This window comes from uncultured Anaerobiospirillum sp. (genome assembly GCF_902485895.1).
Taxonomy (GTDB): Bacteria; Pseudomonadota; Gammaproteobacteria; order Enterobacterales; family Succinivibrionaceae; genus Anaerobiospirillum; species Anaerobiospirillum succiniciproducens.
In genome coordinates this window covers 1-53823 of sequence record NZ_CABTML010000110.1, presented here as the reverse complement: position 1 = coordinate 53823, position 53823 = coordinate 1, and the positions used below count along the sequence as shown (strand labels likewise).

Below are 53823 nucleotides of genomic sequence, written 5' to 3'. Positions count from 1 at the left end.
TTTTACCTTCAGCCTCCCAACGTCGGATCGTAGCTGGGGTACGGCGTACCAATTTAGCAAATTGTCCAATCTTATATGTGCTCATAATAAATGTATATTAACACATTTATCTATTTTTTCAAAACTGTTAATTGCTCTACCTTTTTCCGTGATGAGCAGACTTTTAACTCCACTTCCATCGAGGCAGTTAAAGCCGTGTTGCCTCATGCAGACAAAGCCGTTTTTCATAAAGGCATGATCGAAAAGACCTGTCGTGAGGTTAAAGATCTTAAGTTTGTCTTTGTCTCTTTAGACATGGACCTAAAACAACCAATGGCTACAGCTTTAGAGTTCTTCTACGAGCGTACTTTACCTGGTGGTTACCTTTTCTTACACGACTACAACCACGCCTCCATCAAAGGCGTTAAAGAGGTAATCTCAGAGTTTGAGGCCAAGCATGGTCGTCTTAATAAGCTGCCATTATCCGATGAGGGCGGTTCCATCATTATCGTGCGCTAATTGGATGGCTCATCATTATTTTGCGCTAATTGGATGGCTCATCATTATTTTTCGCAAATAGGCTAGCTATCAAGACAGAACTTGCTTTAAAGATACACATTTAAAAGAAAATGGGCTGAGGCAGTAAGGTAGTATTACTTTGCTGCCTCTGCCTTTTTTGATTGGCGTTAAAGCTAGGCTGTATGTGTTTTATAGTAAACGACATAAATAATTAGGTAATAATCAAACTTAGCACTACATTCATGATAAGCTACCATTAGGTATAGCCTAAGATGGTCTTTTAACATGAAAGTACGAATATTTAAAACTGATATTGAGCAGCTAAAAGAAGCAGGCTCAAGCTTTGTTCGGCAAAATGCTGAGACGAAGATGATCTACAGAGCCACAATCGTCAACATGTACCTTAACGGTATTTCCACCAAGTCCTTATCAGAGGCTTGTGGTGAGAGTCCAGCAACAATTAATCTTTGGGTTAAGCTTGCTGATGAACAAGGATTTCAAGCCCTAAAACTATCAGCTCCGCCTGGCCGACCAAGTCGACTTAGCGAAACTCAGCTCGATGCGCTCCGTGATGCCTTGCTTTCTCCGCCAGAAACGCATAATTATGCCCTTTGGGATGGAATAAGCGTTGCTGACTACATCAATAAGCAGTTTAATATTAGCCTTAGTACTAGACAGTGCCAACGTCTTATAAAAGAAAAGTTAAACTTATCGCTCACTAGACCTAAGGCACAGCCGTCAAAAGGCAAATCTAAAAGTGAAGCGATGGACTAACATAGTGCATAGTGCTGGTGAATCACACGCCGTGAGGTGAGCACAAGCGATACTTTGAGTCTTTATATACTCTAAAGAGAAAGTTATCTGGCTACTTTGAGTAGTTCACAGAGCTAAATAATAAGTTCAAAACCTTGTGTTCTTTCACATGCTTTAGTTTCTAATTATGTCGTCTAAATTAGTTTAATGATAAAGATGCTGTGCGGGCGATGTTGTAGCTTAGTTTTTCTAATAGCTCTTCGGCGTTAGACATGGCCTCGTCTAAGGTCATGGGGCCGGTGCATAAAGAATAGATAGCGTTAATGCCGTGCTCGTAAAGGGCCTCTGCATTTGCACCGATAGAGCCGCACAGGGCAATTACTGGAACCTTATGCTCTTTGGCAAGCTTAGCTACGCCAAGCGGGGCTTTACCTTGCAGGCTTTGGCCATCGATACGACCCTCGCCAACGATAACGAGAGAGCTATCCTTGATCTTCTCTTCAAGTTTAAGGATGCGCATAACAATATCAATGCCGCGCTCTAAAGTGCCGTGGGCAAACCAGAGTAAGGCAGCCCCCATGCCACCTGCAGCGCCCGCACCTGCAACAGTATCTACACTGCGCTTATAGTGAGCATTCATTAGATCGGCAAAGGATTGCATAGCCTCATCGAGAGTAGCTAGATTTTGCACCTTGATCCCTTTTTGCGGTCCAAAAGTATAAGTTGCGCCATTGCTGCCAGTAAGTGGATTTGTTACATCACAGGTGCCAAAAATCTCCACGTCTTTTAATGCAGCGTCTAAATCAGTCGTGTCTACACGGGCAATCTTGCTAAGCATAGAGCCGCATAGTGGCTCAGTAATGAGCTGGTCATGCGAGTCATAAAACTTTGCGCCTAGTGCCTGAGCAAAGCCTGCACCGGCATCATTTGTAGCACTGCCACCAAGCCCAATCTTAATCGTGCGGCACTTTAAGCTTAAGATATGTCCAATGAGCTGACCAAGACCATAGGTAGTGGCTTTTTCGCCCTCACGTGGATGGTTTAAGTTAAGCTCAATACCACTACATTGGGCCATTTCTACAATAGCCTCACCTTGTTGCTCGTTATATAAGAAGCTTGCTTTTACCTGTCCTTGGTATGGGCCAAGTACAGTGTGATGGTGCTTAACAAAGCCTTGTTCTTGCAGTACACCATACAGGCTATCAATAAGTCCCTCACCGCCATCTGAGATAGGGCAGCACAGAATCTCGCTATCGTGCAGAGCCTTCTTAAACCCTGTTGCAACAGCTTCGCAGGCATTATGGGCAGTGCAGCTGCCTTTGAATGAATCAAGCGCCACAACGACTTTCATATTAATCCCCTGAGCAAGATATGAGCGACGGACAGTGTGATTGCATATTGATGTAGCGCATAAAGCTTTGAGCCTTACAACTTGCGCTTTGAACCTTGGTCTTTGAGCTTTGCACTATGCTATTGAGCTTTGCGCTTAGCACTATGCTGTTGAGCACGCGATTAGTGTTGGTACTTGAGCTCTGCTGTATTACTTTTCGCCAAAGAGCGAGTCCACGATTGAATCTGGCAAGTTCACTGAGGTGAAGTTTTGATCGGTATTTGGATCAATAGGCGTAAAGAGTACTTTGTCTTTGGCAAAGACTAAAAGTGCATGCCAGTCTTGTGCAATACGCGGCCAAGTACTTAAATCAGCATCTTTCATTGCCTGCAGCAAAATGCTTGGGTGCTCTTGAATACGAGGATCGACAAGCTTGCTGGCGATTAGTTTTGGCAGATCATATTCCCACCATTGAGACTCGAGTAAGTCAGCAATGATTTCATCAGCAAAGCGATTTTTAACGTGCTCACCACGCGCATTGATAATCGCATAAGGAGGCACATCCTTAGTTACCACAGCACCCGCGCCAATTACTGCGCCAGTGCCAATCGTAACGTCGTTAGGAATCATCACATGGCCACCAACCCACACATCATGCTCAATCTTAACGTGGTTAGTTTGCTCACCATGGCGTGCTTCGAGCCACTCAGGCCTATAGTCGATATCACCTGAGAATGGTAGAAACATTGATTGTGAGTAGAAGCATGGTGAGGTAAAGGATGCTTTGTAATTGTGAAAGCCCATGCCGATATCTAAAGCATGACCTAACGAGCAGTAGCGACCAATTTCAGTATTGATAACTGTTGAGTGGTGATGAATATATGAGTAGGCATCCATCTTCACTTTGAAGATAGAGCAATTGAAGTACACCACATTGGGCTTATTGAAGTAGCAATTACGGGCGACTTCTACATTTTCACCCAAGAACAAATGCTTATCGGTAAGCTTGTCTCTAGTCTGCTCATCAAGCTCAGTCACGGTTTCAATTGCTATAGATTCCATTAAGATCCCTTTCTACCTTTGCAATATAAGAGAGCGTCGGTGCACTAAAACGTTTTGACTAACACTCTAAACAAAGACAAAAGCTGTGTACAGCTCTAGAAATAAAAAGCATGGAGCGCATTGTAGAACATAAGTTTGCAGATGCGTAAAGCACGCTTCTCATAGCCAACAGCACTTATCTTATTAAGAACAGAGCATTGCTCATAGCCAACAGCACTTATCTTATTATGAGCAGAGCACTGCTCATAGCTAGCAGCTCGCTGATGATCGTGAGCTGAGCCTTATCTCTTGCCAAAAATTTGTTTGTGCATATCAGCAGGCAAATTGACAGAAGAGAAGTTCTGATCGGTTTGTGGGTCAATATCGATAAGCGCACTCTTATCTGCAGAGAAAACTAACAGGGCACGCCACTTTTGTTCAATGCGTAGCCACGAAGAAGTATCTTGTGAGCGCATGAGCTCAATGATGCCTTGAGGGCTTTCTTGGAAGCTTGGATCGATCATCTTTTTAGAGATCATGCGTGGCAGATCGTAATCCCACCAATTAAGCTCTAAGAGGTCTGCAATGATCTCATCAGAAAAGCGGTTTTTTACATGATCTCCACGATGATCGATGATGGCATATGGTGGCACGTCTTTTTTGATGACCGCGCCTGTACCGACCACAGCTCCATGACCAATGCTGACATCAGCAGGGATGCGTACATGAGATCCAATCCAGACATCATGTCCAATATGCACTTGTGAGCTCATGATGTAATTGCGCTCATCTAGCCACTGCGGCATGTAGTCAATTGGGCCTGAGAAGCGTAAAAAGCCTGATTGACTGTTGCATACATTAGATGATGAGAATGCTTTGTAGTTGTGAAAAGGCATGCCGATATTGCAATTAGATCCAATACAGCAGTAGCGGCCTATAGAGCTGTTTTGCACATCAGAGCTGTAGTTGATGTATGAGTAGCTATCCATCTTAATACGGTATAGATAGCAGCTACCGTATACCAAGGTAGGCTCATTGAAATAGCAATTACTTGAGACTATGGTTTGGTTATGGATATTGATATTAGCTTTTGCAAGCTTTAAGTACTCGCTTTTGTTTAGCAAGCAAGGACGTGCAAGTTCTAATTTGACGTGATCCATAATCTCTCCATGTTTCAAAGACAAAGCATTTGCGCAAGATCATACACATGAGTGCACGCTTATCCTAGTGTGTAGCTTTATTCTTGTGCACTAAAACGTAATGCTAAGAGCGAAGCTGCAGATGGATGTGCAAAGAGTTTATTGATGCAGCTAGTTAAGCTTGGTCGTAAATCAATCCTCATGGCTATCTATAAGCAACAGACAATGAACATAGGCAAAGCATACTTTCAATAGCCTGAGCCTTACTTGAATCTGTGCTCCCAAAGGCTTGAGTTAATACTCTAAAGAGGGGTGTTATAGCGTCATCTTGTCATACAAGCTAAGCGCTTTTGTATGGCTGTAGGCATATCGTGTTGAGTGAAAACAGACACATTTTTATATATGCCAGCGCTATAAGCTAATGTAGCGATTGATATGAGAGTAATGGCCTATGATGGGAGTATTGTTGCTTTAGTACTGCTGCTCTTGCAGCAAGTTAATTTGATATCTAAGCACTTTTATCGCATTGGCGTGATGATGTTTGTTGTGTGCTGATTAGATAGATAAGAGACTGCGGCAGTGAGAAAAAATGTGCCTTGAGAGCTCTTATGCAGGGGGCTGACAAGCTAATAGTGGGCCTAAAATTAGTTGAGCTTGTCATTGTGTGATCTGCAACTAAGTTTTACATGCATCTGATACAGCCTTAATCAAGACTATATAGACTAAAAGCACTTCACAGTTTTATCCGTTTTTTGAGTGTTTTGCTTAGATTTTGGCAAAAAATTGGCATTTTCACTGAAAATTTGCTCATTTTTGCAAAATCTTACGTTTGCTTGATGCTTTGTCTTTTGCTTGGCCGAGATGGTTGTATGTACCCATAGGAACATAAAACTCTCATGCCAAATTTTTACTGTGTGTGGACATGAGCATGCCAATTAAATTGGCCATCAAGAAAACGTAATAAGTTTTCTGAGCAAGCCTCATAGTATTTTGGTTGCTATTTATGAAGTTTACTAAGTCCGTTTTAGCCGCAGCTTTAATGACTGCATCTGTTTTTTCCGTTAGTGCAGCTGTCAATGCTGCTTATGCAGCTGATGTTCAGGATAAGGTGATCGTAGCTCACCGTGGTGCCTCAGCCTACCTGCCAGAGCACACCTTAGAGTCAAAGGCTTTAGCCTACACCATGGGTGTTAAGTATATAGAGCAAGATCTGGCTATGACTAAGGATGATCGCTTAGTTGTAGTTCACGATCACTTCCTCGATCGTGTTACCGATGTAGCCGAGAAGTTCCCAAATCGTGCCCGTAAAGATGGTCGCTACTACGTAATTGACTTCACTTTAGATGAGATCAAGACCTTAAACTTCACTGAAGGCTTTGAGATTAAGGATGGCAAGCGCGTTCAGGGCTATCCTAACCGTTTCCCAATGTTCACCTCCGTATTTAAGATTCACACCTTAGAAGAGGAAATTGAGTTCATTCAGGGCCTCAATAAGACCATGGGTCGTGATATCGGTCTGTACGTAGAGACCAAGGCCCCTTGGTTCCACAAGCAAGAGGGTAAGGACATCTCTAAGGCTACCTTAGAAGTGCTCAAGAAGTACGGCTACACCACTAAGGATAGCAATGTAATCTTCCAGACCTTCGACTACCCAGATCTCAAGTACGTTGTTGACACCCTCATGCCTAAGATGGGCATGAAGCTCAAGACCGTAATGCTCCTTGGCTATAACGATTGGAATGAGACTTACGAGCTTAAGGATGGCAAGTGGGTTCCATTTGATTTTAACTACTTACTTGATCCTAAGAACTTCCCTGAGGTTTCTAAGTACGCCACTGGCTTAGGCCCAACCTACGCTATGCTCTTTGATTTAGAGAAGACCAAGAAGGGCAATATCGTAGTTAACGATTTTGTAAAGAACGCTCACTTAAACGGCATGATGGTTCACCCATATACCGTACGTGCTGATGCTCTGCCTGAGTACGCAAGCAACGTAGATGAGCTCTTCAAGGCTATCTTAATTGACGCTGATGCTGATGGTGTCTTCACTGACTTCCCAGATTTAGGCGTTGCTTTCTTAGAAAAGCAAGCTAAGAAGTAATTAAGCCTTACTAAGCCATACAACTTAAAGCTGTGCCTACTCACCACAGCAAGAGGCCGCGTCATCTCCTGCAGTTTCAATCTAACAGGACGATAGGCGCGGCCTTTTTCATTAATACTTGTCTACCATCTAGCCCATCAATCCCTTGCTAAGCCAATCAACTTAGAGCTTATCCGCGCCCGATAGCCATAGAGCTTATCGCCGCTCGATAGTCATAGAGCGTATTCGCTCGATAGCATAGAGCTTATCGCCGCTCCATTGTCTTAGAGTTTGTCCGTGATCCATCGCCTTTGAACAAAGGGGATTGATAGACAATTATGTGCTTATCATTACTATCGATCTTGGCTAGCGCGCCCACTTGTCTTAGCTTAGTGCTGATTACAACACAATATCGATTTGTATCGGTGGTGGATACATTAAGGTCATACCTGCGCTCAATGAGCTGTACAGCGCCATCTTGAAGCTTATCTAGTATGCTATCTTCTTGCTTGGCAATCTGAAACTCGATGACAGTATCTATCACATTCTTATCATCAACTTCTTTATAGATGACAATAGCTGCACGGTCTTTAGCTAAGTACACTTTACGCTGCGTAGGCACTCGTAGATTGAGCAATTCTAGGTAGAAAAGACACGTAATTTGATTTTCGTGAGCTGTGGATAAGAAAAACTCCCATGGTGCATAGCTAAGCCAACTATCAATGAATTTGACTAAATCCATACCACCACGGTGGAGCACGCTAAAGACACTATCATCTTGATTGAACGCCTTAACAAAACGCTCAGCATGACAATTCTCAGTCTTAGTATCCTCATCAAATGTTTGGGTAAGAAGATAGGCAAGGGTGTACGCCACCTCGTAATTAGTGATTACTAAGTAGGCTGTGCATCCTTTAACTGTTTTGATGCTCAAATAGCCTGATTGAAGCAAAAACAAGATTGCGTTGTACGCATTAATGGGCTCAACGCTGCTTATGTTCAAAGATAGGTCGCTAATATTAAGTTCTAATAGATGCTCTGTGCCATCATTAACATGTTCAGACTCACCAATATCTAAGCAAAAGAAAGGAAGACGTGAGTCAAGATACGCTTCAAGCACCTGATGCTCTTCAAGCTCTTGACGTTCTTGAGCTTGCATATTCTCAGTATCAAACACTTTGTCAATCAAAAGCTTAGTAATCTTGCTTGAACATAAGCTAAGCATGTGGAACAAAAATGCAGAGGCAGCGCCGGTTATGCTCCAATAAGGCCTAAATTTTCTTTGTGGCGCACTTAGAAACATCGATACACTGACCGGACTAAAGACTCTAATATGAGCATGATCTTCATTTGCCTCATCACTAAACAAATAACCCGCATAATGAAAACGAAGCTGCCTAATTAAAGACTCATGTGAGATGTTTAAGACTTTGCAAGCATGGTGAAGCTCTGGGACAAAATAGTGCTCAATCTCTGAGAGCGTATAACCGCAGCATGTTGCAAAGCGTGGGTCTAAGGAAAGATTAATAAACTGATTGGCGCTTGAGAAAATTGAACTTTGAGCATACGAGGTGATGCCAGTAATAAAGACAAATCTAAAGTTAAGATCTTCGATAGTCGAAAATAGCTCGGTATATACTTGTCTTAGTTCTTCAAAAACTAAAGGATTGCCCAAGTGATTAGTTAGAGGTGCATCATACTCATCGATGAGTAATACAATTTTTTGGGGGTTAAAAGGTCTATCACCATCGCTCAGCTCGCGATGCTCTTTTAAAAAATTCTCGTCGCAAAGCTTATTTACGCACTCTCTAAAAAAGAACTTCAAGATATCGCCAAACTTTCGATCTGCAGGCAAAGTGATGCCAAAGTAGTCAGTATAGCTTGTCAATGAGGAGACGACAGAGGAGCGTAAGTCTTCTGCGCTAGATGGATTAAAGTTGTTCCAAGAAAAGTTAAATACAAAGTAGCGCCATCGGTCATTCCATTTTTTAAAGCAGTCTAATCCTTCACATCCTTGCGTGCCGTTCATGAACAGATGCTTAAGTGTGGATAAGAAAGTAGACTTGCCCATACGTCTTGGTCGCGTTAGCAAATAAGCATTGTGCTCTTTGGCAAGGTCATAGGCTAGGGCAGTCTTATCAACATATACAAAATCGTCATTTATGAGATCTTCAAAAGGATGAAATGATCCTTTGGTAATTAGTCTATGTCCCATAATCCATTACACCTTGCCCTTAAGAAAGGCTAAGAATAGAGTGTATCTTGCCCATCAGAAGGACGCATAATCGAAAGTACCTTGCCCTTGATGAGGACTCATAATTGAAAGTATCTTGCCCTTGATGAAGGTGCATACTCGAAAGTACCTTGCCCTTGATGAGGGGGCATTGGGCAATACACCTGGCTATTTTTGAATAAGCGCTAAGACTTAAATCAATCTGAGCTTTGCTTGCTAGTAGTTTACGCCTATTGTGTGCAAACAGTGGATACCACGCTAGCATTAAGAGCACAAACAAAAGCAGCAACAAGACTAAGTGTATTCTAGAGTCGCTAATATTAAGCTCTAATAGATGCTCTGTGCCATCATTAACGTGTTCCGGTTCACCGGAGAATTATAAAAGCAACGCAAAGGAAACTGCGGAAATCATATTCAGGAGGAAAAAATGTTTGATATCAATGCTCCAATCATTCCATTTGTAGAAATGGGAAATATAAAACTCTATTCTACTATGAAGGAACTCACTCCTATGTTGAATTCCTAAAAAGCACATTCTGTCAAATTAAATGAAAACTGGGTTCGATATGACATCGATAATGTGTTGATGCTCTTTTTTCATATTGGAAACCAAAAGCTATTCAAAATCTGCACACAGTCTGGCTATAAAGGAAAGTTGCTAAATTCCATTTGCACGGAAACTTCCGAAGATGCACTTATAAGTTTAGATCCTGATATTGTGTATGACGATTTTGAGGAAGTATGGGAGTCTCCCAAAGGATATTATATTGAAACTGACGTTGAAACTAGAAAGGCAAGCTGGATCAGCATTTTCATCAAGGAAGTTTTTGATGAGGATTTTGAAACAGCTAATTGGTAAAAAGCATCAAAACTGTATTAATCATATTTGACTGAATATATAAACTTCGTCTCAATTTGGGACGAAGTTCTTTTTTGCGATGATTAAATATCGCTTCGGACCGAATTAATCCGAAGTTGCGTCAGAACTTCCAGACAAATTGTCGGAAAGTGAACCGAAATGTTAGTGACTTAAGGTAGCTGACATGCACGAGCAACTCATTGAGGTTGCAGACTAAACGATGTCTGGCATAAAGCTTATGCATGAATGAAAAAAGGCCGATCAAAGTTGATTTGACCGGCCTTTTTTAAAGCACAAGCTGCAGCTGTATGGAGCTTAGGTGCTTAACTAATTGGTTAAGCTAGGGTTGCTTGCAGTTTTTCAAGATTACTTGCTGTCATCACGCAGCAGAACTGCGGTGCGCAGATCTAAAGGCTGCTCGAAGGCTAAGGATACGAAGTAGCCATCACCCTTAGCTACATCACATGGCTTGCCATGCTTATCAAGCATAGTGGAGCCGTCGACAGTAACTGGGCCATTTGGAGTGTAGATCATGAGCTTTGAAGTAGCTTCAAACTTATTCTTTACGCGAATATTGATGCGGCCGTTTTCTTGTGACTCAATCTTACCGACGATCTGCCACTCACCTGGAGATGGAGCATTGGTCTCGTAGTCCTGCATCTCGTCTAAAGCATTGTTTGGATCGAGCATAGCGGTGGTGTAACCACGAGCAGGAATGGAGTTAACAATACGCCATGACTCATCTGGGATTTCCTGACCCTGTGCAATAGCATCAACAGCTAAGCGATAGGCTCTGGCAATACCACCTGAGTAGAATGGGGAGCGTGAACGACCTTCAATCTTCAGGCTGTCTACACCAATTTCCATTAAGCGCTTAACTACGCTTAAAGCACATAAGTCCTTGGAGTTCATTAGGTAGGAGCCGTGCTCATCCTCCTCCATTGGCATCCACTCGCCCTCACGACGTGAGGTCTCTTCGATCTCAGCACGCAGAGCAGGGCTATCGCGCTCGTCTAATGGATTGATAGAGCGCATTGGGATCTTGCCATCCATAATGGTTTCGCAGGTGGCAGCATCCTCAAGGTGCAGATCTTTAACACGATAGTTCCAGCGGCAAGCATTGTTGCAAGTACCAGTATTAGCGTCACGACGAGCCAGCATTCCAGAGATAAGGCAACGGCCTGAAACTGCAATGCACAGAGCGCCATGGATGAAGACCTCAATCTCCATATCAGGACACTCGTTACGAATCATCTCAATTTCGTTTAAGGAGAGCTCACGGGCTAAAATCACACGCTGTACGCCGAGCTTTTGCCAAAACTTAACAGTACCTGGATTTACAGTATTTGCCTGTACTGATAAGTGCACTGGGATCTCAGGGTGACGCTCTAAGGCCTGATCGATAAGGCCTGGGTCAGCCATAATAAATGCATCTGGCTTTAAGGCAGCAACTTCATCTAAAGCTGGGGTGAAAGCTGCAGTTCTGCGTACGTGTGGAATAACGTTGAGCACAGCAAAGAACTTACGGCCCTTTGAGTGAGCGTAGTTGATACCTGCCTCAAAGTCATTACGAGTAAAGCCATTACCACGTACACGCAGAGACCAGCGAGGAATACCTGCATACACAGCATCAGCACCATAGTCTACAGCCATGTAAAGGTGCTCAAGGCTACCTGCTGGGGCTAAAATCTCAGGCTTTTTAACAATGATGCCGCCCTTAGATAACTCACAACCTGACTGGGCTGCCTCAAGGTATGAGGCTTCAGCATTGTTATCATCGCCGCCACAACCGCAGGAGTTGTTACCGCAACCGCATGAGGACATGGCAGTAGTAGCAAAGTGATGAGTATTGGTTCTGAACTTAAACATATGCGTTATCACCGCTCCAAAGCTTGAGAATGAAAAATGACGCGTCATTGTATACGCATTTAAGTTAAATGCGTCGCTTATTTTTCGCAAAAGTATAGATCATTGTGCCGCACAGTATAGCCCCAAAAGCTACAAAAAAATCCCTAAACACCTAAGCACACCATGAATGCAGCAAGTACGCACGCAAGTGGCTTTAACATACAAATATGGACGCTAGCACGCATACAAGAATGGGCGTAGGAACGCCAGAAAGAAAATAGCCTGACTCTTAAGCCTCATAGGCCTTTTGAAAACAGCAGCATGTAAAAATAGGCATCTGCAAAAAATGGTTAATACCAAGTTCTATGTACTAAGCAAGAGTACACACCAAGCTGCGTGGCATGAGCAAAGCTCTAAATGCAACCATGGGTAAAGCTCTAAATGCAAGTATTGGCAAAGGCGGGCATCTAACAGTTTGGCAATGAAAAAAGCGCCTGACTAAGGAAGGGATGGGCTCTCTTAGTATCAGGCGCTCTTTTGCAAGGAAGTTATTTTGTTGTGTATGGCTTAGCGATCGCAGTCAAAAGCCTTAGTGACGCGATCTACCATATCGGTAAGCACGCTTGCTTCGACGATAAAGTAGCTTTGCATATCCTGAGTCTTGTCCTCAACTGACTGAGGCAGGTTTTGGGATAAGAAAGTGTCATCAATGGCGATGCGCTTGATGGTGAGCTCGTTGTTGAGCACAAAGGAGACGCTATCGTTTAAGTTAAGCTGCAGGTCGGTAATCTGTTTGCCGGCCTTGATATGAGATTGGATCTCACCACAAGTTAAGTCTTCTTTAGAGGCACGTACAGTAGCGCCAGTGTCATCATTGCTCTTTAATACGCAATCGTAGCCAAGCTTAAAGCCCTCTGGTAGCTCATTGCGTGACACAAAAGAGGTTAAACGATCTTCAATAACACAGCGTGGAGAGAAAGCCTTAGCAGGGAAAGAGCCGCCTAAAGCCTTACGTAAGTAGGTAATGGCATTTTCAGCACGCTTAGCAGAGGTTACAGATACGCCTACAAAGCCGTAGCGTGAGTTAACCCACACCATCATCTCGCGACGGCTTGAGAATGCCTGAGCTAACATCTTGTTGGTCAGAGCTGTCTTTAAGGTAGTCTTTTCAGCCTTCTTGAGCGGGCGACCAAGCTCTTCTTCTTTGGCGTCGATCTCATCGAGCAGGGCCTGATTAACAACTGATGTAGGCAGTAACTTGTTTTCCTCTACAAAACGGAAGTAGTGGTTGCCATCATATGAAAAAGAGAAGGCCTCAGTATTACGACCAAATACCGGCGCAAAACCACATGAGGAGATTTCCATTTGACCTGCAGGTCTAAACTTCTCATCAGCAATCAGCTTATCAAGCTCACTTTCATTGCTAAAAATGCTCTTGAGCTTATCGTCTAGAGCAACACAATACAGTCGAACGCTTTTAAATGGCATGGCACTTACCTAATCAACAGCTAAAATAAGTTTTCTTACGGCTGCACATTAGCCGTAAGATTCGGCTTGTCAGTTTAGCCCAATTACTTTCAATTTGCACATCTTGACGCAAATTGCCATCAAAAGAGCATATATAAGCCATTTATAAATGCCATAAGCTTGATACAAGCAAATCTTTTTCTACTCATACTATCTTTGTACAAGCAAAGCCTCTCATTAGCATGCTCAGCGCAATAAGAGAGTATGGCTTTAAAGCACAGCGCAATGACAGGAACTGAAGTTACTTACCACACATATGACCATATGTAGCTTGGCGCTCAAAAACTTATCTCTATAACCATGGGTTTTGTGGAGTGATTGACTTGTGAGATGGTCAAAGCAATCACGAGCTAAAGTGCCTAGCATGTAGAGCCTCGCTTATAGGTCAAAGCTTTGATTAATCAGGGGGCGCGTGCTATAATTAGCTGTTGCTTAAGGTGCTGTGGTTAAGACAAAAATGTGCTCTTTTTATCGAGCTTTTGTAGCTAAAGCCACAAGCCTTGCAGCATAAGTTTACATAAGGCCTTAGTGGCCTTTTGTTTTCTCAGAAGAAAGCAAAGGATCATCATCTTATAACACAGCACGAGCAGTAGCTCTACTAGACCATGTTCTGACCTTTAAGCATCTGTGTCAGTATCCGTTCTACGATAGTGGCTGAAATGTTAAAAGATGATGATCCTTTGCTTGCTCATTACGATGCTTACGCAAGCCAGGTAGAGAGTTTTATGCTCCCAACTGTTTTGCGTAAGCTCAGTGATGGGTATTATGCTTAGAACACTCAACTAGGCCAAAAATGGCCTATATATGCCATGTGAGTTATCGTTTTGCACGCTATGAGCATTAGCCTTAGCATCGCGCTATCATGATGGCATTCTTTAACAAGCACGCTAAAGCACGCAAAAGTTATGTGCGTTGCAAGTGCTCAGCTTAATGAGGCATTACTTAGATAAACCTCGTTGGGCGCATAGTTAAAGAGTTGAAAGATTATCGGATCTAAACAAGGTGTAGTTCATGGTTGATAAGAACCACGATGATGAGCAGTTAACTGCTGATAAGCTTAATGAGCAAGAGCAGCAAGAGGCCTCACAAGAGACCTTAGATGGCGCTCAGAGCAGTGCGGACACTGACAAAGGCGATATGGGCAATGGTGATTACCAAAGCTCCGCTGTTGTCTCAGATGGGCCTACTGTAAAGCTTGAGGATGAGTTAAAGCAGTCTTTTATCGACTACGCCATGAGCGTAATCGTAGATCGTGCGCTGCCTGATGTACGTGACGGCCTCAAGCCAGTACACCGCCGTGTGCTTTACGATATGTACGATCTTAAGATCTGGCATAACGGACCTACTAAAAAGTCAGCCCGTGTGGTTGGTGACGTAATCGGTCGTTTCCACCCTCATGGTGACGCTGCAGTATACGAGACCATCGTGCGTATGGCACAGTGGTTCTCCATGCGTGCTCCTTTAATCTTTGGTCAGGGTAACTTTGGTAACTTAGACGGTGACGGCGCTGCTGCGATGCGTTACACCGAAGTGCGTATGACCAAGATCGCCGAGCAGATGCTGGCTGATATCGATAAGGAAACTGTAAACCGTTACCCTAACTATGACGGTAACGAGATGATTCCTGAGGTACTGCCAACTCGTTATCCAAACTTATTGGTTAACGGTTCTTCAGGTATTGCTGTAGGTATGGCTACTAACATTCCGCCACATAATCTTGCTGAGATTATCGACGGTACTGTTGCCATGCTCGACAATCCTGAGATTACCTTAGATGAGCTCATGGACTACATCCCAGGTCCAGACTTCCCAACTGGTGGTCTTATCATCCGTTCACCTGAGATTAGACGCGCCTATGAGACTGGTCGTGGTCGCTGCTTAATCCGTTCTCGTACTCATACTGAGACTGATAAGCAAGGTCGCACCACTATTTACGTCGATGAAATTCCTTACATGGTCAATAAGAGCACCATCGTTAAGGAAATTGCTGAGTTAGTGCGTGACAAGAAGATCGAGGGCATTGCAGAAGTTAACGATCTGTCTGATAAGGACAATCTCGTACGCATTGCTATCGACTTAAAGCGTGATGCCTATGAAGAGGCTGTGCTTAACAATCTCTTCCAGCACACCTCCATGCAGTCTTCATTCTCATTTAACGTCATTGCTTTAGTGGACAATCGTCCAAAGCAGCTGTCCTTAATTGAGATCTTAAAAGAGTTCATCAAGTTCCGCCGTGAGGTGGTAACTCGTCGTACTGTTTACCTCTTACGTCAAGATCGTCGTAAGGCTTTCTTAGATGAAGGTCTCATCGTCGCTAAGAGCAATATTCAGCGCATTATCGACATCGTAACCTCTGCTGCTAACGCTGAGGATGCCCGTAACAAGCTCATGAGCGAGACTTGGGATGGTGCCTTAGTTTCTTCAGTGATGGAGTACGATGAAAACGGCGTTAACATCTGTCTGCCGATTGGTATTGAGGATAATCGCGGTCTTATCGATGGCCGTTACCACTTATCTGAAGATCAGGCCAAGGCCATCTTATCGCTGCAGTTACACCGTTTAACTCACTTAGCTACTGAAGAGATTCAAAAGGATTATCAGCAGTTAAAGGAGAATATCAAGGGTTACCTTGAGATCTTAAACTCCACTGCACGCATGAATGAAGTTATTCGTGAAGAGCTCTTAGAGGTTCGCAACACTTACCGTGATCCACGCCGCTCTGACTTCATCATTGTCGATGGCATGTTCTCAAAGGCTGATCTTATCAACCGTCAGGCTGTACTCATTACTCTGTCACAAGAGGGTTACATCAAGTACCAAGATCTGTCCTTATATGAGGCCATGAATCGCGGTACTATGGGCAATAGCGCAGCTAAGCTTAAAGAAGAGGACTTTATTGTTACCTCTACTGTATGTAATAGCCATGACAGCGTGATGTGCTTTACTAATCTTGGTCGCTGCTTTATTACCAAGGTTTACGATCTGCCAACCTCTAACAATAAGAGCTGGCGTGGTCGTCCAGTACAAAATCTCTTTGATCTTCCAGAAGGCGAGTCCGTGCGTCGTATTCTGCCAATTACCGAAGATCAAATCGAAATGCTCAAGGCTGGCAATGCAGCCTCAGAGCAAATCTTCATCGTCTTTGCTACTGCCAATGGCGGCGTAAAGCGTATTGCATTAAGTCAGTTTAAGAACCACTTAAACCGTTGCAATTCAACTGGTATTAAGGCTATCAACCTCACTGGTGATGATGAGCTTGTCTCTGTTGAAATTACTCACGGTGAAGATGACATTCTGCTCTTTGCTAACAACGGCCGTATGATGCGTTTCTGTGAATACGTTGATGTTGCAGGTGCAGATAGCTCGTCAGATGATAATGCCGCAGAGGATAACTCCACTGATAACGATGCTCTGACACAAGATACTGCAAGTGCCTCAGACGATGCTGATGAGTCAGGTGATGATGACAATATCTCCGATGCAGAGCGTATTGCTCGTGAGCGTGAGGTCTTAGCTCGTTATCTGCCAGTACGTAAGAGCGGTGGCGGTGTTCGTCCTCGTGGTCGCGCCTCTGGTACTAACAAGGGTATTAAGCTCATGGACGGCGCTAAGCTAGCTGCCATGATCGTAGTTCCTGTTGAGCGCATTGAAGATGAGAAGCTCAACTACCTCATCATTACCGAAAGCGGTATTGGTAAGCGTGGTCGTCTCATCTCACTGCCTGGCAAGGTACGCCGTGGTGGTATGGGTAACTGGGTATGCTCTGCTGCAGCTCGCTCTGAGCGCGTAGTGGGTGTAATTACCGCTGATGAGAGCTCAGATTACTTAATCTTCTCCAACACTGGCTCAGTTCTGCGCTCACGCGTCTCTGACTTAACTGTACGCTCACGTAGCGCCGGTTACCTCAAGCTCAAGCGCTGCACTGAAGGTGAGCTCATTGTAGGCATGCAGGAGATTCCTCCAGCAGTGGTTGCCGAAATCAATGAGTCTGCTGAGGCTCGTGCTGCTGAAAAGCGTCGTGTTGAAAATGGCGAAGATGCTGTAGTAACCGACCCACTTGCAGATGCCACAGCCCAAGATGAGACCAATGCTCAGGCTATCGACACTGCAGTAGATAGCAACGAGGACAATGGTGCAACTGACGCAACTGACGCTCAGAACAACACCGACATCTAGTAATGCTCAGAGTGCCCCATGCAACTAGTCATGGTGAAAACAACACCAGCACCTAGTAAATGGATACAGAATCCAGCATCTAGTCCATGGGGCCAAAACTTCGGCATCTAGTGAACGAATTTACACAGCGTTATAGAGCGCTAAAACAAGATAATGTTCATAGTGTTAAATAGGCAGCCACTCCTTAAGTGTTTAGCTGCCTATTTTTTTATCCACCACAAAAACAAGTAGGAACACATGGCAACTGCAAAAACACACGATCGTGATGCTATCAAAGCAGCGTTGTTAAACCTCGAACAAGTGCTTAGACAAATGGAGCTGTGGGGCGGTGAGCAAAAGCGTCCAAGTGAGAAAGCTTTAAACTCACAATCACCATTTTGTTTAGACACTATTGAGTTTCATGAGTGGCTTGAATACGTACTTATCGACAAGCTCACTATGATGCTTGAGAGCGAGACTGCTCTGCCAGAGAAGATGCTAGTGCACACTTATGCTCAAGAAAAGTATCGTGGTCAGTGGACTAAATACCGTGAACTCATCGGTGCTCTGCATAAGCTCGACGCTCTGATCACCATCGTCGAGGACTAGCTTAACTAACGTAGACTAGCCTCACTTAGCGAGGCTAGCTACCATCACTTAGCGCATCATGCTGCCGCGCCACTAGCTTTCATAGTTCTATCAGGTCTAAAAACACACCCTTCATCTTATCCTCGCTTACAACTTGATCCTATCTGTATAAAGCGGTCCGATGTAACCATCGGTGCTGCGAAAGATTAGGATAGAATGCGCACCATCAGTGCTGCCAAAGCATAAGTATAGAATGCGCACCGTCAGTGCTGCCAAAGCATAAGGATAGAATGCGCACCATCGGTGCTGCTAAAGAATCAGGCACTAGCAAATAGCAAAGAGAAAATAGCAAGTAGCAAATTCGTCGTTGGCCAAACATCAGCTTGCATACGGTGCAAAAGTCTCATGGGTGCTTAACTTATAAGCTGTGGGCTTATAATGGTTGTTGGTAGTGCTTAAGTGCACTAGATTTAGCTCATTCGTATCAAATCACATAGGTTGGAATTATATGGCTTTCATGGACGCTGTTGGCTTTGCTGAGCTGACACTTACCTCAGCTTTTAACTCATCTGTTTCTGAGTTTATCGTTAACAAGCATAAGATCGAACGTTGCTTATCATTCTTAAGCGACGAGCAAAGCAAGGCTGCCTATGAAAGTGAGCTGAGCTTTTTGATGCTGCGTAAGGTTAATCCTGATTTAGCCAAGCAAGTTTCACCTTTTACTAAAGAAGATTGGAAAGCCGTTGCCGATAAGTGGCCTGAGTTCGTTAAATCCGATCGCTGCCCAAAGATGGCTTGTTCTGAGAAAGAGCGCCCATATTTAATCAACATGTTGGTAACTACCTTCCTGTGCGAGCAGTATCGCTACGAAGACAAGGTTAATGTACAAAAGGGCGAAGTCTTTATCGACTGTGGTGCTTGCTTTGGTGATACCGCATTATGGGCCTACAAAAATGGCGCTAAAGAGGTCTATAGTTTTGAGCCAAGCCCATTTAACTTTGAGGTGCTCAAGAACAATATCGCTGCTAACGAGCACGATGTTAACAAATGCCTCAATATGGCAGTAGGCGATAGCCACTCCAAGATCCCATTTGCTGCAGCTCCAGGTATGGCTGGTGCAAGTTACGCCACTGACAAAGGCAATATTGAAGTTGAGTGCGTAACTTTAGATGACTTCTTTGAGCAAAATAAGATTAAGCCAACGTTCTTAAAGCTCGATATCGAGGGCTTTGAATTAGGTGCACTCAAGGGGGCTGCTAAGTCCATCGTTAAGTACAAGCCAAAGCTTACTGTCTGCCTCTATCACAACACCAAGGATATGTGGGAACTGCCTTTATACATTAAGGAATTAGTACCTGAGTATAAGTTCTACTGCCGTAAGAACAATGTAGACAACGAGTTTATCCTCTACGCCACTACCAAGTAGCAAAGCTCCACTCAAAAGCGCAGCCCACACCCAAGCTGCAGAACATCCGCCATGCCATAGCCCCTTGGCCAAACTACAGCACATCTGCCATGCCATGGCCGCCATGGCCAAGCTATGACTTGCTATGTAAGGCATAGCAGCCTTAGCCAAGTTAAAGCTATTTTGTGCACGTCATAGCTCTCCATTGATGCGCACTCAATCGTGGCTTGTTTGCGTGGTGGCTGCTGTGGTCAAATCGCTATGGGGGTGCTTTGAGTAGGTAAACGCACTATAATAGTTAGCTAGGTGGAGTTTATGCCCTTAATTGTGGCAAAACGAGGCCTGTGGTTTAGATAGAGTATCATGCATACTCTTATCAATAGCGACAGCAGTTAGATATCAACTGCTGCTTAATGAGCTCAGTAAGCTTTGGATTGCTGAGTAGTATCTACGTTTTTGAGGTGATCCCATGAGAGTATGGAATTTCAATCCTGGTCCAAGCACCATTCCTGATTCAGTTATGGAGAAAGCTCAAGCTGAGTTTCTCGATTATCAGGGTTTAGGTCTGGGTATTGTCGAGATGTCCCATCGCTCCCCGGAGTACTTAAAGGTAGCTGAGGCTGCTGAGGCTAAGCTCCGTCAGCTCATGGAGATCCCAGATGACTACACCGTTTTATTTGAGCAAGGCGGTGGTCGCGGTCAGTTTGCAGCTATTCCATTAAACTTGCTGCCAGAAGACGGTTTTGCTGATTACTTTGTAACTGGTCACTGGTCACGTAGCGCTTATAAAGAGTGTGCTGAGCGTTTTGGTGATGCACGTCTGCACGAGTGTGTCTTTACCAATAAAGACGGCTACTACGAAGTAGATATGTCTAAGATGCAGGTAACTAAGGGTGCTACCTATGCATACCTGTGCTTAAACGAGACCGTTAACGGCGTAGAGCTCTTTGATCTGCCTGATACTGGCGATGTACCTTTAATTGCTGACTTAAGCTCTAACGTACTGACTCGTCCAATTGATGTACGTAAGTTTGGTGCTTTAGTTTTTGGTGCACAAAAGAACATTGCTCCAGCTGGTCTTACCGTTACCATCGTACGTAAAGACTTACTTGGCAGAGCTCGTAAGTACACTCCATCAGTATTAGACTGGACTGTATTAGATAAGTACGAGTCCATGTTCAATACTCCAAACTCTTTTGCTTGGTACATGGCTGGTTTAGCTTTTGACTGGATTGAGGCTAACGGCGGCACCAAGGGCATGGAAGAGCGCAATATTAAGAAGAGCTCCTTGATTTATGACTATATCGATGAGAGTGGCTTCTATCGTACTCAGGTTGGTCCAAAGGATCGCAGCCGTGTAAACGTAGTCTTTAACTTATTAAATGAAGACCTCAACGCTGAGTTCTTAGCTCAGGCTAAAGAGCGTCACCTCATTGGCCTGAAGGGTCACAAGGTATTAGGCGGCATGCGTGCATCCTTATACAACGCTATGGAGCTTAAGGGCGTAGAAGAGCTGCACAAGTTCATGCGCGAATTTGCTGAGGCTCATTCCTAAGCTCGCCGCGCCATGCTAAGACATGGCTATAAGCTACTGAGCATGCTAAGACATGGCCATATGCTACTGAGCATACTAAAGCTTGGCTATAAGCTACTGAGCATACTTAGACATGGCCATAAGCTACTGAGCATGCTAAGACATGGCCATATGCTACTGTGCATGATGAAGCTTGGCTATAAGGCCACGCAGCACTCTAAGTGTAGTGGCTCATATCTTTAGGCTCAGCAAAGGTCTATTCTGTATAAGGATAGGCCTTTGTTGTTTTTAGGATTGTACCAAGGCATTTTGCGGCGCTCATCGATGCTTGGTCGTGGCTGTATGATTAGCTTTGAACGCGCCGATGATGGCTTTTAAAGCTTATTTTGCGTTTTAGATCCACTTTTGGGGCAAATATCTGTAACTTTAATGGATTTAGTTACACTTAAGCGGTGATCACAATTTTTACTATGTATTAAGTTCAATCGCAGCACGACTTGGCAAAGCTTGTTACAATGCGTTATGGTGTCTTAGGTGCAATCTAGGCCCGTGACCGTGTGGTAGTAAGACAAAGTTTTGTATTGTCCTCAAGTTAATCTATTAATTTTTCTTGCAACTTTATAGATATGTGGATGCTTGAGGTAGTTAAATATAACTTTAGATTAAAGCTAGCTTAAGGCTAGGGAGATGCCATTGCAGGAGATGGCTAAAGAGGTGTCAAATGGACAAGACTCACAACGACGGTGACAAGCGCGACGACGCTCCGCAATTTGCGAACACTGATAGTAAAGTCCTAAATGCGACCTCTGATAGTGTCTCAAGTAAAGAAGAATCTAATGCTATAGCTAATGCTGATAGCACTGCGCATAATAGTTTAGCTGCAGATGACCATGCTTGCGAGGAGCATGCTCATTCACACTGCTCTGATGGCTGCTTAGGCGTTGATATTGATGATGACGAGCTACGTTGTCCAAATAACAATGATATTTGTAAGGCCAATTGCGACCACGCTATAAGCTGTGAGATCGGTATTAAGGTCATCAAGAAGATGGCCGCGTACGAAAAGTCACTCGACCCAGAGCGTAGTGCTGTTAAAGATCGTCATGATCAAATGGCTGATAAGATCTTAGAGCACTGCAAAAATCAAGATCTCCGCCACGAGCATTACAAAGATACTGCTACTTATCATGAAGCTGCAGCAAGTGCAGCTGTGTCATCAGGACAAGTACATACAGACGAGCTCATTGAGACCTCATTTTACGGTCGCGCCTCTAAAGCAGGTGAGGCTCAAAAAATCGATGCTAGTCAAGATTACTACAAGCCTTGGCTTGAGAGTTATCCAAAGGATGTGCCTGAGTTTGTCGATACTCACTTATTCGAAAACCTTGTCGAGCTCTTAGAGAACTCTGTTGAGAAGTATGGCGATAACATTGCCTATCTCAACATGGGCTCATCCATGACATATAAAGAGCTTGGGGCTAAGGTTGATACTTTTGCAGCTTATTTACAACAAGAGCTAGGTTTGGGCAAGGGCGATAAGATTGCCATCATGATGCCTAACTTAATGCAGTTTCCTGTAGCTTTCTTTGGTGCATTAAAGGCTGGCTTGACCGTTAGCAACATCAATCCGCTCTACACTCCACGAGAGCTTAAAAATCAGCTGGAAAACTGCGATGCTACCACCATTGTGGTAGTGGCTAACTATGCAAATGTCTTAGAGCAAATCATTCATGAAACCACAGTGCATAATGTGATTATCACTGAGGTGGGCGATGCTTTAGAGGGTTTTTGTGGCCTTAAAAAGCGCCTGATTAACTATGCAGTGCGCCTTAAGGGCATGGTGCCTAAAACCGATAAGTCGCACTTTGCTATGTCCATTAGCTTTGACAATGCCATGAAGATTGGCAAAGAAAAGCTCAAGCACTTCATGCCAGTGCAGATTAACTATGATGATATTGCGGTCTTGCAATACACCGGCGGTACCACAGGTAGATCAAAAGGTGCCATGCTTTCGCATGGTAACCTCATTGCCAATATTGCTCAGGCTAATGGTATGTATGGCCCGGTCTTGCGTGAGGGTAGAGAGACAATTTTAACTGTCATTCCTATTTACCATATCTTTGCGCTGACCGTGAACATCATTTTATTCTTGTATCTTGGTGGCCAAAATCTCTTAATTACCGATCCGCGCAATATCAAGGCCTTTGCCAAAGAAATTCGTAAGCATCCTGAGATCACCGCGCTTACAGGTGTAAACACCTTATTTAACCTCATTATCTCTAATGAAGAGTTTGCTGATATCAAGTGGCAAAATCTCCATTTAGTCGTTGGCGGTGGTGCTGCAGTGCAATCAGGTGTAGAGCAGCGCTTCTTTGAAAAGACCGGCTTCCATATCTTAGAGGGCTATGGTCTTACAGAGTGCTCGCCATTAGTTGCAGTGTGTCCATATAACGTCGATCACTACACTGGTTCGATTGGTTTAATTGCACCTTCAACCATTGCACGTATTGTGAACTCAGAAGGCAATGAGATTAAAGATACCGAGCAAGAAGGCGAGCTTGAGATTAAAGGCCCGCAGGTAATGCATGGCTATTACAAGTGCGATAAGCACAATGACTACATCTTTGATGATGGCTATGTGCGCACTGGTGATATCGCTAAGTGGATGCCTGGTGGTTATATCAAGCTTATTGATCGCTTAAAGGACATGATTTTAGTCTCAGGCTTTAATGTCTTCCCAAATGAAATTGAGGATGTAGTCAGCCGTTTTGGTCGTGTCTTAGAGTGCGCCGTAATTGGTATTCCATCAGACTCTAGCGGTGAGGCGGTTAAGCTCTTTGTAGTTAAGGCTGATCCAAGCTTAACTGCAGCTGAGGTTAAGCAATACTGCCGTGCTTACTTAACTCCTTACAAAGTGCCACGTATTATTCAGTTTGTAGATACTCTGCCAAAATCACCACTTGGCAAAGTACTGCGTCGCAAGCTGCGTGATATGGAAGGTGCTAATCCGCTTACTGCTGAGCAACAGCTTGCAGCCATTATGGCCGGTAAAGCTCCTCATCCTGACATGGCTATTGCCACTAATGTCATTAACAAGGCCAATAATGTGCTGCGTGAGCGCGAGGCTGCACAAGCTGCAGCTGCAGCCTATGGTGAGGAGGCTATTGATGCTCAAGAGTACGCCAAGTCTGCTCAGGACATAGCTCAGCGTGTTAGTGGCTGGTCAACTAAGACCGCTGCAGCCGTTTCTGGCTATGTAAAGCCTCGTCCATACCACAGCATGCAAGATAATGTGGCAGGACAAGAGAAAAACGCCTACCCAAGCTATGAGCTTAAAGAGGAGAATTTTGGCGCTGCTCCAACCCTTAGAGCCGCTAAGAGTGGTGGTAGTTCCAACAATGCGCTCTTAAGTACGCATCAAGCTGCTGCATCCATTACTGGTTTTGCAGTTAGTGCAAGCCATGCTGACAAGCAAGAGACTAGCTATAGCGAGTATAAGGCCGCATGCGATCAGCAAAACGGTGTTATGCATGCTGCTGCAGCTACAGGTCTAAAACATGATAAGCATGTAGCGCCAGTAACTGAGGCTGAGCAAATTGCTGTAGCCGCAGAAGAGGCATTAGAGCTTGCTAATACTCAAAAGAAGAGTGCGGGCGCTTTAGCACTCGAGCAGCTCTTATCTTCACATGGCGATAACGGCGTGCATGCTGCCACTGAGACACCAAACATCCACAAGATGAAGCATCACAGTGCGCACCTGCGTAAACATGCCATTACGCGCGAGCAGCTTGATAAGTATATCGAGTCTGAAAAAATTGACCATAAGGCCCAAGCAAAATCATAAGCAGCATAGCTAGCTGCCATGCTTAGACCAAAACAAAAAGCCCAGCATTAGCTGGGCTTTTGTCTAATCAGATGCACCTTAAGCATTTAACAAAACACTTACGCATGCGCACAATCACTTGCTCATGCAGGCTCGCAGGCATGCGCGGAGGAACGAAGCCATTGTGCTTGGATGCTCTGGGCATTTGGTATTGCTAATCGTGTTACTTAGTATGGCCAACCCTTGTTGTAGATAGAATCGATCTTGTAGGTTGAGACGTCTTTATCCATTAGACCTGCAGTGGATGGCTCGCTAAGTTGAACTTTAAAGCAGTCTTGGAAGTTTTGTGAGGTAGTCTTAGCAAGCTCAAGAGGAGAGACGCCCTTAAAGTCAGCAATAAACTCTAAGGTATAGCGTACGAAAGCTGGCTCATTATCCACACCGCGCACTGGCACAGGGGCTAAGTATGGGCAGTCAGTCTCAACCATCATGCGATCAAGTGGTACATATTTGATAACTTCACGGACATTGTCTGCAGCCTTAAAGGTGGCAATGCCGGAGAAAGAAATATAGAAGCCTAAATCGAGGCACTCACGAGCCATCTCAACTTCATCGCAAAAACAATGCATTACACCACCGCACTCACGAGCATTATGCTCACGCATTAAAGAGACAGTGTCATGATGCGCTGCACGGGCGTGAATGATAAGTGGCTTCTTAACGTCGTTAGCAAGATCAATTTGTCTTGCAAAGCTATCAAGCTGCATGTCGCGAGTATTTTCAGCATAGAAGTAATCAAGGCCGGTCTCGCCTAAGGCAATGCACTTGTCATCAGTTAAACACTTTTTAAGCTCTTCTTCAGTCCAGTTTGGTGCTTCTTCAAGATTAAGCGGGTGAATGCCGCATGAATTGTAAATGCCATCAAATGGCTTGATGACATTCATCATGTGCTCGTAATCTTCAATAGTGCAAGCCACAGAGAGCATGTGGGTAACACCGCAAGCGCGTGCGCGAGTCAGTGCCTCAGCTAAGCTCTTTGGGCCTTTAGAGCCCTCAAAGGTCAGTGATGCAAGGTGGCAGTGCGAATCAACAAGAAATGGCATTTAAACCTCGGCAAACAAAAAACTCACGTTCAGCGCAAGCTACATCATCAACGCCTCAATAGTCTCCCCATAACAAAGTAAACCATTAAGGCAAGCGGGCATCTAAGAGTCAAGCGCGTCCAATTAGCAAAGACACAAGTGCGTCCAATCAGCTAAAGCACAATCGCATCAAATCAGCTGCGACGCGATGGCGTCAAATCAGCAAAACACAAGTGCGTCAAATTAGCTAAGACACAAGCGTGTCAAGTCAGCTCATCAAGCAGCGCCGCTTAGCAATAGGCGCATATTATAGCGCACGGGGCTTACTTAAGATCGTTTGCCGCAAAATCAGCATATAGACCTGCATATTTCTTTGCCGCAGCATAGCTTGGTCTAGTAGCAGATAAGCTAAGCAGCGCATGAGTAAGGATAGAAAGTCTTGCGCCACTAGGTTATCGCAAGTGCGGCGGGTGAGAGTGAGCTTGTTTGCGGCAAAGTACTCGTCACTAAGATGGGTATTAGTTGCATTGGCATTTTGTGATCGAATTGAGTGGTGCTTTGAGGGCAGTATAGCCGCATTGCTTGCAAATTGTTGCATACTATAATTAGCTCAAGAGCTTAGTTTTAGTGCAGAGTTTTTGGGGTACTTGCGCAAAATTGTCTTATGAATGGTAATTAAAATATCTAAATGTGCGCTATGCTTAAATTGCCAAATGCGATACTTATCAGTAAGTCATAAAAGTATGCGCTGACAGTTAGTTTAGTTTTGTCGGTAATAGGTAGCCAAGGGTCTTTTGTGTTAATCTAGTGCAACCATAGTTAGTTATAGATAACCTTTAGTAAAAAATAGTTTATACTTTAATATAGGATAAAAAGTTCTGTATCTAGTTAGTAAGCAGAACTAGTACCTACAGCTTAATGTAGGCAATAAGATTATTTGAGGTTCCATGAGCTTACTCAAATCACTGATTCCAGCGAAGACCAAGGCCAACTATATCGTAAGTCAGGTCGAGGTAGCTTCGCTTATTCCAGGGCGCTTGCGAGTTATCTGCAAGGCTCTCAAGACGGATGCTGATTTAAGACCTCAAGTTGAAGAGCAGCTTCAAAGCGTTGGTGCCATTTCGTCATACAAGATTAACGACATTACAGGATCAGTCCTGATACATTATGAAACTGAAAAGGTAAGCAAAGATAAGTTTTTAACAGAGCTTCTCTTGCTTGCTCACGAAAAATTACACAAGGCGAGGGCATAGCATGTCAGATTTAGGAATCGTACTAGGCATTAAGGCCGGTTCATCTATTCGAAGAATCGTTGGAGCGTTATTTGGTGGTGAGGGCAATGGACTTATCATCGCTCACTCCATTGTAGGCCGCCGTCGCTACACCTCTAAAGCCTTAAAAAACTTAGGTGCTGAAGGTTGCAAGAGCGTAGAAGAGGCCATTAGTGCTGTTGAGTACATCACCTCATGTAAGGTCAATCCAATTACTGGCTCGCTTACCGCAACTTACACTTGCTCGGAGAGTGAGGCCCGTGACTTCTTTGAAAGCCTCTCTCACTACTTAACTGGTGAGCATGCTCAGCACGAAAAGAGTTTAATTCCAAGCTCCATGATTGGTGCTTCTAACCGCATCAATGATGAGGCTCGCGCAGCTATCGACAATTTAAAGCAGTTCTTAAACCACACTGAACCGCTCTTCTTTAGCCGTGTCATTGGTATGGCCTTTATTGGTTACGGTGTTTACCGCATCGTAATTAGTGGCGATCGTCCATCAGCCACTCAAGTCTTGTTCTGGGGTATGGGACTGTTATTACGTCAATCCCACCGTGATGTGGCAACAGAAAACAAACAAGACTAATCGCACTTAATATTTTCTCCCGACACAAGATCATTACTTCAAAACTAAAACAAAGACAGCAGTTTCACCGCTCTTCCCCCAAAAAGAGGGTAGCACCAACAGCATTGCAGCTTATTAATTTCAAAAGAGCCAAGTCTTTTGCCATTAGCAAAGAACAGCTGCCGTGCCGAGCTTAGGGAAAAAAAGCCCAAAGTCAAAAGCCAAGGCCAAAAGCTAAGGGCTAGAGGCCATGGAAAGGCCCTCTAGGCTTCCCCAATTTAAGCCTAGAGTGGCTAGCTACCAACAATTGCTGTGAAACTAAGTTATGTAGCCAAGCAACAGCGCTCCATACACTCAGCACAACTGCACAGTCGCATGAGCGCCATTGCTTGGTACATCGCTTACTAGCTGTAGGCACAAGGCTAAGGCTAAGGCAAAAGCTTAGATGAGCAAAGTGTGTCTTTGAGGAAAGATGGTAATGATGCGTAGGCTCTACGAGTACTATCTGATACAAGCCTTCATGGCTATGGCCTTGAAGGTACTCGTAAGTTACGCAACAGCAGCTGTCATTTGGTTCTTATGTATCCAAAGCTCGCTGCTATGTTTTTTTATTGCTGCGGGAGTTTGTAGAGGCAAATATGCAAGTTGTCGCTTATAAGGTTCCAACTTTAGAGCACTCTTTAGATGCTGCTCGGTTGGAGGCAAAACTCCGTGCCTTAGATGGTGTTAAATCAGCCTTTTACTCAAAGGCAAACTCCATGGTTAAGGTACAACTGTCTGATGGGGGTTCACGTCTTGCCATTCAAAAGGCGCTGTACTCCAATATCATCAAAGATTTAATTGGCAAAGCAGGTAGTGCTATTGCGGTGGCAGGTGATGCTTTTGCTGTCACTGGCCATACTTCAAGTGCGGCTGCCCCACAATCTAAGAGAGGATTACTCTCCTCATTGGTCAGTGCTGTAGTTGGCAATAACTCCTCTGAGAGCAAGGGCGATGAGATTTCACGTGAGTACGAAGAGCACAAGCGCGGTGCCATTAGCTCATTGCTCTGCTTAGGTGCTTTTGAGCTTGTCCGTCGCGTCAATCCAACTTTATATACCGCCACCTCATGGCTGCGCTCGGGTCTTATCTTATGGATGTCACGCGATCTGTTGAATTCCGGTATTAAAGAGGCCGTTGCTCAAAAGCGTCCTAATGCTGAGACCTTAACCGTGACCGCTATTGCGGCTTCTATTGCTGCAGGTAAGCCTGAGTCCTCTTTAAGCTTATTAGCTATTTCGCACTTTGCTGAGGGCTTAACAACTTTAGCTGCTAAGCGTGCCCGTAAGAACATCTCCGATTTAGTGTCACTAGACACTCAAGAGGTATGGCTACCTGATGCAGATGGCTTTGAGCGTAAGGTGTCAGTAGACTCCATCAGCCCAGGCATGACCGTATGTATTCACAATGGTGAAAAAATCTGTGTTGACGGTGAGATTATCCACGGCTCAGCTGCTGTAGATCAGGCAGCCATCACCGGTGAATCTGCCCCAGTGTCCAAGCAAGTGGGCGATAAGGTTTTTGCTGGTACTAATATTCGTCTAGGCGATATCAAGGTCAGAGTTGAGAAAGTAGGTGATGACACCTCGCTTGCTCGTATCGTGCATATGGTTGAGGATGCGCACTCCCGTCGTGCTCCAATCCAAAACTATGCAAACCGCATGGCCGCATCTTTAGTGCCGGTGTCCTTTATTGCAGCAGCCGTAGTGTATCTGGCCACTAGAGATCTGCAGCGTGTGTTAAACATGCTCTTTATTGACTTCTCATGTGGTCTCAAGCTCTCTACTGCTACTGCCATGTCAGCTGCTATTTCACGTTTAGCTAGCGATGGCATTTTAGTTAAGGGCGGTAGCTTCATTGAACAGGCTGCTTCTGTGGATACTGTGGTGTTAGATAAGACTGGCACCATCACCAAAGGCCGACCAGAGATTAACCACATCGCCGTTACATCTAAGTATGACGAAAAGACCGTCTTAGCTTTAGCTGCAGCTGTAGAGGCATATTCATCCCACCCAATGGCCATTGCAGTACTTGAGGCGGCTAAAGAGCGCAATATAGTCTCTCCACGTAATCTTGAAACTCGCAATGTGATTGCCCGTGGTATTGAGGCAGATATTGAGAGTTACGGCTCCTTCCCTGGTGGTGAGGTTATCGTCGGCTCACGTCGCTTCATGGCCGAAAAGGACATTAGCGGTGTAGCTGAGTTTGAAGAAAAGCGTAGTAGCGCTGCAAGCTCATTTATCTATGTAGCTGCTAATGGCGAGCTTATCGGTGTAATTGAGTCATCTGATCCAATTCGTCCTGACTTTAAGCGTGCTATTAACCGTCTGCGCTACTCAGGCGTAGATGAGATCGTCATGCTCACCGGTGATAACAAGACCACAGCCAGCCAGATCGCAAAGTCACTTGGCCTAGATCGTTACGAGGCTGAGGTTATGCCAGAGGATAAGGCTGGTTTTGTCACCGATGCGCAACGTCGCTCTTCGGTATTAATGGTAGGCGATGGCGTTAACGATGCGCCAGCACTTGCTTATGCCGATGTGGGTGTAGCTATGGGCTCAGGCTGTACTGATACTGCTATGGAAACAGCGGACGTCACTATCAATAGTGAAGATCCATTAAAGCTGCCAGAGTTCATCTCTCTTGGCAAGCGCACCATGCGTATTGTGCAGCAGAACTTTGCAGCCACAGTAGCCATCAATACTGCTGCGATGACCATGGGTGCTTTAGGTTTTATCAACCCATTGTTCTCATCCATTATTCATAACGCCTCAACCTTAGGCGTAGTGCTCAACTCCACCCGTCTCTTGCGCAAACAAAAGACCCGTGAGTAACACCATGCTGCTAGCAGCATCATTGAGTAAAACCATAATGCATAGCAGCATCATAAAGCGCCGCGCCATGCATCACCGCCAGTGCAAGCTAAAGCCTAATGCCAAGCTAAAGCTAAAGGAAAAGCAAGCCATAGACCTCTTAGCTAGGTGGCGTATGCAACAGAATAGTTAGTCTACTGCTTTGCAGTAGCTACTTTTGGACGCAAGTCCGCCATTTGCTGTCACGTTAGTGGCAGTTCTAACCGTCTACAGCAAGATCTCTTTACTTAGCTGTAGGCACAGGGGATATACATGATCGATCGAAACATTTTCATCGGCCTGGCAGCAGGTATTGTTGCTGGTGTCGTAGGTTACAAGATCTATGAGCAAAACAAGGAGTCTATTGACTCACGTTTAAAGAACCTTGGCATTTGCCCACAAGATCAGAGCAAAGACACTGGCTCTTGCCAAGAGAGCAGCGCTTGCAGCTCCATGACTCTTGAAGAGCTTGAGGCTCAAAAAGAGCGTCTTGAGGACTTAATCGCTGAGCAGAAGGCTCAGATGGAAGCTGCTACTGCTCAGGCTGAAGCTAAGTAAGCTTTAGCTAAATTAAGATGCTCAGAAGAACAGGCTAGACCTTATCTTTTGAATCTAAGTTAAATCAACAAAGGAACTATCAATGTTCACCTTGCTTTCTAACAAGACCTTTCTTGCCGGTGTTGCGGTTGGCTTTGTAGCTGGCTATGCTGCATATCGCTATATGAATACCGACGTTAAGAACGGTGACAAGGCTACTGTTGCCAAGGAAATCTTAGGCTTAGCTGCTAAGGTTGGCGGTGTTGCTGTTGCTGGTCGTGCCTGCGGTATGGGCATGGGCATGATGCGCAACAAGCAGTAGTTAACGACTCAACTTAAGTTTTAAGCAAACCGAAAGCTCACTTAATCACTTTGCTTAAACCAACGAACAGGCACTTACGCCTGTTCGTTTTTAAAATCCCACCTCAGCAGCTCCATTCAAGTCAAACCCCAGGCAAAATCCCATCACCTCATCGCTTCATCAAATCCATGTGTAGTCATTGCAATAGTCTTAACAGCTCGATACAAGCTAGATCGCAGACAGCAAAGACAGCACAAACACCAAAAGCTCAACGCTCAGCTATAGCGTAACTAAACAAGCAAAAGACCAAGGCAGCCAACGCCCAAGCCTAAGGGCATTATTGAGAGCACGACAGTGCAGCCTTTATTTTGTCGCGATCAATTTTAGTGGATATGTTTTGTATTTTGTGAGGGACGCAGCAGCTTAGTAAACTGCTCAAGAACTAGCCATTACGCAATGTTAGACCAATATCATTGTGCTTGTGTTATAAACTTTATAGCTTAAAGAGATCATGTAAAGAATAGGTGTTGGAGTGGTGCGCAGCAGCAGCTCTATATCGTCTTCCTCTATTGTTTGGATCCTTGTAATCCATGCATTTTTCGTCATACAACGGCTTTTGTAACAGGTGGTACTTAAGATCAAGTTGCAAATTGCAAATGGCAATGTCTAAAGCAAGATCGGTTTTGTAATGGAAATCTTTACATGAGTTAATTACATTGAAAAATGCATCAATGCCAATCCTTGGCATCGGCTTATAGTTGCTTTGTAGACTGAGCCTAACCCCATACCTCTTGCACAGTTTATTAACTTTAGGAGCTCTCATCACGTCATTATCTTTTGCTGTAATGACAAGCCTATTCTGATTGGAAATAAAACGTAGGATGAAAACATCTTGCAGCAGACAGCAGAGCTCTTCAGGGCCAAACTTCTCAAATACTCGAGCATCAACTAGCTGACCACGTTCAAAATCGCTCTGGCGGAGCACCATCAGGCACAATTCACCTTTACCGTTGCCGTAACTAAATGGGTAGAAATCAAGAGACCATGTTGAGTTGCGTTTTATGTAAAGAGAGCCTCTTATGCCTTTGTATTTGAGTGACTTAGTTCTAAGAGAACCTCGGCAACCATTCCTGTAACTAAAGTAATAAAAGAAGTCTTGTCTAATTGCTTTTTCATACCACAAGATAAGATACTTCATATCATGGAAGGTTGTCTTGCGTATGTAGCAATAACCGCTGGTAAGCCCTGAATTAGGACCGCTATACATGCAATCATCAGCTATATTGATGGCGTTATATAGGTCGGGAAAATTTTTTACGCATGATGGCAGATAGTTAAGGCGCGACATAATAAGCGGAAAAGGTTTAAGCTGTTTTTGCTCCACTTTTGATGATGTCTCATTTGTTACAGCAACAGTTGCATGTTGTTGAGAAGCATCTAGCTTACCATCCATGTTAGCTGCCGCATGCTGTTGAGAATCATTTGGCTTGCCATTCTTGTTAGCAGCTGCATGCTGTTTAGCTGAATTTGGCTTGCCATTCTTGTTAGCTACCGCATGTTGTTGAGCAGCATTTGGCTTTGCCTTATTTTTAGCAGCTGCATGCTGTTGAGTGGCATTTGGCTTTGCCTTATTGTTAGCTGCCGCATGCTGTTGAGCTGAATTTGGCTTTGCCTTATTGTTAGCTGCAGCATGTTGTTGAGCAGCATTTGGCTTTGCCTTATTGTTAGCTGCTGCATGCTGTTGAGCTGAATTTGGCTTGCCATTCTTGTTAGCTACTGCATGTTGTTGAGCATCATTTGACTTTGCCTTATTGTTAGCTGCAGCATGCTGTTGAGGGGCATTTGGCTTGCCATTCTTGTTAGCTGCAGCATGTTGTTGAGCAGCATTTGGCTTTGCCTTATTTTTAGCTGCAGCATGTTGTTGAGCAGCATTTGGCTTTGCCTTATTTTTAGCTGCAGCATGCTGTTGAGTGGCATTTGGCTTGCCATTCTTGTTAGCTGCAGCATGCTGTTGAGGGGCATTTGGCTTTGCCTTATTTTTAGCAGCTGCATGCTGTTGATGGGCATTTGGTTTGCCATTCTTGTTAGTTGCAGCATGCTGTTGAGAGGCATTTGACTTTTCTTTCTTATTAGCCTGCGCTTGTGATTTCGTTGCCATTGCGTACTCCCATGACCAAATGCACTAACTAAAATCTAGCACTATTTGAAGGTTATGGTTCAGTTACTGCGATCTTGCTATTCAATGCTGTGATCTATATGGCGCATATTTAGGATCAATAGACAACATCATGTTCAGATCTATGGACAATTCGATAATTTGATGGGGCGGGCGCTGTAAAGTCTAGATGGCGTGAAGGGGAGATTGCTTGTGTGCCGCGTGTGTTGTAGAAAGTAAAAAGGCCCTTAACGGGCCCTTTATGACATTGAATTGTCGTGTGACAGCTAGGCGCTGATCTTCAAAAATGAAGCGTTTAGTTGTCGGTCTTAGTGAACTTATCAAAAGTGTGCTTAACGCGCTCATTAACCTCAGCACGCTTACCATCGTTGAAACGATCTAAGGTACCTACGAGGTAACCGGTTACACGACGAATGCGATCAAACTTAACGCCTTCGCCTACAACACCATTAACGGCTTTTAGTCTGGTGACCATTAGCATGTCCTTGTATACAACTAAACTAAAGAGCAGCTCTGATGCACTCTCTCAAGCTCCAAACATGAGCTTTATTGCATACTAGCTGCCTGGTGAACTTATGGGGCTTAAAATACAAAACGCATATATAAGCCATTTGTAAGTTACTGTTCTAATCTTGTTGAGAAAAGATTGCAACAAATAGTAGCAAAATGGCTAGCCAAAAGTCCAATGACGCAAAGCCCCAAAGATACGGCGTTTGTATTTTGAAAGCCCTAATGCATCAGCTTTACACTAGGTAAAAAATATTTAGTTAATTTCGAACTTGCTTTTTATTAAAGCTGATAAATATCGTATTTGTGTGCTGTTTGGACTCATGGCTTTAGAGCAATGGAAGTTTGTCTGTCGTGATCTTTAGCAAATATGTTTGGAGGATGATCCTCATTGCCACGATGTCACAGGCTAGCAAGGGCTGTAGTTCTCCTCCACATGCATCATAAGCAGCAGATTATTATCTCAGAACGCTCATAGCGTGTTTGCATCGTAGCTGTGTTAGCCTGCAGCGCTTAGTCAAGACAAAGCTACTTGCGGTATTGCTATGGCCTATGTGCAAAGCGAGGATAGCACTGATAGCGGGTGTATATATCTGGCTATGAAAACGAACTTGTGTGAGCTCATGCTGCACAATGTAGCAGCAGGGCAATTAGATGAGGTTGCTTTGCTATAATAGAGGCGGGTTGTTATGACCTAAATTATTTTTGTAACTTAACATTACCTTTAGCAAAGCCAGGAAATGACAGTGTGGCGCTTGATTGCGCGTTATGTTGTTTATAGTTTGCTGTGCTTTCTATGGGTAAATAAAACAGATTAAGGTGGGCAGATCATGGCCGAAGAAACCATTTTTACAAAGATCATTAACGGCGACATTCCTTCAGAGATCATTTACCACGACGATCTCGTAACTGCTTTTAAGGACATTGCTCCTAAGGCTGACCACCACATCTTAATCGTTACTAACAAGCCAATCCCAACTGTTTCAGACGTTGAGGCAGAGGATGAGCAGATGTTAGGTCACCTCTTTATCATCGCTAAGAAGATCGCTACTGATTTAGGCGTAGACAAGTCAGGCTACCGCTTAATCGTTAACTGCGGCCCAGATGGCGGTCAGGAAGTTCCTCACATCCACATGCACCTCTTAGCTGGCGGTAAGCTCGGTGGTTTAGGCTTCCCACAGAAGTAAGAGTACTTGCTTTAAAATTAATTAAGGCAATGGTTTATCATGCGTGACCATTGCCTAAAATCCATAATGAGCCGCTCTTAAGCTACTAAGGGCAAACTATGATTTAGACGCTATCATTATGGGTAATGTACCCGAGCTTGGGTGCATAGTTTCTTATTTTTATTGGTTAGCACTTGGCTAATCTCTTGATGGCACTTTCTTAGTTGATAGCTAATTAAGCAAACACGTGTGCCTAAGTTTTGAATTTCGGGCTGTTCTATCAGGTTGTGTTTTTATGAAGAAGGTTGTTGTTCTCTCTGCTCTAGCATTACTCGTCTCAAGCCTCAGTGGCTGTAACAGTATTGATGATATGCTCTCTGGTGCTAATAAGAATGATCCTGCGCCAAAGGCAGAAGCTGCAGTAAGCGAGCAAGAGAAGAAACAAGCTGATGGCTATGAAAATGCTCCTGATATGGCTAATGCCGAGATGTTAGGCCTGTCTCCTGATGCTTACGGTCCAGTCACCATGGAGACTAATCCAAATGCCGTGCGTAAAAATGTAGCTCTAAGCGATCGTTTAGAGGATGCCTCCTTTTCAAACAATGCCATGTTAGGTTCAGCTGATCCATACAGCTCTGTAAGCGAGGTACAAGGTACTGTTGAAGGTGGCGAGACCTTACTTACTGGCTACGATCAAATGCCTTCTCAGCAAATTGATGGTATGTCCGGCGCTGCAATGCAGCAAGGCAATCAAGGCATGCTTGCTCAAAATCAACAGCAGGGCATGAACCAAAGCCAAAATGGCATGAATCCAAACCAAAACGGCATGTATCAGCAGCAACAGCAAAACAACCGTCCATATGTTGCTGTTGAAGAGCTCTCAACTAACAGCTCTTGCTCCACTTCCTTAAATGCTGAGGCCACTGGTCTTGCTCGTGCTCTTATTAAGGAGCTCTCTGCTCGTTTGCGTGCTGAAAGCGGCAATATGTACGTAGCTCCAACTATCGTAGATAGAGAGTACCAAGACTGCATTCGTGATCTAAGCTACTCCATTGAAGATGGCTTAGCTGATTCTCAGACTTTTACTGTAGTTCCAGCAACCACTAACTTAAGCAACATCATTTCACAGAACATCGGCTCAGCTACCATTTTGCCAAACCTCATTCATCAGTGCCGTGCTTCCTCAATCCCATACTTAGTCGTCTCCCAAATTAAGAAGACTGGTGGTAAGGCAGCCTTAACCTTACGTATTATCCGCACTGAAGATGGTATTACTTTAAGCCAGACCTTCCGTCGCTTAAGCGAGTAGGTAGCAACCCATAATCAGCGCTGCACCAAACTCTCCACGCAGCGCCATCCGCTGCAGCATCATAATTTGCAGCATCATATGTTCTGTCAAGCTGCAGCACTTACCTTAGCAAATGCCTCCTCAAGTTCATAGGCACAAGCAAATGCCTATGGACATGAGCACATAAGCAAGACCTCATAGCTAGATTTTCCCATCACATTAGCTAGCCGTATAGCTAAGTCTTTTGCAACTGATCTTTTGATTTTCAGTACTTTGCCAAGCTTACAAATAGCCCATTGAGCCATATCCCATACAAGCCATGGCATGTGAGTACTAGCTACCATTTAGCAAATCCCTCCGGACTAATCCTTAAGCTAATCTTTCCATAGCAATGACAATGCACATCTCAAAGTTGACTCTAGCGTGGCGGCATTAGCTTAGTTGCATGCATTCATGCCTGTCGATAGTTTTCATGTATGCCTTGTCTTCTTGCTTATTGGTGGATGCCGATTATGGGGATAAAGGGCATGGCTAAGCTAAAGAGCGATTTATGAGCAGTGTAGCCTCTTTGGTTCCATAATGATCTTTGGGTTTATGTGGAGGATTATTGTATAAGGTTGCTAAAACGGTGATGTTTTAGGCCTTATGTGATAGGATCTTGCGGCTACTTTTAGGTTGCAGTTATTAGCGTTGCGTGAAGTAAGAAAATTATGATTTCATTACAAGATTTAACGATTATGCGTGGCTCCAAGGTTCTTATCGAAGGAGCTAGTGCCACAGTTTTAGCTGGCCAAAAGGTCGGTATTATCGGACGCAACGGCTGCGGTAAGTCTACCTTGTTTGCTGCTATTCAAGGTGAGCTTGCTCCTGAGCTTGGTTCTATTAGCGTGCCTAAGAACTTAAAGATTGCTGCAGTAGCACAGAAGACTCCAGCCTTAAGTATCTCTGCTATGGACTATGTCATGCAGGGTGATAAGACTGTACAAGAGCTCTTAAAGCGTCGTGAGGCTGCCTATGCCTCTAACTTGGGTGAAAAGATTGCTTTAGTTGAAGATGAGCTTGGCATTGCTGGCTATTGGACTTTAAAGGCACGAACTGGATCGTTACTGCTTGGCTTGGGTTTTAGCCCTGATGAGCTAGATAAACCAGTTAAAGAGTTTTCAGGCGGTTGGCGTATGCGTTTAAACCTAGCTCAAGCGCTGATTTATAAGTCTGACTTACTCTTACTTGACGAGCCAACTAACCACCTTGATTTAGATACTGTGCTGTTCTTACAAAACTACTTACGTAGCTATGAAGGCACACTCTTATGTATCTCCCACGATCGTGATTTCTTAGACTCCTTTGCTGATCATATTCTGCATTTTGAAGAGGGTAAGGTAGTACTGTATACCGGTAACTACTCTGATTATGAGCGTCTGCGTGCTGAAAAGATTCGTGCACAAAAATCAGCTCGTCGTCGTGAAGAGGCGATCTTAGCCAATATGCAGAAGTTTGTTGATCGCTTCCGCTATAAAGCAAGTAAGGCAAAGCAAGCTCAGTCACTCATTAAGGCAATGGATAGAATGCAGCTTACCGCTGTTACTCAAGAAGAGTCTCCATTCTCCTTCTCATTCCCTGAGCCTGAGCGTACCCCACAAGTGATTGCCTCCTTAAAGGAGCTTGATGCAGGCTATCATATTGATGCAGCACAGATTGCAGCGTTAAAAGCTGCAGCACAGGCTGATAAGGTCAATGCCGCTGCTTCTGCTCAGGCAAGTAGTGATGGCGATAGCGTAGTCATGCTTGAGAACGATGCAGACGAGATGGATGCACCGTTTAAGCATGAGATTATTCAAGAAAACAATGTCATCTTACACAAGGTTAATCTTGAGCTCTTAAGCGGCGATCGTATTGCCCTGTTAGGTAAGAATGGTCAAGGTAAATCCACCCTCATTAAGACCTTAGTGGGCGATCTTAAGCCTGTAAGCGGTGAGGTACTCATCGGTAAGGGCATTAAGATTGGTTACTTTGCTCAGCATGAGCTCGAGTCATTAAACGAAGATCAAAATGCTCTGTGGCATTTATGGCGTGTTGATCCTGATGCTAAGGAAAAAGACTTACGCACCTTCTTAGGCTCATTTGCTTTTAAGGGCGATAAGGTTTTTGATAAGGTTGGCACTATGTCAGGTGGTGAGCAAGCTCGTTTAGCTTTAGCTTTAATTGCTTATCAAAAGCCAAACTTACTCTTACTTGACGAGCCTACTAACCACTTAGATCTTGAAATGCGAGAGGCATTGTCTGTTGCTTTAGCTTCATACTCAGGTGCATTAGTCTTAGTATCCCACGATCGTCACTTAGTAGAGGCTATTGCGGACAAGCTGTGGTTAGTAGATTCTGGTAAGGTGAGCGAGTTTTCAGGTGATCTTAACGATTATCAAGAGTTCTTGCTGCGTCGTGCCCGTGAGTTTAGAGAACAGCAACAAGCTGCAGCTGCTGAGGCTAATGGTAAGAATACTGCTACAGCCAAAAGCTCAAATGCTCAAGGTACTAGCGCTAATAGCAGCTCAAGTTCTACTAGCTCTTACAAGAGTAAAGAGCAAAAGCAGCTTGAGGCGCAAAAGCGTGCTGCACTGCGTCCAATCAAACTCAAGATTGAAAAAGAAGAAAAGCAGATGGCTGCCATTGATGAGCGCTTAGCAGAGATTGATGAGCGTATGGCTGATTCATCTTTATATGAGAGTGGCAAAGAAGAGCTTGAAGCTCTGATCTTAGAGCGTGCTAAGCTCACTAGCGAAAAAGAAGAGTGCGAGGAGCGTTGGCTGGAGCTCAATGATGAGCTTGAGGCAGCCCAAGCTCAATAGTTCTAAGCCACAGCGAAAGGCTAAAGCATAAAGATCAGCGCCTGAGGCAAAGGCTAAAGCGCAAGGCAAGAGTCAGGTGGCATTGAGACATGAAAAAAGCGGCAATTAAGCCGCTTTTTTCATGCTTGGATTACCAAAGCCTAAGAGAACATAGCGCCTTGCTTAAGCAATTATGCTGGTGGTGCGGGCGCTATGTTGCGATTTCTTAGTAAGCTGGGTTGAATTGCAGCTCTAAGAAGCCATCGTCAAAGGCAGAGGTAATAAGATCATTATTTAAGAAGTTTTCGGCGTGATCTTTTGGTGTGAAAATCACTGCAGAATCAGCACCAAAAGAAACCTTATCTGAGCCAATTTCTGAGGCTTCACGGCATGGCACTACCACATAGGCCTTGGCGTTGTTGATAAACTCAACCTGGAACATCACCATCTCAACTTCGTCATTTAAGCTAATGTCGCCTGAAAGCTCGTGAGTGGTCTTGTTAGCCTTATCTAAATCACGACCTGAGATGCTGCCAGAACCTAAGTAGTCAAAGCTCTTAAAGCCGCTATTACGATCAGCGTAGTTTAAGAATGCCTCATTAGCGTCAAGCACATCGCTAAACACTTCTTTGTTCTTTGCATCAGACTCAAGGCGCAGCAGGCTGTTGTTGTAGACAGCAGCAACGTCATTGCTCATCAAGCCCTGAAGGTAGTTGCGGCTAGCATCCTGTGCTGACTGAGCCTCGGTTAAAGTAGCCTCATCTACCATAGCCTCAGGACCCTTGATAGTTGGGGTAGCCTTAAGAGTAAGTGGGGCCTGGGCATTGGCATCTAAGCTAACGCTGTTAACCACGGTATTGCGAGCGTGGTGATTTAATGCGGCGCTCTTGTCATCATACTGAGTAGCAGCCTGAACAGCAGTGGTGCTTAAGAGGCATAAACAATAGGCAGCAACGGTACCACCGAGAACTGACTTAAAAGACGGCTTGGAAAACTTCATTATGGTCTCCTTGGAGGTCTTGAATTCTTGCGATAGTCTTTAACGAAAAGCTCTTATCTTTAAAGAGGGCTTAACTAACTCATTTTCTTAAGTACTTTGTTAAGCAACTTAGCTGTTAGCTAGCAGTCTCGTTCAATCAACTACATCGAGTAGTGCTATCGACTTGTTTTTGAGTTTAGCGAATAAAACTTAGCTTTAGCTTAGGCCATTAACTAAATTAAGCTTACACTTTAGTGGAAAAGGTCTAGCTAAACAAAAGAACCTTGCGGTTAAATGGCTTTTGTAAGCCATAGTTTGTTAAACTATGCACCGCTTGTTTGCTATCTCATGCTAATCTTTAGCAAGTCGCTTGTTTTTATATATGGTGACTCTTTTTTGCGATCTCAAGGTGTGGTGCAACATTGCACTATCTTTGGCATAGATAAGTAAGCACAGTATGGTTGATTTGGGAGATTTAGATGCTCAGTTATCGTCACGGCTTTCACGCTGGCAATCACGCAGATGTGCTTAAGCACATGACTGTTTGTCTCATCATGCGTTCCTTACTTGAGAAGGACAAGCCATTTACCGTGGTAGATACCCACGCAGGTTCAGGCCTTTATGATCTAAACTCAGGTTTTGCCCGCAAGAACAATGAGTACAACACTGGCTGGGAATTGATTAAAGACAATGAGCGTCTTCAAAAGCTAGTACCTGAGTTTTATGAAGTAGTAGCTAAGGCTCAAGAAGAGGTAGATGCTAACAAGGGTCATATGTACCCAGGCTCTCCATACTTTGAGTATGCTCTTTCAAGAAGCTCAGATAGCATCTTCTTAAATGATACTCATCCAAGTGAGTTTGAGCGTCTGTTGCAGATCTTTAAGCGTAAGCGTAATGTGCGTGTAGAGTTGCGTCAGTGCTTAGATACTATCAATGCGCTGCTGCCACCAATTAAGCGCCGTGGATTAATCTTAATTGACCCGCCATACGAAAAAGAGCAAGAGTATCGTCAGACTGTTGAGGCCGTAAAGAAAGGTTTAGGCAGATTCGAGCAGGGCATCTATGCTGTTTGGTATCCAGTCTTAGCTCGCATGAATGATCACTCTAAGAACTTAGTGCACGCCATGCGTCGTTTAAACCGTCCATTGCTGCAAGTTGAGCTTTGTGTCAGCGAGCAAAAAGAAGACTTTGGCATGTGCGGTAGCGGTATGCTCATCGTTAACTATCCATTTAAGCTCTACGATGCTTTAGAAGGTGTAGTAGACGAACTCTACAATGTACTCGCAGATGCAGATACAGGTAGTGCCAAACTCGAAATCCTGGTCGAAAAGCAGTAACTCACAAAAGAACAATCACATCCTGTTAACTGCTCTCAAGACTCTAGCATACTTCCACCAACCACCAGGCATAGTGATTAGCACCATCAAATGTACGGCAATAATGGTGAATGGAAGCTTGCTAGAAAAGCTATGGCAAGCAGGAGGAATGGAAGCTTGCTATCAAAGGCGCTAGCAAGTGGCGCATAACATTAAAGAGATAGTATGAGGCTCTCGCATTGAGCACATACTAAAAAGGCCAGCATTTGCTGGCCTTTTTAGTATCGCTTTAGCTTTGCGGTGAGTTCATTTCCGCATGATCTTGCGATTTGACATCGTTAAGCTTGATGTAGTCAGTAACGTAACGAGGGGATGGCATATCGCCATAGCCATTGTCATCGTCAATCTTGCTCATTGGCTCGAGTGGAATATCGATCTTGCCAAGAATCTCTAAGCGCCATGACTGTTGCAGCAGTGGTGTGTAGCCTAAAGCTTTAGCTCTAAAGTAGTCATTCAGCAGCTGCTTTTTAATGAGCACCTGTGGGCACAGACCATTACGTTCTACTGCATCAGCCACTGCCTTTTTAAGGCAATCAAGATTCTCTTGCATGCTCTTACGATGTGAGTAGTAATCGTAAGGAATGGTTAAATGTTCGTAGCGCGGGGCTTTGCGTGCAAAGTTTAACCACTTTAAGATGTTATCTCCGTACTGTCTAATAGTGCCGTACTTAACGCCACGATTTTCAAGTTCAACCTTGGAGCGAGGTAAGTAGCGGGCTAACTGCCACATAGATTTAGTGGTAATAACGCGATTTAAAGCCTCGTTATCCATCTGTGCAGTGAGCTGACGCTCTTTAGCTAGATGGTACAGAACATTAAGCTCGTTGTCATTGAGCATGCCGGCACCAGGAATGGATAAGTAAGCTTCATCCTCAGTTGGCTCGTCAATGGTGGACTGGCGAATGTAATCCATCTCGGCCTTGAAATACTCAAAATTCTCCTTTGGAGTAATCTTGCATACCTCATGGAAGAGCTCTTCTAAGTATTCGACGTCTAAAGCTGAGTAGATAAGCTGTCCACTAGTTAAAGGACGGCGGTTCCAGTCAGAGCGGGTGCAATCTTTAGCTAAGGTTATGCCCAAAAATTGCTGTAGCGCAAAGTTTAAACCACGACCATAAGAGTGTCCGGCAAAGGACATTAAAAGCTGAATGTCATAAATACGCTTAGGCAGGATGACATCGCAATTAATACGGCGGGCTTCATGAGCTAAAAGCTCAATGTCTTCTGAGCAGGAGAAGGCTAAAACAACAGCCTTGGTGTGACATAAAGACTCGATGATAGGCTGAACATTGCCCTCAAGCATCCATACGTCAATGAGGTAGTTTTGTCCGCGAATGGACAGCTGCATTAAGGAGAAATCTGGGTAGTAGCATGTAATACGCATAAACTCAGTATCTAGGCCAATGTACTCATCTTCCTCTAGTGAGTCGATAAGATCACAGACATCTAAAAGCGAGTCTTGATCATCGATAAACTCATAGTCAACTGAGTCACTCATACCTAAAACTTCCGTCCTTAAAAAACTAATTGCTGCAGCTTCATATGTATAGCTAAGCTCTTAAAGCCACGCTATAAGATAAGTTCTGCAAGCATGAAACAGCTTATCTTTGCAGCATTTTACAAAGCACTACCTTCGTAAACCACACTACCAAAAAACACTCACGCAAAAGCTGTGCTTAATTGCGTTGCTACGTACTTTTGAGCACTGTATGCATACAAGCAAAAGTAGGTATACATGTTAGCATAGCAGGCCTCTGATTATAAGCCTTAGCTAAGGTTAACGAAGAAATAGACGCAAAATTAGTCCGAAAGTTCCATACAAAAATAGCTTTGTTGCAGTTTGTTACTCAAGCACGCAGTTATGCTGGCTCATATGACATCCACCTTACCTACACCACACTCTATTCACTCAATTTAATAGCGCAAAGAATAGAGCTTATGTTCCGCCTGCAGAGCATAAAGGTTATACCAGCATGCATAGCTGAGAACTTATATCACGCATGCATAGCATATGGCTTATATCACGCACGCATAGTCTAAAAACGACAACGGCTCCTAAAGGAGCCGCGTCAGTACAGAAATTTGACTTAGAACTATAGCTTAGGAAAAGCTTGACTATGTGTTCTCTATCTGTAGAAGTTGGTGTAGTTGTTGCGCTTGCGTTTAAAGAACTCTGAGAGTAAGAAAAGTGAGGCAACCACTAAACCAGTTGCAAAGGATACAAAGATCCACTCAGGCATACTAAAGCCAAAGAGCTCCCAACCAAGAGGTGAGCAGCTCGCGGTTGGAGAAAACATCCATGGCAGCCACTCATCAAGCGGCATAAAGGATGGGTAGCTTGCCTTAAGCTTGCAAGTAGCACCAAAACCAGTTTGGTATACAGAGGTAAGGTGTTCAAAAGCTACGTACAGACCACCTGCAGAGCCTGTGAGGAAAGTTAAGGTGGCTAGCTGTCGGAACAAGAAGAAGTTTGGATAGAGAAAGCCTACTAAGCCTGCAATGATGAAGCTCATGTAGAAAGCTCTTTCATAGACACAATAAACACAAGGATCCATGCGTAAGCCATACTGAAAGTACAGGCCGCAGCCTTCTAATACAACTCCCAGTAAAAACAGCAAAATCCAAACTAAACGATGCCGCGTGAGCGATTGGATCAGGTGAATGAATCCCATAGTGTCTGTCCGCAAGATAAAGCTAGCTAAGTTGGTACCTTAAGCAAGAGTACTTAAAGCACACTCTATCTAATGTACTTTAAATCTTGTGAGAATAAAAGCTCATTGAGCGCCTCAAATAAAATGAGTTGCCAAAGCTTGTTAGACTTCACAAAGTTGCATGCAGCTAACGTACAGTATCTGATTTCGGTCAACACATTTTTTTTCAAATAGAACCATCAGTTCAAACTAAAACACAATCAACAGCAAAACAGCTCGTATCCATTCCAGCCACTTACAACTAAATACCAAGCAGACCAAAATTGACCGAGGAGCGGTCTATTAGCTCAAGATAGACTCATGCAGCTAAATAGACTTGCAGCCGTCTTCTTAATTGCTCTTAGTACAGATTGTCAAAGTTTGCCAAAGTTATAATTAATAAGATCAAAAGCCCCCAAACTCTTATGCTGAGCTCAGAGCGAGCTCATGATCTTCATACATATCAAACAACTGCAGCATGGTTTCTAATCTTAAAAATGAATAGTTGCGTCTACAGCTTCACTAGCACAAGAGTAACTAAATAAAGTCAAAACAGTGTAGCTGCAATAATACGAGTTAGCACTAACATCGGTGATCTTAAAAATAGCAAAGCTTTAAAAAGATAAGATCACGCACTTTTGCAAGATAAAAGTATTGGCAGAAAAGAAGGGATCGACACTAGCAGAGCGAAGCTTAATAGCACCATTGATTAGAACAGGCTACAGAAAGCTGGTTCCTTGAACAGCTAAGGTAGTAGCGATGAGCTGAGTCTTGCAAAGAGCAAAGAACAAAGAGTAAAGAAAAAAATCTGAAACATGAGTATGAACATCAGTGTGCATGAATGCTAATTACAAGTAGAACAGCATTCATGTTATGCCGTGAGCAAGATATGGAGTTGCTAGTGGTCTATAGAAAGTGGCTTAACCTCCTAGGTTTGAGGCCAGGATCAGAGCCTATGATCTTGGCGTGTGATCTTTGAAAAGATAGGGGACTCTGATCTTTAAAAAATTGAGTTCTATTAGCTACTTAAGTGGTGATCTCGTGCTTAACTTGTTGGACAAGTATACAAGTGCATATATAAGCGATTTGTGGTGTTATTGCACCAAAATAGAACACTTAAAAGTGGTCTAGTTGATAACGATTTATCAAAAACTACAGATCTTACATGTTCTTAAGATGGTCGTCGTAATAGACACGTAACTTAGTTAAGGCCGCTAGGATTTGATTTAGCTGGCTTTGTTGAGATCGCAAAAATTGCTTCGTGATGGCAAGTAAACCCAAGTTGTCTTAAAGAAAGATTATTGCATCACAAAATGATGTTGAAATTGAATCATCAAATTGGGCAAAAATGTAGCACCATAATAGTGCAAACCCTATATCTATCGGACTTGTTAGCCATGTTTTGATTAGTAATTTGCTATATGCATAAAAGTTTAGCTAGAGCAAATTATTTTTGTATAAAAGGATGTTTTTCTATTAGATTTGTGATCTGTATTAGGTTTAATGGCTGAAATTTGGTCTTTGTTTCACACTTTTGATCAATTTTGGCAAAATGCACCAGCAAAGTGATTACCATGTAAATGTCTTCACAAGCGATGACTTGCTACTTAAGTGACCAGATGCTTTGCATCAACTTAAATGCTTTTAGCAACTGTTAAGTATGTAGTGCAGTTAGAGCTTAAAGATGACTTTAATCTTAAGTGTTTAAGGTTGTAAGACATTGAGATGTGGACGGTTTGTATCAGCTTTACCTATCTGGCCAATCACCATGTGATTGTAACTTTGCTTTAAAACAGTAGGTGGAGCGGCTCTGCAAAGTTTATGAGTTCATCTTGGACTCAAATAGATTTGTTTGCGCTTTCATTAAGCAACCTCAAAAGAGGAGCTCAATGACTTTTAGCTGTTGCAACTTAGCAGAGTTCAATTTTCTATTGGGGGTTTTAAAATGCGTTTAGAGCACGATTTCATCGGTGAGTTAGAAATTGCTGACGACGTTTTCTACGGTGTTCAGACTTTCCGTGCAAAGCAGAACTTTGACATCACTGGTGAACATCTTTGTGACTATCCTTCATTCATCTATGGTTTCGCTAAGGTAAAGAAGGCTTGTGCTTTAGCAAACTGCGAGTTAAAGCTTCTTGATCAAGAGAAGTGCGATTACATCGTTAAGGCTTGTGACGAGATCTTAACTGGTAAGTACAACGACCAGTTCGTAGTTGACATGCTCCAGGGCGGCGCTGGTACTTCCACCAACATGAACACCAACGAAGTTATTGCTAACGTTGGTCTGACCATGATGGGTCACCAGAAGGGCGAGTACAAGTTCTTACATCCAAACGATCACGTAAACCTCTCACAGTCAACCAACGACTCTTATCCATCAGCAATTAAGATTGCTACTTACGACGACATCGGCACCCTGTTCGAGGCTATCAAGCTTCTGCGTGACTCCTTTGCTAAGAAGGCAGAAGAGTTCAAGGACGTAATCAAGATGGGTCGTACCCAGTTACAAGACGCTGTTCCAATGACCTTAGGTCAGGAATTCCACGCTTTTGTAACCATGCTCGACGAAGACTTAGAGCGTCTTGAGGAAGCCCGTAAGTTAATGCTCGAGGTTAACCTCGGTGGTACTGCTATCGGTACTGGTATTAACGCTCACCCAGATTTCCCTAAGGTTGTTGTAAAGCACTTACGTGAGATCACTGGCGACGACTTCAAGTCCTGCGCTGACTTAGTTGCTGCTACCCCAGATTGCTCTGGTTACGTACACGTAATGGGCACCTTAAAGCGTATGGCTGTTAAGCTCTCCAAGACCTGTAACGACCTGCGTTTATTAGGCTCAGGCCCACGCTGCGGTCTCAACGAGATCAACTTACCTAAGATGCAGCCAGGCTCATCCATTATGCCAGGTAAGGTAAACCCAGTTATCCCTGAGGTTGTTAACCAGGTTTGCTACCACGTAATCGGTGCTGACGTTGCTGTTAACTTCGCCGCTGAGGCAGGTCAGTTACAGCTCAACGTAATGGAGCCAGCTATTGCTTACGAAGTCTTCAAGTCTATCAAGATGTTAGATAAGGCTTGCCGTACCTTAGCTGAGAAGTGCGTTGATGGCATTACCGCTAACGAGAAGCAGTGCTTAGACTTTGTTTTAGGCTCAATCGGTATCGTTACCGCATTAAACCCATACATCGGCTACGAGAACTCCGCTTCTATCGCTAAGGAAGCTTTATTAACTGGCAAGCGTGTACGTGAAGTTGCTTTAGAGCGCAACTTACTGACTGAAGAGCAGTTAGATGAGCTCTTAACTCCTGCTAACATGCTTAAGTCAAACCTCTCAGCAGAGAGCCGTGCTCACTTCGCTAAGAAGTAAGAGCCTTCGCTGTCACAATCATAACTTTATTTAATGTGACAGCTTTTGCCAAAAGATTAATCTCACTCACCACTGGCATTTGCCCTCTTGCCCTGTTGCTTTTGCAACAGGGTCAAGGGTCTAGGGAGTGCTGCACCTTGAATAAGGTGCAGTTTGCTGTTTGCAAGAGACAAAGATATACATGTCTCTTGCATTATGCTTTTGGCAATCGTTGTGTATGAGTTATTGTGACTTGTTCATCTTGTAACCGTGATTGGTTACATATCCTAAATTGCTTCTATTGATTTCTCTTTAAGACATGTTCTTGTAAGAGGAAAACTTAGTTACACAAATGTGCTGTACAGATTTTATTGGCAGCATGTCAGTGGTGTGAAGTAACTAAAGTTTCTACCAAGCTAAACACTCAATTAACCGAGCCTAAGTTTGAGAAAACTGGGGTAGGGGGTTTGTTGTCTTTGCTAGGCTACATAATTGATAGAGGCTCTGCCCTTTGGGGCATAAGGAGATACAATGGATATTATGCTTATACTGCGCCTCTTGGTGCTCTTTGGCGTGATCTTTATGGGTATCCGCCTCGGTGGTATGGCTATCGGCTATACCGGTGGTCTTGGTGTTATCGTTCTGACCGTATTCTTAGGCATGAGCGCTGGTGCCATCCCAACCGACGTTATTCTCATCATCATGTCCGTAATCGCTGCTATTACTGCTCTGCAAAAGGCAGGTGGTCTCGATTACATGGTTCGTATTGCTGAAAGGATTTTAAGAAACAATCCTAAGCACATTAACTACTTAGCTCCAACTGTTACCTACGTATTAACCATCTTAGCTGGTACTGGTCACACTGCTTTTGCAATGATCCCAGTTATCGTAGAAGTTGCTAAGGAGCAGAATATTAAGCCAGCTGGCCCTCTGTCAATGGCAGTTGTTTCAGGTCAGGTTGCTATTACTGCATCCCCTGTATCTGCAGCTGTAGTTTATATGACTGGCGTGCTTGAGCCATTTGGCTGGTCTTACCCAGCTCTGTTAGGTGTTTGGTTAGTAACCACCTACTTAGGCTGTATGATTGCTGCTTTCATCATGTCTACTTTCTTTAACAAGGGTAAGCTTGATGAGGATCCTGAGTACCTTGAGCGTGTTAATAACGGCTTAATTGCTCCAGTTTCTCACGAAAAGCCAGAGCTCCCAGCTTCTGCTAAGTCTGCAGTTATGATCTTCTTAACTGGCGTGCTGTGCGTAGTTCTGTATGCAACCTTCATCTCTGACGTTATCCGTGTACCATTCACTCAGTATTTACAGGCTAACGTTGCTGACGGTGGTTCTGCAATCTCTGCTGCTCTGTTAACCGTGCTTGAGCCTCTGAAGTTAGCTCGTGACGGCGCTATCATGTCATTCATGCTCTTGATTGCAACTTTCATTGTTATCAAGTGCAAACTGAACACTGGCGAACTTGCTGATACCCCAACCTTCAAGTCAGGTATGACAGCATGTATCTGCGTACTCGGTGTAGCATGGCTTGGTAACACCTTCGTTGCTGGCTACTCTGCTCAGCTTCAGGACTTCTCAAAGGATATCGTTGCCGAGTATCCAGCAGTTCTGTCAGTTGTGCTGTTCTTCATCTCAGCATTACTCTACTCACAGGCTGCTACTGCTAAGGCTCTGATTCCTGTAATTATCGTAGCTTTAAACATTGAGGCTAACCCAGATCTCGCTTACATCTTAGTTGCTTCATTCGCTGCTGTATCAGGCCTCTTCATTCTGCCAACTTACCCAACTCTGTTAGGTGCTGTGCAGATGGACGACACAGGTACTACTAAGATTGGTAAGTTCATCTTCAACCACTCAATGTTATTGCCTTGCATACTGTGTATCTTCATCTCTGTAGCATTAGGCTTCGTTGTAGCCCCAATGTTCTAAGCGATAAGTACATAGACACGCATATATAATCACGGGCTGCTTTTTAGTGGTTTATAAAGAACGCCTGAGTATCAAGTCACAATTCAGTAGGCATGAGCCATGGCGTTCACTTTAAAGGACGGATAGACAAAACTTCCAACAGAAAGTAACACCAGTTTATCTGTCCTAAATGCCGCTTTATAAGAAGCGGTAAAAGCTTAAATCCGACTGATACTGCCAAATACGGTCAAAGCCCTGATCTACTTTGTTAAGTCAGTCTTTTAAAAGGAAAGCATCCTCCCGAGAGTTGCTAACCTACCGAATCTGTCGAACCCTCGATAGAACCGCGTAGGGGAGCAATCCCCTGCGCTTTTCAATAGGGGTATGGGAAAAATATGGCACAAGCAGGCACACTCTTTGTGCCACATTTCCTAAACTAAAGACAAGCTTCACAATTTGCCCGCTGGCCAAAACTAGCGGGCTTTTTTGTGCTCGCAAAATGGCCTTTAACCTCATTTTGTTTGTCTTTGTTAGCTAAATGGTGTGACTTTTCTTACACCTCTAGTTTTTCCTGTTGTAGCGCAAGGGATGTAAAGAGATAAGGTAGAAGGGTATAGGTATTTTGATGGCAAGAGAGTAATGCTAAAACTTGTGATCAGGTATGTATCTAGTATACAAAGCTGATAAAGCGGATATTTATGCGGTAGTTGCACTGAGTTGGTAATTTTTGCATAGATTGCGTAAGAGATAATATTTACCATTTAGGTGCAAGTAAAGCAAAGTGAATGTTTGTCATATCTTGCTAAGAACCCCGTGAAAAAGGGAATGTCTTAAGTGACCAGACATGAGCGCAAGTGGCTAAAACATCATCTTTTTGTAAGGCTTTTGAGGCATTCTCATATTCTTGCACGTCATCACAGTTACAAACTGCAACTTGTCTATAATTACTCTTAGCAAGCTGTTAATGCTTTGTTTGCTCAATTCTAGTGCACCATTGAGTACGCTTCATTGGGTTCATGCTTAGCATCAACTGCAGGATTGCATAATTTGAGCATCTTTAGTTGCAATGTCTGGCTGTCGAACTGAGCTTATAAGAGTAGGTTGAAGGCAGCTGATGATCATGTTTCTTTAGCGGATTGCGCTATGTAGTGATGCGTTTGCATTGCATAGTGTGGTGTGTGCTGAAATTAAGTGATAGAGCTTTCGGGACTTGTTCTGAGGTAACCGTCTTCAAGAAACTCAAGCGTTGATGGGAACTCTGAACATTTGCAAATTCTAGATCCTTAAATCCGTATCTTTCTTATTGCATACGCTCTTAAAGATGGCTAGCTATCTTAAAGAGAGATGTTGTAAGTGACTTTTTGAGTCTTAGCATAGTTAGTACTTCTGTCAAAGCTAGTATCGTCTATGTGGGGTATGGCGCATAAGGATGTAGCTGTCATTGTTTTAAGTTGAGTTTATTGCTATGCCAACCATCACGTATACAAAGGCATTTGCCCTGAACTTCATGGGTACAGCGCCTGTCTGGTACAAACTGTTTATCCTGGCCTGCTTGGTTATTAACCCAATTCTGGCCTTCATATCTCCAGTACTCGCTGGCTGGGTTTTAGTCGGAGAATTCATCTTTACTCTGGCGATGGCCTTAAACTGTTACCCTCTGATTCCTGGTGGTTTCCTTGCGATTGAGGCAGCTTTCATCGGCCTTTGCGACATGGAACACGTGCGCCACGAAATCGGTGCTAATTTAGAAGTTATCTTACTTCTGATGTTCATGGTTGCCGGTATTCACTTCGTACGTGATGTGCTCTTATTCATATTTACTAAGCTTTTAGTTAAAGTACGCTCCCACACCTCACTGGCATTAATTTTCTGCTTCCTTGGTGCTTTCTTATCAGCATTCTTAGATGCTCTGACCGTTTTAGCAGTAGTTATCACCATCTGCATGGGCGTATACCGTTACTACCACGATCTTATTTCTGGCAACAATCCTGCTGCTCGTGTTAACAATGACGATTACGTACAGGACGAGTTCAAGGATGATCTTGAGCGGTTCCGTGCTTTCTTACGCTCTATCTTAATGCACGCTGCTGTAGGTACCGCTCTTGGTGGTGTATGTACCATCGTTGGTGAGCCACAGAACATCATTATCGGTAACATCGCTGGCTGGAACTTCGTTGAGTTTGCTGTTCGCGTATCCCCAGTTTCTATTCCTGTAGTACTGTGCGGTTTCTTAACCTGCTTCCTTCTTGAAAAGACCAAGCTCTTTGGTTTTGGTAAGACTATGCCTGAGTCTGTTCACAAGATGTTAGTTGAACAGGACAAGACTACCATGGAGAACCTCACCAAGCGTGACAAGCTCCGTCTTATCATTCAGGCTATCTGCTGTGTTTGGTTAGTTATCGGCCTCGCTCTGCACTTAGCTGCAGTAGGTCTGATTGGTTTATCCATCATCATCTTAGCTACCGGCTTTTGCGGTGTAACCTCTGAAGAAGAAATTGGCAAGTCTTTCACTGAGTCCTTACCATTCTGCGCTCTGTTATGCGTATTCTTCACCGTTGTTACTGTTATCGCTGAGCAGCAGCTCTTCACTCCACTCATCGAGTGGGTATTAGCCGCACCAATGGATCAGCAGCTGCCAATCTTCTATATTGCCAATGGCGTCCTGTCTTCTGTATCTGACAACGTATTCGTTGCTACCATTTACATCCAGGAAGTCTACAAGGCAATGCTCAACGGTGTTATCACTGGTGCGCACTTTGACCACTTAGCTATTGCTATTAACGCTGGTACCAACTTACCATCTGTGGCAACTCCTAATGGTCAGGCTGCATTCTTATTCTTATTAACCTCAGCTTTATCTCCGCTCATCCGCTTAAACTACTTAAAGATGATGTACATGGCACTCCCATACACCATCGTTCTTACCATAGTTGGTCTGCTTGGCACTTGGTTCATCCTTCCAGAAATGACTCAGATGATGATCGAGTCTGGCATCATTGAGTCTGGCGACATCACTCACGCTGCTGAAGTTGGCTCAGCTCTCAAGCAGGCCGGTGCTGCAGCTGCTGAGGCCGCAACTCAGGCTGTTGGCCACTAATCGCGCTTACGCTACCAACCGCTAAATCGTTGTAGCGCTAAAGCGCACTCAGGCAATGAGACACCTCATAGCGCCTTAGGCTACCAACTAAGCATCATGCTTAACTTAACTAACTTGGTAGCCACCATCTCACAAGCAAGCATGCCCATTGTCATGCTTGCATCTTATCAAGAAGGCGATTGTCTGCCTGTAGATACTCGCCTTTTTTCATCCCCAAAAAGCTAATCCATCCATCCATCGCCACTGTCAAAAAGCCCACCACGCAACATTTAATCAAAACGCCACCTCGCGGCATTTCAACAAAAAGCCATCCGTCCATCTCTAAAGCAGTTTAAAGAACGGATCTAGCGTTGACTTCATGTATCTATGAAGGCCGCTGTTAGATAACTATTTTGTTAAAAAGCCATATATCGTCAACATTGAGAAACAGTTTCAAAAAGTAGCTCAGAATCATTGACAGTACTAGTTTCTAAGCAAAAAAGTCCTAAAAAATACTCTTGTTCAGCAAATCATTAATGAACGGCATTTACAAGCTGTTATATCTAGAGAATAAGGAAATATCTAGACGCTAATGAACAATATCTCTACAAGTTTGACATTCGATTTAATGCAAAGTGACTGCAAATGTACACATGTGGGAATAAGATAGGCCGTTGAGTGGTTTAGAAAGTGAGAAGCCTTAGTAGACAAGCTTTCTACTAGATTCTCCTGCTCAAAAACGTAAGCTCATCGATCATTGTCTCTATGCACGATCGAGCATGTTGAGCAAACAAACATTTTGGAGAAATGCAATGGCGGTATATGTAAATACCAATTACAGCGCGTTGCAAGGTCAGCGTTATTTAGGTAACGTTCAGAACCAGCTGACCACCACATACCAGCGTTTATCAAGCGGTATTAAACTAGTCAACTAATCTTTGCATATTAAATCATCGGCCTTTAAATATGCCGTTGATTGACTGCCAGTTTTTTAACTTTAATAATTTATACCTCTTTTTTCAC

General features: G+C 43.9%; 33 protein-coding genes. 21 read left to right on the top strand and 12 right to left on the bottom strand.

The window, feature by feature from the left end:
• The first annotated feature begins 90 nt into the window (after window positions 1-90).
• The gene (locus RDO37_RS09505; RefSeq protein WP_308498910.1) at window positions 91-498 is read left to right on the top strand and encodes a TylF/MycF/NovP-related O-methyltransferase; all 408 of its coding nucleotides are present in this window, start codon (window positions 91-93) and stop codon (window positions 496-498) included.
• A 285-nt stretch (window positions 499-783) separates the two neighbouring features.
• On the top strand, window positions 784-1272 hold the full coding sequence (locus tag RDO37_RS09500; protein WP_308498909.1) for a helix-turn-helix domain-containing protein: 489 nt from the start codon (window positions 784-786) through the stop codon (window positions 1270-1272).
• Window positions 1273-1450: 178 nt separating this feature from the next.
• Here the strand turns inward: RDO37_RS09500 and RDO37_RS09495 are convergent, their stop codons facing one another.
• The 3 genes from RDO37_RS09495 to RDO37_RS09485 form a co-directional block, all read right to left on the bottom strand.
• Window positions 1451-2602, bottom strand: a complete 1152-nt coding sequence (locus RDO37_RS09495) for a glycerate kinase (protein ID WP_308498908.1) — start codon at window positions 2600-2602, stop codon at window positions 1451-1453.
• 189 nt (window positions 2603-2791) lie between these two features.
• Window positions 2792-3643, bottom strand: coding sequence for a CatB-related O-acetyltransferase (locus tag RDO37_RS09490; RefSeq protein WP_308498907.1), 852 nt, complete (start codon window positions 3641-3643; stop codon window positions 2792-2794).
• Window positions 3644-3924: 281 nt separating this feature from the next.
• Window positions 3925-4782 (bottom strand): CatB-related O-acetyltransferase, encoded by an 858-nt coding sequence (locus RDO37_RS09485; RefSeq protein WP_027940501.1) that lies wholly within the window; start codon window positions 4780-4782, stop codon window positions 3925-3927.
• 982 nt (window positions 4783-5764) lie between these two features.
• Here RDO37_RS09485 and glpQ point away from each other — a divergent pair.
• Window positions 5765-6862: a glycerophosphodiester phosphodiesterase gene (glpQ, locus tag RDO37_RS09480; RefSeq protein WP_027940500.1), complete on the top strand. Its 1098-nt coding sequence runs from the start codon at window positions 5765-5767 to the stop codon at window positions 6860-6862.
• A gap of 244 nt (window positions 6863-7106) precedes the next feature.
• Here glpQ and RDO37_RS09475 read toward each other — a convergent pair whose 3' ends face one another.
• From RDO37_RS09475 to RDO37_RS09465, 3 genes are all read right to left on the bottom strand, one after another.
• Window positions 7107-9056, bottom strand: coding sequence for an AAA family ATPase (locus tag RDO37_RS09475; RefSeq protein WP_308498906.1), 1950 nt, complete (start codon window positions 9054-9056; stop codon window positions 7107-7109).
• 1243 nt (window positions 9057-10299) lie between these two features.
• Window positions 10300-11802 carry a U32 family peptidase C-terminal domain-containing protein gene (locus RDO37_RS09470; RefSeq protein WP_169726168.1) on the bottom strand — a complete coding sequence of 501 codons (1503 nt, stop codon included), beginning with the start codon at window positions 11800-11802 and terminating at the stop codon, window positions 10300-10302.
• Window positions 11803-12348: 546 nt separating this feature from the next.
• The gene (locus RDO37_RS09465) at window positions 12349-13269 is read right to left on the bottom strand and encodes a recombination-associated protein RdgC (protein ID WP_027940497.1); all 921 of its coding nucleotides are present in this window, start codon (window positions 13267-13269) and stop codon (window positions 12349-12351) included.
• Window positions 13270-14319: 1050 nt separating this feature from the next.
• On the opposite strand from RDO37_RS09465, the gene gyrA reads away from it, so the two are divergent.
• The 5 genes from gyrA to RDO37_RS09440 all read left to right on the top strand — a co-directional run bounded on the left by gyrA (window position 14320) and on the right by RDO37_RS09440 (window position 24834).
• Window positions 14320-17484 (top strand): DNA topoisomerase (ATP-hydrolyzing) subunit A, encoded by a 3165-nt coding sequence (gyrA, locus tag RDO37_RS09460; RefSeq protein WP_308498905.1) that lies wholly within the window; start codon window positions 14320-14322, stop codon window positions 17482-17484.
• A gap of 237 nt (window positions 17485-17721) precedes the next feature.
• Window positions 17722-18072 carry a YqcC family protein gene (locus RDO37_RS09455; RefSeq protein ID WP_308498904.1) on the top strand — a complete coding sequence of 117 codons (351 nt, stop codon included), beginning with the start codon at window positions 17722-17724 and terminating at the stop codon, window positions 18070-18072.
• Between the two features lie 487 nt (window positions 18073-18559).
• On the top strand, window positions 18560-19477 hold the full coding sequence (locus RDO37_RS09450) for an FkbM family methyltransferase (protein ID WP_308498903.1): 918 nt from the start codon (window positions 18560-18562) through the stop codon (window positions 19475-19477).
• 448 nt (window positions 19478-19925) lie between these two features.
• Complete coding sequence (gene serC / locus RDO37_RS09445; protein ID WP_308498902.1) at window positions 19926-21011, top strand: 3-phosphoserine/phosphohydroxythreonine transaminase; 1086 nt, start codon at window positions 19926-19928, stop codon at window positions 21009-21011.
• A 700-nt stretch (window positions 21012-21711) separates the two neighbouring features.
• Window positions 21712-24834: an AMP-binding protein gene (locus tag RDO37_RS09440; RefSeq protein WP_308498901.1), complete on the top strand. Its 3123-nt coding sequence runs from the start codon at window positions 21712-21714 to the stop codon at window positions 24832-24834.
• Between the two features lie 206 nt (window positions 24835-25040).
• Here the strand turns inward: RDO37_RS09440 and RDO37_RS09435 are convergent, their stop codons facing one another.
• Window positions 25041-25916, bottom strand: coding sequence for a TatD family hydrolase (locus RDO37_RS09435; protein ID WP_027940494.1), 876 nt, complete (start codon window positions 25914-25916; stop codon window positions 25041-25043).
• 926 nt (window positions 25917-26842) lie between these two features.
• On the opposite strand from RDO37_RS09435, the gene RDO37_RS09430 reads away from it, so the two are divergent.
• The 5 genes from RDO37_RS09430 to RDO37_RS09410 all read left to right on the top strand — a co-directional run bounded on the left by RDO37_RS09430 (window position 26843) and on the right by RDO37_RS09410 (window position 31481).
• On the top strand, window positions 26843-27148 hold the full coding sequence (locus RDO37_RS09430; RefSeq protein ID WP_308498900.1) for an HMA2 domain-containing protein: 306 nt from the start codon (window positions 26843-26845) through the stop codon (window positions 27146-27148).
• A 1-nt stretch (window position 27149) separates the two neighbouring features.
• Window positions 27150-27752, top strand: coding sequence for an HMA2 domain-containing protein (locus tag RDO37_RS09425; protein WP_027940492.1), 603 nt, complete (start codon window positions 27150-27152; stop codon window positions 27750-27752).
• 617 nt (window positions 27753-28369) lie between these two features.
• Window positions 28370-30604 carry a cation-translocating P-type ATPase gene (locus RDO37_RS09420; protein WP_308498899.1) on the top strand — a complete coding sequence of 745 codons (2235 nt, stop codon included), beginning with the start codon at window positions 28370-28372 and terminating at the stop codon, window positions 30602-30604.
• A gap of 291 nt (window positions 30605-30895) precedes the next feature.
• Window positions 30896-31180, top strand: coding sequence for a hypothetical protein (locus RDO37_RS09415; RefSeq protein WP_027940490.1), 285 nt, complete (start codon window positions 30896-30898; stop codon window positions 31178-31180).
• 82 nt (window positions 31181-31262) lie between these two features.
• On the top strand, window positions 31263-31481 hold the full coding sequence (locus tag RDO37_RS09410) for a hypothetical protein (RefSeq protein ID WP_281709910.1): 219 nt from the start codon (window positions 31263-31265) through the stop codon (window positions 31479-31481).
• Between the two features lie 472 nt (window positions 31482-31953).
• On the opposite strand, the gene RDO37_RS09405 is transcribed toward RDO37_RS09410, so the two are convergent.
• Window positions 31954-33618 (bottom strand): hypothetical protein, encoded by a 1665-nt coding sequence (locus RDO37_RS09405; protein WP_308498898.1) that lies wholly within the window; start codon window positions 33616-33618, stop codon window positions 31954-31956.
• Window positions 33619-33931: 313 nt separating this feature from the next.
• Complete coding sequence (gene nrdD, locus RDO37_RS09400) at window positions 33932-34111, bottom strand: anaerobic ribonucleoside-triphosphate reductase (protein WP_027940488.1); 180 nt, start codon at window positions 34109-34111, stop codon at window positions 33932-33934.
• A gap of 862 nt (window positions 34112-34973) precedes the next feature.
• Here nrdD and RDO37_RS09395 point away from each other — a divergent pair.
• From RDO37_RS09395 to RDO37_RS09385, 3 genes are all read left to right on the top strand, one after another.
• A complete protein-coding gene (locus RDO37_RS09395; RefSeq protein WP_303074406.1) occupies window positions 34974-35330 on the top strand; it encodes a histidine triad nucleotide-binding protein in 357 nt (118 codons plus the stop codon).
• A gap of 274 nt (window positions 35331-35604) precedes the next feature.
• The gene (locus RDO37_RS09390; protein ID WP_308498897.1) at window positions 35605-36618 is read left to right on the top strand and encodes a hypothetical protein; all 1014 of its coding nucleotides are present in this window, start codon (window positions 35605-35607) and stop codon (window positions 36616-36618) included.
• Between the two features lie 689 nt (window positions 36619-37307).
• Window positions 37308-39440 (top strand): ATP-binding cassette domain-containing protein, encoded by a 2133-nt coding sequence (locus RDO37_RS09385; protein WP_308498896.1) that lies wholly within the window; start codon window positions 37308-37310, stop codon window positions 39438-39440.
• A gap of 205 nt (window positions 39441-39645) precedes the next feature.
• Here RDO37_RS09385 and RDO37_RS09380 read toward each other — a convergent pair whose 3' ends face one another.
• On the bottom strand, window positions 39646-40419 hold the full coding sequence (locus RDO37_RS09380) for a hypothetical protein (RefSeq protein WP_308498895.1): 774 nt from the start codon (window positions 40417-40419) through the stop codon (window positions 39646-39648).
• 458 nt (window positions 40420-40877) lie between these two features.
• Here RDO37_RS09380 and RDO37_RS09375 point away from each other — a divergent pair, with 458 nt between their 5' ends.
• On the top strand, window positions 40878-41735 hold the full coding sequence (locus RDO37_RS09375) for a 23S rRNA (adenine(2030)-N(6))-methyltransferase RlmJ (RefSeq protein WP_308498894.1): 858 nt from the start codon (window positions 40878-40880) through the stop codon (window positions 41733-41735).
• A gap of 268 nt (window positions 41736-42003) precedes the next feature.
• Here RDO37_RS09375 and RDO37_RS09370 read toward each other — a convergent pair whose 3' ends face one another.
• Both RDO37_RS09370 and dsbB read right to left on the bottom strand, forming a co-directional pair.
• Window positions 42004-43272 (bottom strand): HRDC domain-containing protein, encoded by a 1269-nt coding sequence (locus RDO37_RS09370; protein ID WP_027940481.1) that lies wholly within the window; start codon window positions 43270-43272, stop codon window positions 42004-42006.
• Between the two features lie 628 nt (window positions 43273-43900).
• On the bottom strand, window positions 43901-44446 hold the full coding sequence (gene dsbB, locus RDO37_RS09365) for a disulfide bond formation protein DsbB (protein WP_027940480.1): 546 nt from the start codon (window positions 44444-44446) through the stop codon (window positions 43901-43903).
• A 1963-nt stretch (window positions 44447-46409) separates the two neighbouring features.
• Here dsbB and aspA point away from each other — a divergent pair.
• From aspA to RDO37_RS09345, 4 genes are all read left to right on the top strand, one after another.
• Complete coding sequence (gene aspA, locus RDO37_RS09360; RefSeq protein WP_308498893.1) at window positions 46410-47831, top strand: aspartate ammonia-lyase; 1422 nt, start codon at window positions 46410-46412, stop codon at window positions 47829-47831.
• Between the two features lie 519 nt (window positions 47832-48350).
• Window positions 48351-49745 (top strand): anaerobic C4-dicarboxylate transporter, encoded by a 1395-nt coding sequence (locus RDO37_RS09355; RefSeq protein ID WP_308498911.1) that lies wholly within the window; start codon window positions 48351-48353, stop codon window positions 49743-49745.
• Between the two features lie 1444 nt (window positions 49746-51189).
• Window positions 51190-52821, top strand: a complete 1632-nt coding sequence (nhaB, locus tag RDO37_RS09350; RefSeq protein WP_308498892.1) for a sodium/proton antiporter NhaB — start codon at window positions 51190-51192, stop codon at window positions 52819-52821.
• 791 nt (window positions 52822-53612) lie between these two features.
• Window positions 53613-53735, top strand: a complete 123-nt coding sequence (locus tag RDO37_RS09345) for a hypothetical protein (RefSeq protein ID WP_303075191.1) — start codon at window positions 53613-53615, stop codon at window positions 53733-53735.
• Window positions 53736-53823 lie beyond the last annotated feature (88 nt).

Coding starts and splice junctions, on each gene's coding strand:
- RDO37_RS09425 (WP_027940492.1), top strand. CDS start 27,150: ATGTCAGATTTAGGAATCGTACTAGGCATTAAGGCCGGTTCATCTATT.
- RDO37_RS09440 (WP_308498901.1), top strand. CDS start 21,712: ATGGACAAGACTCACAACGACGGTGACAAGCGCGACGACGCTCCGCAA.
- RDO37_RS09385 (WP_308498896.1), top strand. CDS start 37,308: ATGATTTCATTACAAGATTTAACGATTATGCGTGGCTCCAAGGTTCTT.
- nrdD (WP_027940488.1), bottom strand. CDS start 34,111: ATGGTCACCAGACTAAAAGCCGTTAATGGTGTTGTAGGCGAAGGCGTT.
- RDO37_RS09490 (WP_308498907.1), bottom strand. CDS start 3,643: ATGGAATCTATAGCAATTGAAACCGTGACTGAGCTTGATGAGCAGACT.
- RDO37_RS09450 (WP_308498903.1), top strand. CDS start 18,560: ATGGCTTTCATGGACGCTGTTGGCTTTGCTGAGCTGACACTTACCTCA.
- RDO37_RS09390 (WP_308498897.1), top strand. CDS start 35,605: ATGAAGAAGGTTGTTGTTCTCTCTGCTCTAGCATTACTCGTCTCAAGC.
- nhaB (WP_308498892.1), top strand. CDS start 51,190: ATGCCAACCATCACGTATACAAAGGCATTTGCCCTGAACTTCATGGGT.
- RDO37_RS09405 (WP_308498898.1), bottom strand. CDS start 33,618: ATGGCAACGAAATCACAAGCGCAGGCTAATAAGAAAGAAAAGTCAAAT.
- RDO37_RS09410 (WP_281709910.1), top strand. CDS start 31,263: ATGTTCACCTTGCTTTCTAACAAGACCTTTCTTGCCGGTGTTGCGGTT.
- RDO37_RS09465 (WP_027940497.1), bottom strand. CDS start 13,269: ATGCCATTTAAAAGCGTTCGACTGTATTGTGTTGCTCTAGACGATAAG.
- RDO37_RS09455 (WP_308498904.1), top strand. CDS start 17,722: ATGGCAACTGCAAAAACACACGATCGTGATGCTATCAAAGCAGCGTTG.
- RDO37_RS09380 (WP_308498895.1), bottom strand. CDS start 40,419: ATGAAGTTTTCCAAGCCGTCTTTTAAGTCAGTTCTCGGTGGTACCGTT.
- RDO37_RS09345 (WP_303075191.1), top strand. CDS start 53,613: ATGGCGGTATATGTAAATACCAATTACAGCGCGTTGCAAGGTCAGCGT.
- RDO37_RS09420 (WP_308498899.1), top strand. CDS start 28,370: ATGCAAGTTGTCGCTTATAAGGTTCCAACTTTAGAGCACTCTTTAGAT.
- RDO37_RS09485 (WP_027940501.1), bottom strand. CDS start 4,782: ATGGATCACGTCAAATTAGAACTTGCACGTCCTTGCTTGCTAAACAAA.
- RDO37_RS09475 (WP_308498906.1), bottom strand. CDS start 9,056: ATGGGACATAGACTAATTACCAAAGGATCATTTCATCCTTTTGAAGAT.
- RDO37_RS09415 (WP_027940490.1), top strand. CDS start 30,896: ATGATCGATCGAAACATTTTCATCGGCCTGGCAGCAGGTATTGTTGCT.
- RDO37_RS09370 (WP_027940481.1), bottom strand. CDS start 43,272: ATGAGTGACTCAGTTGACTATGAGTTTATCGATGATCAAGACTCGCTT.
- RDO37_RS09375 (WP_308498894.1), top strand. CDS start 40,878: ATGCTCAGTTATCGTCACGGCTTTCACGCTGGCAATCACGCAGATGTG.
- RDO37_RS09495 (WP_308498908.1), bottom strand. CDS start 2,602: ATGAAAGTCGTTGTGGCGCTTGATTCATTCAAAGGCAGCTGCACTGCC.
- glpQ (WP_027940500.1), top strand. CDS start 5,765: ATGAAGTTTACTAAGTCCGTTTTAGCCGCAGCTTTAATGACTGCATCT.
- RDO37_RS09435 (WP_027940494.1), bottom strand. CDS start 25,916: ATGCCATTTCTTGTTGATTCGCACTGCCACCTTGCATCACTGACCTTT.
- RDO37_RS09395 (WP_303074406.1), top strand. CDS start 34,974: ATGGCCGAAGAAACCATTTTTACAAAGATCATTAACGGCGACATTCCT.
- RDO37_RS09505 (WP_308498910.1), top strand. CDS start 91: ATGTATATTAACACATTTATCTATTTTTTCAAAACTGTTAATTGCTCT.
- RDO37_RS09430 (WP_308498900.1), top strand. CDS start 26,843: ATGAGCTTACTCAAATCACTGATTCCAGCGAAGACCAAGGCCAACTAT.
- RDO37_RS09500 (WP_308498909.1), top strand. CDS start 784: ATGAAAGTACGAATATTTAAAACTGATATTGAGCAGCTAAAAGAAGCA.
- aspA (WP_308498893.1), top strand. CDS start 46,410: ATGCGTTTAGAGCACGATTTCATCGGTGAGTTAGAAATTGCTGACGAC.
- gyrA (WP_308498905.1), top strand. CDS start 14,320: ATGGTTGATAAGAACCACGATGATGAGCAGTTAACTGCTGATAAGCTT.
- dsbB (WP_027940480.1), bottom strand. CDS start 44,446: ATGGGATTCATTCACCTGATCCAATCGCTCACGCGGCATCGTTTAGTT.
- RDO37_RS09355 (WP_308498911.1), top strand. CDS start 48,351: ATGCTTATACTGCGCCTCTTGGTGCTCTTTGGCGTGATCTTTATGGGT.
- serC (WP_308498902.1), top strand. CDS start 19,926: ATGAGAGTATGGAATTTCAATCCTGGTCCAAGCACCATTCCTGATTCA.
- RDO37_RS09470 (WP_169726168.1), bottom strand. CDS start 11,802: ATGTTTAAGTTCAGAACCAATACTCATCACTTTGCTACTACTGCCATG.